Consider the following 57,671-nt stretch of genomic DNA (forward strand, 5'->3'; position numbering starts at 1 on the left):
TCGCCCAACGCCTTCGGCGTCGCGCTGTCGGGCTATGCCTATTACGTCGTGCTGGCGGTCTCGCTGTTCCTGCTGGTGCTGGCCACCCATCACCTGAAGGATTCGCGCTACGGCCGCGCCATGCTGGCGACCGCCCAGAGCGAGACCGCCGCGCGGGCGCTGGGGCTCAATCCCACCGCCCTGCGCACCCTCGCCTTCGTGGTGGCGGCGGTGACGTCCGGCATCGCCGGCACCTATTACGCCTTCCTCAATTCCTACATTTCGCCGGACATCTTCACCTTCACCGACAGCGTGCGCTTCCTGCTGATGGTGATCCTGGGCGGCGCGGCCTCGACCTTCGGGCCGGTGATCGGCGCCTATCTCCTCACCTATCTGCCGGAATACCTCCAGGAATTCGCGGTGTGGCAGAAATTCGCCTATGGCGCGCTGCTGCTGGTGGTGATGTTCGCGCTGCCGCGCGGCATCATGGGCTCGCTGGGGGCGCTCGCCGCGCGCCTGCGCCCGGCGGCGAAAGCCGCGCCCCTGGATGGCGCGCTGCCGGCCGACGTCACGCTGGCGCCGGAGGCGAGCCGGCCGCATGCCGAACTGGTGGCGCGGGATCTCACGGTGCGCTTCGGCGGCCTGACCGCGCTCGCCTCCGCCTCGCTGCGGGTGAAGCCCGGCGAGATCCACGCGCTGATCGGGCCGAACGGTGCCGGCAAGTCGACCTTCGTCAATACCATTTCCGGCTTCTACCGGCCGACCTCCGGTGCCTGCGAGCTCGACGGCGTCGCGCTCACCGGCCTGTCCTCCCATGAGATCGCCCGCGTCGGCCTCGCCCGCACCTTCCAGAACACCGAGCTGTTCGGCGAGATGACCGTGCTGGAGAACGTGATGGTCGGCTACCAGCAGCGCCTCACCTACGGCATCGCCGCGGCGGTGCTGCATACGCCGGCGATGCGCCGAGAGGAAAGCCGCTGCCGCCGGACGGCGGCCGGACTGCTCGCCTTCGTTGGCCTCGAAGCCTATGCGCACGAACAGGCGCGCTTCCTGCCCTTCGGCCTGCAGCGCCGGCTGGAGATCGCCCGCGCGCTCGCCGCCGGGCCGCGCCTGCTGCTGCTCGACGAACCGGCCGCCGGCCTGACCACCCAGGAGATCGACGAGCTCGAGGCGATGATCCGCAAGATCGCCGGCCTCGGCATCAGCGTGCTGCTCATCGAGCACCATGTCGAGCTGATCATGGCGGTCGCCGATACCGTGACCGTCCTCGACTACGGCCAGGTGATCGCCAGCGACACCCCGTCGGCGGTGCAGGCGAACCCGCGCGTCGTCGAGGCCTATTTCGGCACCTCGGGCCATGGCGCCCCTGCGGAGGCCTCGGCATGAACGTCACTGACAGCGCGGCCGACGACGCCCTCCTCGACATCCGCCATCTCGAGCTGCGCTACGGCGCCGCCGTCGCGGTGCGCGACATCTCGCTCGCGGTGCGCCGCGGGCAGATGGTGGCGGTGATCGGCAATAACGGCGCCGGCAAGTCCTCCATGGTGCGCGGCGCCAGCGGCCTGGTGCGCCCCTCGAAGGGACGGGTGTTCTTCCGCGGCGAGGACACCACGTCGCTGCCGGCCAACCGCAAGGTGCGGCGCGGCCTGATCATGGTGCCGGAGGGGCGCCTGCTGTTCCCCGACCAGAGCGTCGAGGACAATCTGATCCTCGGCGCCTATGCGCATGGCGGCCTCAAGGGCGCCCGCGCGCGGCAGACGCTGGAGAAAGTGCTCGCCCTGTTCCCGCGCCTCCGGGAGCGGCTGGCCCAGCAGGCCGGCTCGATGTCCGGCGGCGAGCAGCAGATGCTCGCCATCGCCCGCGGCCTGATGGGCGAGCCGGAGCTGCTGATCATCGACGAGCTCTCGCTCGGCCTGGCGCCGAAGATCGTCGACCAGCTGATGGACGTGCTCGCCGCGCTCAACCGGCAGGGCCTGTCGATCCTGCTGGTCGAGCAGCTGGCCGCGCATGCGCTCGCCATCGCCGACCACGCCTATGTGATCGCCAACGGCCACGTGGTGCGGCACGGGCCGAGCGCGGACATCGCGCGCGATCCGGAGGTGATGGAAGCCTTCCTCGGCAAGAAGAAATCCACCGCCTGAGGCGCCGGTGCGGCGCCGCCCTTCCTAAACGTTCAAGGAGCGAACATGTCCCGCGTCATCGACCTGAGCCTGCTCATCGAGGACAACATGCCGGCCCACAAGCTGTTCCAGCGGCCGGTCATCACCACCCATCTGAGCCATGAGCGCTCGGCCGCCTTCGGCCTCGGCGTGCCGGGCGATGCCATGACCTTCCAGACCAACTTCATCGCCATGCTCGACCATGTCGGCACCCATGTCGACGCCTTCCGCCATGTGAAGCCCGATGGCGCGCCGATCGACGAGATGCCGCTCGACATGTTCATGGGCAAGGCGGTGTGCTTCGATCTGCGGCACATCCCCGATCTCGGCGACATCACCGCGCAGGACATGCAGGTGGCCGAGGAGAAGGCCGGCGTGAAGGTGGATGGCCACATCGTGCTCCTGTGCACCGGCTTCCACGCCCGCAACTACCCGACGCTGGATTCGGTGTGGAAGAACCCGCTGCTCACCGTCGAGGCGACGCGCTGGCTGTATGACCGCGGCTCGAAGATGCACGGTGTCGAAGGCCCCTCCACCGACAAGCCCAGCGACGACATCTTCGCCCAGCACCGGCTGTGCCGCGAGCTCGGCATTAGCCACTGGGAGTGGCTGGTCAATCTGGAAGAGCTGATCGGCAAGGGCGAGTTCCAGTTCTTCGGCGTACCGCTGAAGTTCAAGGGCGGCTCCGGTTCGCCGGTGCGCGCTTTCGCCATCGTCGACTGAAATTCCGCCGGGCGGCCCGCCGTCCGGCATCCTTCTTGCTCGGCTTTCCGGCGATGACATCCTGTTTGCTAGCAAATGCTCCCTTTTCGAACCTCACGGCGCGCGAGGCGCGCGGTCTCGTCGCCCGGCGGGAGGTGTCGCCGGTCGAGCTGACGCGCGCGGCGCTCGACGCCGCGCAGGGGACGCAGGCGAGTCTCAATGCCTTCTTTCTCATCTTCGAGGAGGAGGCGATGGCCGCCGCGCGTGCCGCCGAAGCGGCGGTGATGCGCGGCGACGAGCTCGGTGCGCTGCACGGCATTCCGTTCTCCGCCAAGGACCTGATGGCGGTGAAGGGCGCGCCCTATGCCTCCGGCTCGCGCGCCATGGCGGACAATATCGCCACGGTCGATGCGCCGGCGGTGGAGCGGGCGAAGGCGGCCGGCGCCATCCTCATCGGCAAGACCACCACCAGCGAGTTCGGCTGCAAGCCGGTCGGCGACAGCCCGCTCACCGGCATCACCCGCAACCCGTGGAACCTCGACAAGACGCCGGGCGGCTCCAGCGCCGGCGCGGCCGCCTCGGTGGCCGCCGGTATCACACCCTTGGCTCTCGGCACCGATGGCGGCGGCTCGATCCGCATCCCCTGCGCCTTCTCGGGCCTTGCCGGCCTCAAGGGCCAGTTCGGCCGGGTGCCGGTGTGGCCGGTCTCGGCGACGCCCACCCTCGCCCATGTCGGCCCGATCGCCCGCGACATCGCCGATGCCGCGCTCATGTTCGCTGCCATTGCCGGCTATGACGCGCGTGATCCCTTCTCCGTCGCTGGTCCGGTACCGGACGTCGAAGCGGCGATCGGTGCCTCGATCGAAGGCATGCGCATCGCCTGGAGCCCGACGCTGGGCTATGCCCGCCCGGATGCCGAGGTGCTGCGCGTGACCGAGGCGGCAGCCCGCCGCCTTGCCGATCTCGGCGCCATTGTCGAGGAGGTCGGGACCGTCTTCGAGACCGACCCCGCCGATCTGTGGATCGCCGAGTTCTATGCCGGCGTCGGCACCCGCCTGCGCGGCGTCATCGAGACCCAGCGCGAGCTGCTCGATCCCTCCGTCGCCGTGGTGCTGGAAGTCGCGCTCGGGCAGGAGATGCGCGCCTATTACGAGACGGTGTTCAAGCGCTACGCGCTGCGCGACGAGATGCGCCGGTTCTTCGAGCGCTACGACGCGCTGCTCTCGCCAGTGCTGCCGGTCACCTCCCTCGATGCCGGCCTCGACATGCCCGCGCATCTTGCCGACCGCAATCTGGTGAGCTGGGTCTTCTACACCTACCCGTTCAACCTCACGGGCCAGCCCGCCGCCAGCGTCTGCGCCGGTCTCGATGCCGCCGGCATGCCGGTCGGGCTGCAGATCGTCGGCCGGGCCCTGGGCGAGGCCGATGTGATCAGGCTCGCCAGCGCCGTGGAACGGCAGCGCCCGGCCACCGACCTGCTGCCTCCCGCCCTGCGCCTTCCCCAAAGCGAGAACCTGTCATGAGCACGCCCGAACTCTTCATGCGCCGCGCCATCGAGATCAGCCGGGACAAGATGCGCGCCGACGGCTCGGCGCCGTTCGGCTGCGTCATCGTCAAGGATGGCGAGATCGTCGGCGAAGGGGTGAACAACGTCGTCAACAATCACGACGCCACCTCGCATGGCGAGGTGGAGGCCATCCGCGATGCCGGCCGCCGGCTGAGGACCTGGGACCTGTCCGGCTGCGACCTCTACACCACCTGCGAACCCTGCGAGATGTGCGTCGCCTCGATGTTCTGGGCGAAGATCTCGCGCATGTACTACGCGAACACGCTGAAGGACTGCACCGAGGTCGGCTTCGACCTCGAGCCCCTGACGCGGGCGGTTCGCGCCGACCTCCACGACCGCGCGCTCCCGGCCGAACGCCTGCTCGCCGCCGAGGCGCGCGAGGTGCTGGACGAGTGGGTCGCCTCGCCGGGGTTCAACGCCTTCCAGTGACGTACCGACGCCTATCTGCCGACGTCTGTTTGCCGACGACTGCGCCAATGCCGGCGGCGGAAAGGCCGGCCAATACCTTCAAACAACCTTCCCGACGGAGCCATCGTCAATGAACGAGTTCGACGACAAGATCACGGACTTCCGTGCGCTGCTTCATCCGCTCAATCGCCGCCGCTTCATGCAGGGCGCGAGCGCGCTGGCCGGCGCCGCCGCCATCGGCGCCTCGGCCGTGCCGGAGCCCGCCTATGCGCAGGACAAGGTGCTGAACCTGCTCAGCTGGCCCGGCCATGGCGATCCGGCCTTCGTGAAGCCCTTTGAGGAGAAGTATGGCTGCAAGGTCGTCGCCAAGGAATATGTCGGCGGCGAGCCGATGCTGGCGCTGATGAACCAGTCGCCGCCCGGCACATTCGACGTGGTGCTGGCGGACGCCGAATATATCGGCATGCTCGCCCAGGGCGGCCTCATCGACAAGATGGACCCCGCCGACTACCCGCTCGCCGATTACTGGCCGGAGTTCCAGAAGTTCGGCCCGCACTGGGTGAACGAAAGCCTCTATTCGGTGCTGATCCGCTTCGGCTATCTCGGCATCGCCTATCGCACCGACGTGCTCAGCGAGAAGGATGTTGAATCCTACAAGGTGCTGTGGGACGACAAGATCAAGGGCAAGCTCGGCTTCTTCGACTGGTACCTGCCGACCATGGGCTGCCTCAGCCTGTATGACGGCAACAAGGCCCCCTTCGACATCTCCGCCGAAGCCTTCGACAAGCTGAAGAAGACCCTGTTCTCGCTGAAGCCGCAGGCCTCGGGCTTCTACTCGATGGCCGACCAGTTCTCGATGCTGACCAACGGCACCGCCGCCGCCATTCCCGGCGTCGGCGACTGGGTGGTGCTGCTCCTGCAGAAGAACGGCGTGCCGGTCTCCGCCACCGTTCCCAAGGAAGGCGGCATCCAGTGGACGGAATCGATGTCCATCGTGTCGTCCTCCACCAAGAAGGACCTCGCCAAGGCGTTCATCCAGTACGCCTCTTCGCCGGAGGGCCAGGCCCGCTCGGCGATCCTGCCGTCCTACTGGGCGTCGATCCCCAACAAGAAGGGTTGGGACCTGCTGATCAAGGATCATCCGGCCGAAGCCAAGGCGCTGCGCCATACCTTCGACGCGCGCAACGTCATGGATGAGTACAAGGAAGGCAAGATCCATATCCGCCAGACCCCGGTGAAGCAGTCCATCGAGGAATGGAACGACGTCTGGTCGGAATTCAAGTCGATGTGAGCCCCTTTGCCGGACGGCGGCCTCCCGGTCGCCGTCCGGTTCCGGCCTGTCGCGCCTTCCGAACACGTCCCCGCCGCGAGCGCTCGCTTTATGTCCGACGCACAATCCACCCAGACATTGCCGTCGGCCTCACCGGTCACCTCATCGGCCCGGGCGACCCGGCTGCGTTTCGCCGCCTTCTGGGGCCTGCCGCCGCTGGTCTGGCAGCTGGCCTTCTTCGTCGTGCCGCTCGGCTTCCTCGTCGCCATGACCTTCTGGTCGGTGAAGAGCTTCCGGCTGACACCGGACGCGACGCTCGCCAACTGGACCTTCATCCTGAACGCCGGCTTCTTCCGCAACGCCTATATCTACACCTTCTGGCTCGCCGGCCTCACCGCGCTGCTGGCAAGCCTGATCGCCTTTCCGGCGGCCTATACGCTGGCGTTCCGGCTGCAGCCGGCGACCCGGCGCTTCCTCATCTTCATGCTGGTGGTGCCGTTCTTCACCTCCTATCCGGTCCGCATCTACTCGACGCAGATCTTCTTCAGCCCGCAGGGCATCATCAACGCCGCGCTGCACCCGCTGGGCCTCGGCCCCATCTCGGTGCTGAACAGCCCGACCGGGACGGTGATCGGCTATCTCGTGCTGACGCTTCCGCTCGTCGTGCTGCTGCAGACCTTCGCTTTGATGAACGTTCCCAAGACCTTGATCGAGGCGGCGCACAATCTCGGCTGCGGCCGGCTGCGCACCATTCTCACCGTGATCGTGCCGTCCGCCCGCATCGGATTGGTCGTCGCGGCGACCTTCGCCTTCGTGCTGGCCTTCGGCGACTATGTGGCGCCGCTCTATCTCGGCGGCTCCAAGCCGCCGACCCTGTCGATCCTCATCGCCGACCAGGTGAAGTCTGGCAACCATTGGCCCCGTGCCTCGGTGGTCGCGGTGATCATGATCCTCACCCTGGTGGCGGTGATGAGCACGATGCTCGCCCTCGCCTATGGCCGCAGGGGAGCCAAGCCATGAACGCCGCCCTGCTGCGCCGGGCGGCGCTCCTCGTCTGGACCCTTCTGGTCTTCACCTTCATCTTCGCGCCGATCGTCTCGACGATCGTGTTCTCCTTCAATGCCGATCGCTTTCCGAGCCTGCCTTGGTGCGGCTTCAGCCTTCAGTGGTACGAAGCGGTCTTCGCCGATGCCAGCGTCCAGCGCGGCCTGGTGAACAGCCTGATCGTCGCCGCGGCGACGTCGGTCATCGCCACCTTCCTCGGCTTTGCCGCCGCCTATGTCGACTACCGGTACCGCTTCTTCGGCAAGGCCGCCTACACCGCCATCGTCGCGCTGCCGCCGACCGTGCCGGTGGTGATCCTCGGCGTCGCGATGCTGACCTTCGAGGGACGCATCGGCCTCTCCGGCACGCTGACCGGCGTCACTGTCGGCCACGTCGTCCTCGCCGCGCCTTTCGCCATGGCGCTGGTCCGCATGCGCCTCGCCGATCTCGATCCCGACATCGAGCGAGCGGCGTGGAATCTCGGCGCGACGCCCTGGTCGACCATTGTCGGCGTCGTCATCCCGTTCTGCCTGCCGGCGATCCTCGCCTCGATCTTCCTCACCGCCGCGGTCTCCTTCGACGAGTTCATGATCGCCTGGTTCGTCTCGGGGGTGAACGAGACGCTGCCGGTCCGCGTGCTCGCCATGCTCCAGGGCCAGGTCAGTCCCCGCATCAATGCCATCGGCGCCCTGGTCTTCGCCGTGTCGATGACCCTGGTCGTCGCCGCCCAGATTCTGCTCGGGCGGAACAGCCGTCGCAGCAAGGAACCCCAGCAATGACGACCACGAAAGCCGGCCCGATGCTGGAGATCGACCGCGTCGCCAAGCGCTATGGTGGAACGCTGGCCGTCGCCGAGGTGTCGTTCACCATCGGAAAAGGCGAGTTCATCGCGCTGATGGGGCCCTCCGGCTGCGGCAAGACCACGACGCTGCGCATGATCGCCGGGCTCGATACGCCCAGCGAGGGCGAGATCCGCCTGTGGGGCCGGCGCATCAACGAGGACGCCCCCTGGGAGCGCGACGCCCCGCTGGTCTGGCAGAACTACGCGCTGTTCCCCTTTCTCTCGGTGGTGAAGAACGTCGAGTTCGGGCTCAAGCAGCGCGGCGTTCCCGCCGCCGAGCGCCGCAAGAAGGCGATGGAATGGATGGAGCGGCTCGGCATTGCCGGCTTTGCCGAGCGCGGTGTCGACCAGCTCTCCGGCGGCCAGCGGCAGCGCGTCGCCCTCGCCCGTGCCTTGGCGCTCGAGCCCGAGATGCTGCTGCTCGACGAGCCATTGTCCGCCCTCGATCCGCATTTGCGGGTGCGCATGCAGTCGGAGCTGGTGCGCCTCCACCGGGAGCTCGGCATCACCTTCGTCTGCGTGACGCACAGCCATTCGGAAGCCTTCGCCATGGCGGACCGCGTCGTCATCATGAGCGAGGGGCGCGTGCAGCAGATCGGCGCCCCCCGCGAGATCTACCGCCGCGCCGCCAACCGCTTCGTCGCCGAGTTCGTCGGCGGCACCAATCTGTTCTCCGGCACGGCGACGCGCGCGGATGGCGGCGGGCTGCGCGTCGAGGGAGCGTTCGGCTCGGCGATCGCGCCGCTTCCATCCGATCTGACGCTCGGCGATGGCGCGGCGGTAACGCTGGTGGTGGCGGCCGACCGCATCGACATCGCTCCGACCCGTTCGGGCACCGGCAACGAGATCGACGCGCGGGTGGTGACGCTGGAAGTCGTCGGCTCATCCGCCACGGTGTTCCTCGAAACCGCCGGCGGCGTGGATCTGCGCGTGCAGCGTTCGCTGCATGAGATCGAGAACACCTCCCTCAACCCCGGGCAGAGCGTCATCGCCCGCTGGTCGCAGGACGAAGGCTACTTCCTGCCGGCCTGACGCTCCCCAATCCAGTCCTTCTACGGAGTGAACCGATGTCGACCTTCATTCGCGGTGCCACCGTGCTCGCCATGGGCGGCGCCTCCGGCAGCACGCCCTTCACCGGCGACCTGCTTGTCGAGGGCGACCGCATCGCGGCGATCGGCCCGAACCTGCCGGTGCCGGATGGCGCCACCCTCCTCGAGGGCGCCGGCAAGCTGGTGATGCCCGGCTTGGTCAATGCGCACCTGCATTCTGGCGAGGCGCTGTTCAAGGGCCGCTACGACAATCTGCCGCTCGAACTGTGGATGCTGTACTCGTACCCCATCCTCGGCGCCAAGGCGCTGGCGGAGCGGATGATCTATCTGCGCTCCATGGTGGTTGCCATCGAGTCGCTGAAGACCGGCGTCACCTGCCTGACCGACGACATCTTCGAGGCCCCCCGCCAGTCGCTGGCGCAACTCGGCGCGGCCGTGCAGGCCTATGACGATGCCGGCATCCGCGCCACCGTCTCCGGCCATGTGATGGACAAGGACTTCCTCGATTCCATCCCCTTCGCGCGCGAGCATGTCCCCGCCGAGTTGCAGGCCGAGGTCGCCAAGCTCGGCGTGCCTACCACGGCGGAATATATCGACTTCGCGAAGGAGGCCTATGCCGCCTTCCACGGCCGCTCGGGCCGTATCCGCTTCATGGTCGCTCCCTCGGCGCCGCAGCGCTGCACGCCGGAGCTGATGCAGGCGGCGAACGAACTGGCGCTGGAATGGAAGGTGCCGTTCCACACCCACATCGTCGAGACCAAGGTGCAGGGCGTCACCGGCCCGGCGATCTACGGCAAGACGCTGATGCGCTACATGGCCGATCTCGGCCTCATGCATTCCGGCACCACCATCGCCCATTCGATCTGGGTGACGCCGGACGATATCGCGCTGATGGGCGAGGCGGGCGTCTCCATCGTCCACAACACCATCTCGAACCAGAAGCTCGGCGCCGGCGTCGCCCCGGTGCGCCAGCTTCTCGACGCCGGCGTCAATGTCGCGCTCGGCTCCGACGGTATCTGCTCCAACGATACGCCGCGCATGTTCGACGTCATGCATGCCTGCGGCCTGATCCACAAGGTGACCACGCCGGACTACAAGCAATGGGTCAGCGCCGCCGAGGTGCTCAACGCCTGCACGCTGGCGGGGGCGAAGAGCGCGCTGATCGGCCATGAGACCGGCTCGCTGGAAGCCGGCAAGAAGGCCGACCTGCTGATCATCAACCTCAACACGGTCAGCTTCACGCCTCGGAACGACATACTGAACCACCTCGTCTATTGCGAGAACGGCTCGTCCATCGAGAAGGTGATGGTGAACGGCGAGATCGTGGTCGAGAACGGCAAGCTGACCAAGGTCGACGAAGAGGCGTTGCTCGCCGAGCTTCGGGCGGCGATGCCGGGCTTCAAAGAGTACCACTCCGGCGTCGAACGGGCGAACAAGGCGTTCGAGCCGTCCTTCGACGCCATTCATCGCCGCTGCAACCAGATCGACATCGGCGTGCACCGCCTCATCGGCAACAGCGACATGTGGCCCTCAACGCCGTCGGGGAACTTCTGAGATGCCTGTCTCCAACACCCTCATTGCCGATCTCACCTGGTACGACTTCGCGGAAAAGGTGAAGGCGAACCCGATCGTGTTCCTTCCCATCGGCTCGGTGGAACAGCACGGCCCGCATCTGCCGCTCTCGACCGACACCCTGCTGCCGCAGGCGATCGCCACGGAAGTGGCCGAGCGTATCGGCGGCCTGGTCGCTCCGCCGGTGGCCTATGGCTACAAGTCGCAGCCGAAATCCGGCGGCGGCAACCATTTTCCCGGCACGCTGAGCCTCGATGCCGGCGTGCTGATCGGTCTCGTGCGCAACGTCGTCAACGAACTCGTGCGGCATGGCGTGCGCCGCATCGTGCTGTTCGACGGCCACATGGAGAACCAGTGGTTCCTGGTCGAGGCCGCCGATCTCGCCCTGCGCGACCAGGCGATGCTCGGGCGCACCGACGTGAAGATCATCAAGCTCGGCTATTGGGAATTCATCACCAAGGCGACCGAGAAGGTGCTGTTCCCCGACGGCTTCCCGAGCTGGGAGCTGGAACATGCGGCGGTGATGGAAACCTCCGTCATGCTGCACATCCGCCCCGACCTGGTGCGGCAGGATCGCATTCCCGACGATCCGCCGGCGAATTTCCCGCCCTACGACATCTACCCCTTCGACACCCGCCCGATCCCGCCCACCGGCGTCTTGTCCTCGGCGGGCTCGGCCTCGGCGGCGAAGGGCGAGGCGGTCATGGCGCAAGTCGTGCCGGACATCGCCGATGCGCTGGTCAAGGCTTTCGATGCCCTGACAGCCTGACGCCGCGTCCTCATAGCGTGCTCTCGGCGGGAAAGCTCCTCGCGCCAGACCCGCGGGTTCGGAGTGGAAGGCCCGGCGACAGGCGAAGAGCGGTGTGTGCGTAGTGAACGCACGGCTCCGGCAAAAAAATCCGGAGAAAACACCGCTTATCGCCTGTCTACAGGCGACCTCCACTGACCTCCGCGCAGATGAACGCACGGCCGAGCGCACGCGCTTCAAGGCGCAGCGCGGCGGCTTGGCGCCCCGAAAGGGCGGCCTCCACATCGCTGAACGCGACGGCGAAGAGCAGGGCGTGCCGCGCCCTCTCAGCCCCCGCTTCCGGATCCTTCGCGTCGAGTTGCGCCTCGAACCGCCGCGAGATGTGATCAAGATCGATCATGCGGCTTGCAAAGAGGCTCCAGGCCGCCTGCTGGCTAGGGTCCACTTCAAGCATTGAGCGCAGGGACACAAGGCGTTGCGCCAGGTCAGGCTCAGCGATGAGCCGTTCCACCGATTGGCCTTCTCGGACGACGCCAAAACCTTCCGGCCGCCCGGTATCCAACGCGGCCCAAGCAGCGCCGGCCACCACTCCACCAATGAGGACGATGCGGACACTCGCAGAAAAGGTCAGCATCACTTCATTAATATGTTTCGATTTTTACAATATCCGACATCAGAACTACGATAGTCGCTAAAATATCCACACTCAATCGTTGCGCGCTCGAAGATTCCACCCTACCAATAACTACAAAGCATGATCATAGAGCTTGAGCGACGAACCACCTCTCTATGAGAATAGACTTCCGGACCCGCCACCCCCTTCACACGGTGCTATATTACTATAATTCACCGATACGGAAGCGACGCCTCATGAGCTTTGTTTGATGATCGGCTTCATCGCCTGACTTTCCCCGTGCCAGCTGACATCCACACCAGACAGATGGCGACGAAACGGTCGGTGAGACGAAGGAAAGCTCAGCGATGAGCGACAACAAGACTGGTCGGACGGGGGAGGAAGATGTGAGCGAACCGGGCAAGAAGCCGGCGGCCGGGCTGCAACCGCAACTGAGCGACACCTCCGTGGCCCCGCCCTCGGCGCGTGCGCAGATTGACGCCTATCTCCAGCGGCGGGACGAGGTCGAACGCGGCGACCATCAGGAATTCCAGGCCTATCTGCGCGACAAACAGGCCCAGGCTCTTGCCGCACGGATATTGCCCCCCCAAACCGAAGCCGAGGAAGCAACGCCCCCTCGCTCTGCGCCGGGGCTGACGCGACGGGGCATCTTCAAGGCGGCTGCGGCAACGGCGATCGTCGGGGAGACGGGGCTTCTCGGCTATCAGGCGGTCACCAACGAAACCCTGCAGTCGATCGGCCTCGGGTCGACGCCGGCCAATGCGGCGGCCGCGCAAGCGCAAACCGCGCCAATCGCGCGCGAACTCATCGATTCGAAGGCAAGCTTTGACGGTCAAGGGCTCGGCAACTGGATAGCCCTGCTCCCGACCAAGCTCGGCGGCGGCTGTTACGCTCTCGATCTCAACACCAACCGGGTGCTGGCGTCGATCTGGTACTGGAACTATGGCGACTTCAACCCGATCTCGCACCATCTCTGCGCGTTTCCCAGCGCAGACCCGTATCGCGGCTTCGAGTTCGTCAACAGCACGCAAGGCGGCAAGACCGCGTTGATTTTCGGCATTCCGACCAACATCACCGACCCGGCGCCCGGCTTCAACATCTATCGCGTGCGCTATGACGGGGCGCAGATGCAGCTCATGGAGAACGTTTCGGAGGCCACCGGCCTCGGGCTCGGCGTGCACGTCACCGTCAACCCGAAGGACGCCCAATCCTATTTCGTCACCGATGGCCAGAAGGATATCGCCGCCTGCTTCGATCGCACCACTTCGCGGGTCAAGGCGGCGCTGAAGTTCGATTGGAAAGCCAACTCCAGCCAGCTTGCGCGCGCCTGGCAGGATGGCGGCGTGCTCAAGATCTACCGGATCTATCCGGACGCGGCGACCGGCAAGTATGACTATCTCGGCACGAAGGGCCTGAAGATCGATTGGGAAATGGTGCCGATGGGCGAGCTGTTCGTCGAGGAAGGCACCTTGCCGGGCAGCGATCCGATGGGTCTCAGCGGCGCCGACGGCACGATCTGGCATCCGAGCGGGCGCTGGGCCGCGACCGTGGTCCGCCTGTGCGGCGGCATCGCCATTCTGGATGCCGAGAAGAACTTCGAGCCGGCGGCCTTCCTCCAGTTCAATTCCAATTCGCCGGACCAGTACGAGGTCGCGCGCCTCGACGACGACCATTGGGAGGTGACGTTCGACAAGATTCACTCGCCCGGGCACGAGATCGGCTTCTCGCCGGACGGACGCTTCCTCTGCATGATGAACAATCTGCGCGAGAACAACTGCGCCGTGTTCGATTCGTCCGATCCCGATCCGCGCAACTGGAAGAAGATCGCCCATGTCGAGGACCCGCTCTGGAAGGGGAAGTATCCCAACCCGTTCCACATGGTGTTCTCGCTCGATTCGAAGACGCTGTATCTGTCGGTGCTTCACCCCTCGCCGGCGGCGAGCGGCGTGATGGTGGTGGATACCGACACCTGGACGATCCGCAAGGAGATACAGGGCATAGGCCCGGATCTTCAGACACCGGCCATCACCTATGACGGCAAGTTCGTTCTCGTGCCTTTCAGCGGCTTTCAGCGCCTGTCGAGCGGCATCGCCGTCATCGACACGGCGAGCGACGAGTTGATCGGCATCCTGCCGAGTTCGGGCGGCCACCATGATTGCGTGATCGTGCCGACCGAACTCGAGCACATGAAGCACACGCGCTCATGCACGCTGTAAGCGAACGGCACAGACCTTTCCGCTGATGCGTGGCTTCGCTTCAACCGGCGGGCTCCTGCTGATGCTGGCGATCCAGAATCTGGCCCGCCGGCAGACCCGCACATGGCTGCTGATCGCGGCGATCGCGCTGGCCAGCGCCGTTACTTTCGCCGGCGTGGTGGCGATGGCCAGCGTGACGGCCAGCATGCAGGTCGGCCTCAGCCGGGTAGGGGCCGATCTGATGGTGGTGAACCGCGACGCGCTGACCAACATCACCAATGCGCTGCTGACCATCGAGCCGACGGACAGCACGGTCGCGGCAGATGCCGTGCCGAAGGCCGCTCTTCGTGGCATCGCCGGCCTTTCGGCGCAGCGCATTCTGCGCACCGATCGGTCCGGCTTCGGGAACGCCGGCGAGCAGGTGGACCTGATCGGCTTCGACCCGACGACGGATTTCACCATCCTTCCCTGGCTTTCCGAGCGGCTGGTCGGCACGATGCAGCCCGACGATGTGATCCTGGGCGGAGGCCGTGATCTGCCCTTGGGCTCGCAGGCCCTCCTTTTCGGCCAGCCGTTCCGGATCTATGGCAAGCTGGCGCGCACCGGTTCCGGCACGCAGGAGCGGGGCGTCTTCATGCGGGAGGAGCGGCTGCTGGCGCTGGCGCCAGCAATCCGCGACCGGCTGGGCGACGTGCCGCCCATGCTGGCGCCTGATCGGGTCACCGGTTTCCTGATCCGGATGGCCCCGGGCACGACCGAGCGTCAGGCGCGCTTTTCCCTGCTGTCGAAAATCCCCGACATCAAGGTGATCGTCGGGGATGCGCTGATGACCGGCATTCGGCAGGGGCTGGTCGCCGTGCTCGGCGGGCTCGTGCTGCTGGTGATCGCGCTGTCGACCAGCACGGCGGTGATGGTGGCTCTGCTGTTCTCCGCCATCATGGCCGAACGCCGCCGCGAGCTCGGCCTGTTGAAGGCGATAGGCGCCCGCAACAGGCAGATCGTCGGCGTGGCATTGGTGGAGGCCGCCTTGGCGACCGCCGGTGGGGCCGCCATCGGCGTGCTTCTCGGGCTGATCCTGCTGCGGCTGTTCGAGCGCGTGCTGGTTCACCACCTCGGGGAAATGGGCATTCCCTTCCTCTGGCTCGACGGCGCGCGCATATGGGCGGCGGCTCTCGCCTGCGTCGGCGGCGCGGCTCTCATCGGCATGGCCGGCGCTTCCCTGCCGGCCTGGCGCATGGGCCGTCGGGACATCTATGACCTTCTCTGGAAGGAAGGCTGAGCATGCTCGCCTGCCGCAATCTGGTGAAGCATTATGAGACCGACCGGGGAACGGTCGAGGCCGTGCGCGGCGTCGACCTCGACGTGCCGGCGGGTGGCTATGCCGCGATCATCGGCCGCTCGGGCTCGGGAAAGTCTTCGCTGCTGAGCATGATCGGGGGATTGAGCCGCCCGAGCGCCGGCCAGGTGCGGATCGACGGCACCGACCTGTGGGCGATGCGCGAGCCGGAGGCGGCCGCGTTCCGCAGCCGCCGGATCGGCTATGTGTTCCAGTTTGCCAGCCTGCTGCCGAACCTGAAGGCGATCGACAATGTCGCGCTCCCGGCCCGCCTTGCCGGCCGGCTCGGCCGCCGTGACGCCGCCGCGGCGGCAGGGGAGCGGCTGGCCGATGTTGGGCTGACAAATCATTCCGATGCCTTCCCTGCGGAACTGTCGGCCGGCGAGCAGCGCCGCGTGGTCCTTGCGCGAGCCCTGATGAACGAGCCCGCCCTGCTGCTCGCCGACGAGCCGACAGCCGATCTCGACGAGCAGACCGAGCGCGAGGTCATGGCGCTTCTGCAGGCGGTGAGCCACGAGCGCCGGGCCACGCTGGTGCTGGTGACCCATAATCTGGCCCTCGCGGCCGAGGCCAGGCAGGTCGTCCACATCGCCGACGGCGTGATCGTGCCATGAACACACCGCGTCTTCCCGACCTCGAGCGCCTGAGTCCGGCCGAGAAAGACGCCCTGATCCTCAGTCTCTGGCAGACCGTGCAGGCGCTCGACGCCGCCCCTGCCCGTCCCGATGTCGGCGCGGCGTCGACAGAAGCCGGCCCGTCGGCCGACAGGCCACGCGGGCCGGACCGGCAGGCCTTGAGCCGGCGCATCGAAACGACCCCAGCCTCTCATCGTGCCTGGCGCCGTATCGGCCAGCGGCAGCCCTGGCTGTTGAAAGTGCTGGACTATCGCCCACTCCAAATCCTGCTTGCCGTCATCGGCCTCGGCTTCATTAGCGACGTCGGCATCGGCTGGTACCAGCGCCAGCAGGCGGCCGCGCGGCAGCAGGACATGCTGCGCCTCGAACAGGCCGCGTTTGGTGGCCTCTACATGGAACTGGTCCGTGCCGGACCTGCGCCGCAGGGCAACGCCTATCAAGCGACGCTGAGGCTGCAACGCACCTTGCCGGGGGGACCGGTCCATGTGTTGCAGAATCCGCCTCGGGCTTTCGTGCAGACCGGCCTGGTATGGCGCGAAGTGCCGGCGCGCGCTCCCGCCGAGGGTTCGTGGGGCATGACGCGGCTTGAAGACGGGATCGATATCACCGTGATCTTCGAGGCCGATGTCGAAGGCTGGAGCGAACTGATTCCCGGTTACATGCATGTACAGCTCCAGTTCGACCAGTTGATCAGCCTGTCGAGCGAGCCGGGCGACGACATCGTGGAGCGCAACAATCGCTTCTTCTTCTACCTGAAGCCCCTGGGCGCCGATGATTCGGAAATCGGGCGGCGGGCGGGCTTCCGCGGTACGCCGCCCGCCTTCATCCCGATGCCGCCGCATTAGCGAGGCCGGAGACAGCCCAGCGCCGGGAATATCGGCCCGGGCAAACCAAGCGGCATTTTCGTCCCCGTGCCGCGTCCTGAACCCTTGACCGGCTCGCCCAAGCGCGAGCAGCTTGCCATGGCGGCCCGGCGGTCGAGGGGATGGGAATGGATCGTTGGCAGGCCATGAAGGTGTTCGTCAAAGTTGCCGAGACGGGGAGCTTCGCCGAGGCCGGCCGCCAGTTGAACATGAGCCCGCCGGCGGTCACGCGCGCCATTTTCGGCCTGGAAGAACAGATCGGCGTCCGGCTTCTCACCAGGACCACGCGATCGGTGAAGATGACCGAGGCGGGCGGCCGTTATTTCGATGATTGTCGTCGGATCCTTGCCGACATCGCCGATGCCGAGGCCTCCGCCGCGGGCTCGCACGCCAACCCGACCGGAACGCTCATCGTCACCGGGTCGGTGATGTTCGGCCAAATGTATACGCTGCCGATTCTTCTCGAATATCTCGATCGATACCCCTCGGTGATCGGACGCAGCCTGTTCGTGGACCGCATCGTGAACATCATCGAGGAGGGAATCGATGTCGCGATCCGGATCGGGCATCTGCCGGATTCCGGTCTGAGCGCCGTCAGGGTCGGCTCGGTCAAGCGGGTGGTCTGCGGTGCTCCGTCCTATTTCGAGAAGCATGGCGTTCCCCGGGTTCCCGCCGATCTGGCGCATCATCGCGTCGTCGTGCCGACGGCCGCCTGGGCATCTCCCGAATGGCAGTTCGGGGAGGAAACGAAAACCAGCGTCACCGTCCGTCCCCGGCTGCTGTGCAACACAAACGAGGCCGCGATCACCGCCGCCGAGCAGGGATGGGGTCTCACCCGCATCCTTTCCTACCAGATCGGTCCGGCCCTGATGCAGGGCCGCCTGCAAACCGTGCTCGCCGACTATGAGGAGAAGGCCCTGCCGATCCATGTCGTGCACGCGGAGGGAAGGCACGCGCCGGCCAAGGTGAGAACCTTCGTAGATCTGGCGGTCGAACGCCTGCGTGCCAACCGGTTGTTTAACTGATGCGAAGCCTGCGGATCGTGCGCGGAGATCGCGTGCCACGCCGGCCTGCATCCCATGGGGCCGCGCAATTATTCCATATTGAGGAATAACAACTTCCAAGATTTGGCGATTAAATCCTTGCCAGCGAAGAGCTATCTCTGTCCTCGAGGCTGGCATCACGTCGTTCATCGGCCTCGATAGAGATGGAGGATGCTATGAACCGACCCCCTGTTTCCCCTGCGCCGGTCACCGTTCGCTACCATTCCACGACGGTCGACGGCGTGGAGATGTTCTATCGGGAAGCCGGCCCGGCGGAGGGGCCCGTCGTGCTGCTGCTGCACGGCTTTCCGACGTCGTCGCACATGTTCCGCAACCTGATGCCCCTGCTCGGCGATCGCTACCGCGTCATCGCCCCGGATTATCCGGGCTTCGGCCAAAGCGCGGCACCCGATCATGCGAGGTTTTCCTATAGCTTCGGCCACTATGCCGACCTCGTGGATGCGCTCCTCGGCCAGCTCGGCATCACCCGCTATGCCATGTACGTCATGGATTACGGTGCGCCGGTCGGCTACCGCCTCGCCCTCAAGCATCCCGAACGCGTCAGCGGCCTGATCATCCAGAACGGCAATGCCTATGAAGAGGGCTTGGGCGCGTTCTGGGATCCGATCAAGGCCTATTGGGCGGATGGCTCCGCGCAGCACCGGGAGGCCTTGTCCAGCCTGGTCACGTTCGAGATCACGAAGTTCCAGTACACCGATGGCGTCAAGGACCTCTCGCGCATCAGCCCGGACAATTGGGTTCACGACCAGGCACTGCTCGACCGGCCGGGCAACAAGGATATCCAGCTGGACCTGTTCTACGATTACCGCACCAACGTCCCGCTCTATCCGCAATTCCAGCAGTTCTTCCGCGAGCGCAAGCCGCCGGCCCTGATCGTCTGGGGCAAGAACGACAAGATCTTCCCTGAGGAGGGTGCGCATCCCTATCTCCGCGACCTGCCGGAGGCCGAGCTCCACCTCCTCGATACCGGGCATTTCGCCCTTGAAGACAAGCTCGACGAGATGGCGCCGCTGATCCACGATTTCCTCGATCGCAAGGTGGCGGCGCGCTGAGGTCTGGCCGCGCTGCCGCATCTGCAACCCGCTGAAGAAGAAGCTCCCGGCCGAGGTGCCCGCCAGCGGCACGGCCGGGAGTTCGCCTTGGAGAGCCCTCATGTCCTACGGATTTCTGGATATCGCCGTGACGCCGAGCGTCCGCGCCGCACAGGCCGAGATGGGCGCCGATCACATCTGGACCGATTTCGAGGGTCATCGCGAATTCGGCCGGTTCACCGAGAACGAGGCCGCCTTCATCGCCGAGCGCGACAGCTTCTACATCGCCTCGGTTTCCGAAACCGGCTGGCCCTACGTCCAGCATCGCGGCGGCCCGCCCGGCTTTCTCAAGATGATCGACGACAGGACACTGGCCTTCGCCGATTATCGCGGCAACCGGCAATATATCAGCACGGGCAATATCGCCGCCAATGACAGGGTTTGTCTCTTTCTGATGGATTACCCCAGACGCGCGCGTCTGAAGATCTATGCGCATGTCGAGAAACTGGCGCTCGATGCCGACCCCGCCCTGACCGGTCAGGTCACCGATATCGCCTACAGGGCAAAGCTGGAGCGGATCTTCCGGCTGCGGCTGGAGGCTTTCGATTGGAACTGCCAGCAGCACATCACCCCGCGCTTCACCGAGGCGGAGGTGGCCCGGGCAGTCCAGCCGCTCCGCGAGCGCCTTGCCAAGCTGGAGGCGGAGAACGCGGCGTTGCGCGCGAGGATTGGGCCCACTGATGGCCCGTGAAAGCTCGCGCCTCGTCGCGGCCATCGGTTCACCGGTGCCGGACGAGCGGAAGTAGACCTGGAGGGGGAATCACCACCGGCAAGATAGGTGCGCCGTTCGACCTCAGGCGAAAAACTAAAGCCGATAATCACTGGAATATTATACGGGAGCTGCTTTCAGCCCAGACCGAACACCTTGGAAGCGACGTTATCAAGATGAATGCGCATGAATTTTTCCGCGCCTTCCGGGTTTCGGTTGGAGATGGCGGAGACGATGTCCACGTGCTCCTTGAACTCCCGACGCCCCGGCTGGGGTCCATTCGCATCTTCCCTTAACCGTCCCCAGGCGACGGCCCTGCGCACGGTATTCAACGTATCGAACATCACGAGAAGCAGGGAATTTCGAGCCGATTCGGCAATCGCCCGATGCAAGCGGTTATCCCAATGCTCGGCCCGGCGCCACGACGTCGCCTCGCTTCCGCGCAGGAGGCAAAGGTTCATCTCGGATATATTCGCCGAGGTGGCATTTATCGCCGCTTCGCGCGCCATCATGGGCTCGAAGAGGATCCGTGCCCGCATCACCTCTGCCGGGCTGGTCAGATGCGCCAGATTGACGATTTCCATCGGCCCGTCGGCCTGCCGGGGGCCGACAAAGGTGCCCTTGCCGACATGGCGCCACACTTGGCCGTCCGCTTCGGCGATTGCGAGCGCCTTGCGTAATTCGCCGCGCGAAACCCCCAGCAGATCACAAAGCTCACGCTCCGCCGGCAGGCGCTGGTTGGGAGCCAATTGCGATTGGGCAAGGAAAGCCTGCAGCTGCGTGTAGGCTGCGAGCTCCCTGCCGGATTGAATTTCGGCGGCAACTTCCACGTCCGCAAATTCCATCGCTTTCTCCATGCCGAAGCCTGCGGACTATTCGACCAGAAAAGGTCATGGCGAGTGTCACCGGCACTGTCAAGCGGCAAAAAATGCGCCGCGGCGCGAATGGCGCTTGCAAACCAATCCCGAGCCGGTCTTTAATTGGTCAAGAAATTGGTTAGATCGGTTCGGCACCGCCGCGCGGCGCAAGACCGGCCGGGAACGTTGAGCCTTCCTCAAGATCCTGCGCATCGGTGATCATGCGCAGTCGATGCAACGCCTTAAGAAACAGAAACAGCAGCAAATGTGCATGCTGTGTGCCTGAAACTATATGTAACGAGGACACATCCATGATTGTCGGCATTGACCACATCGAACTGATCGTCAGAGACGTGAAGGAATTCGTTGAATTCTACCAGAAGCTCGGCTTCAAGCTTCTGAACTGGACCGATCATCATGGCGGCTCCGCCGAGCTGCAGCTGCCGGGCGAAAACCAGCCGATCTTCGAGATCCACCAGCTGCTCACCGAGGAAAATCCCGGCATCAACCACATCTCCTTCAAGGTGCGGGACATCGACAGCACCCATGCCGACCTGGTGAGCAAGGGCATCAGCTTCTACCGGGATGTGCACCCCTCGCCGTCGACCGGCCGCAAGAACGCCCTGCTGCGCGATCCGGATGGCTGGCGCCTTCAGCTGAGCGACGAGCAGCGCGTCGAACACGTCCAGCACGAGACCGTCTAACCAATGCACCGCGGGGCGTCCGATGCGCGGACGCCTCCAATGCCCCTCAAGAGGGGCTTGCCAGAAGCGATGAGGGCGTCTTGCCGGAGGAGGTCATCAGCATCCGCAACCTTCACACCCATTTCCGTACGGAAGATGGTGTCGTGAAATCCGTCCGTGGCGTCGATCTCGATATTGGTCGCGGCGAGGTTGTCGGATTGGTCGGGGAATCCGGCTCGGGAAAGAGCGTCACCGCCCACTCGGTGATGCGCCTCATCCCGCCGTCGGGACGGATCGTCGAAGGACAGATCCTCTTCGAGGGGGCGGATCTCGCCCAGGCCTCCGTGCGGCAGATGCAGAAGGTTCGCGGCGATCGCATCGCGATGATCTTCCAGGAGCCGATGACCTCGCTCAACCCCGTGCTGCGCGTCGGCGAACAGGTCGCGGACGTGCTGCGGCTCCACCGTGGGCTTTCAAGGCGGGAGGCGCTCGACGAGGCGCGCGACCTTCTCGGGCGCGTCGGCATTCCCGATCCGCAGGCACGGCTGGCGAGTTTTCCGCATGAGCTGAGCGGCGGCCAGCGGCAACGGGTGATGATCGCCACCGCGCTCGCCTGCAGGCCGCAGCTCATCATCGCCGACGAGCCGACCACGGCACTCGATGTGACCATCCAGGCCCAGATTCTCGATCTCCTGCGCGATCTCAAGCGCGATTTCGGCTGCTCCGTGCTGCTGATCACCCATGATCTCGGCGTGATCTCGGAAACCGCCGATCGGGTCGCCGTCATGTATGCCGGCCAGATCGTCGAGGTCGCCGACGTTGCCGCGCTATTCGACGCGCCGATGCACCCCTACACGATCGGCCTCATGCGCTCGGTTCCCCGCCTCGATGGCGACCTGCCGGAGGATCGGCTGCTGCCGGTGATCGGCGGCGTGGTGCCGAATCTCGCGCAATTGCCGGCAGGCTGCGCGTTTCAGACCCGCTGCCCGCATGTGCATGAGCGCTGTCGCGTGCAGGAGCCGCGGCTGCACGGCGCCGATTCCGGTCATCAGGTCAGGTGCTGGCTCCATGATGCTTGAACCCGCCGCCAGCATCGACGGCGCGCTGCCGGCACAGACGGCCATGCGCGATGAGGCGCCGCTGCTTCAGCTCGTCGACGTGCGCAAATATTTTCCCGGCCGCAAGCTGTTCTTCAAGACCGGCCTCGCCGCGGTGAAGGCGGTCGACGGCGTGTCGCTGTCGGTGCGCCGCGGCGAGACGCTCGGTCTCGTCGGCGAGTCGGGTTGCGGCAAGAGCACGCTCGGGCGCTGCATCCTGCATCTCGATCCGCCGACGACCGGGCAGGTGCTGTTCGAGGGCACCGACCTCGCGACACTGTCGCCCGAGGAGATGCGCAGCCGCCGGCGCGACATGCAGATCGTGTTTCAGGATCCCTATTCGGCGCTCAACCCGCGCAAGACGGTGGGCTCGATCCTGACGGAGGCCTACCGCATCCATGGCCTGCTCACCCCGGCGGCACGGGTCGAAAGGGTCCGTGAGCTTCTCGATATGGTCGGGCTGCGTGCCGAGCATATCCATCGCTATCCGCACGAATTCAGCGGCGGCCAGCGCCAGCGCATCTGCATCGCCCGCGCCATCGCGCTGGACCCCAAGCTGGTGATCGCCGACGAGGCCGTCTCCGCCCTCGACGTCTCGGTCCAGGCGCAGGTGCTCAATCTTATGGTGGCGCTGCAGAAGCGCCTCGGCCTGACCTATGTGTTCATCTCCCACGATCTGCGGGTGGTGCGCCACATCAGCGACCGCGTCGGCGTGATGTATCTGGGCCGGCTGGTCGAGCTGAGCGACACCGTTTCGCTCTACCGGCGGCCGCTGCATCCCTATGCCGAGGCATTGCTTTCCGCCGTGCCGCGACTTGGCCCGCGCAAGGACGGCACGCGCATCGTGCTGAAGGGCGACATACCGTCGGCGATGAACGCGCCGAGCGGCTGCGCCTTCCATCCGCGCTGTCCCCACCGCCGCGAGCGCTGCGCCGTCGATGTGCCGGAACTGCGCGAGCACGCACCGGGGCGCTTCGCCGCCTGCCATTACCCGCTTCTCGACCAGCCTGCACCCCAAGAACACAACAGAATCCAGAGCATAGGGGCGTCCGCATGAAAAGCATGATCGTGAAAAGTCTGCGATGCGGCGGCGCGACCGCCCGCATCGCGCTCGTCTCGCTGGCACTGGCTGCCATCGGCAGCACCGCATCGCCGGCCGCGCCGGCGGGCGGCAAGGAAGGCGGGGCCATGGTGGTGGCGCTGCCGGGCGATCCGCCGGTGATCAACTCGACCATCACCACCGATATCTCGTCCAGCAACATCTCGGGACAGGTCTACAGCACCATCGTCCGCCTCGACCGCGACGGCAAGGTGCTGCCCTATCTCGCCAAGTCATGGGACATCTCCCCGGATGGCCTGACCTACACCTTCCACCTGTACGAGGGTATCAAGTGGCACGATGGCACGCCGTTCACCGCGGAAGACATCGCGTGGAGCCTGTGGAACGTCAACAAGAAGTATAACGGGCCGGCCTCGGGGCTGCTGGCGCCGGTGGAATCGATCACCGCGACCGATCCCAACACTGTCGTCTTCAAGCTGAAATACCCCTCGCCGCCGCTGCTGCGCGGGTTGGCCTATTTCAACTCGTCGACCATCGTGCCCAAGCACCTGTTCGACAACGGCCAGGACCCCCGCAACAACCCCGCCAATCTGAAGCCGGTCGGCACCGGCCCCTTCGTGTTCAAGGAATACAAGAAGGGCAGCCATATCATCCTGGAGAAGAACCCGAACTTCCATCTCGAGGGCCTGCCGCATCTCGACCGACTGGTGTTCCAGATCATCCCCAATGAAGGCGCGCGGTCGATCGCGCTGGAGAAGGGCGATATCGACTTCATCCCCTATTACGCCATGCCGCTCGGCGAGACCGAGACGCTGCGCAAGAACAAGGATCTGGTCGTCACCTTCGCCAAGCGGATGATCGCCGGCGAGTACATGGCCTTCCTCAATACGCGCGAAGGCCCGCTCGCCAGGAAGGAGGTCCGGCAGGCTCTCTACTACGCGCTGAACCGGCCAGACATGCTGGAGAAGGCTGGTTTCGGCTACGGCAAGATTTCCGCCGGCCCGGTCTCCTCCGAGCAGCCGATCTTCTATACCGAGGACGTGCGAAAATACGGCTATGACCCGGCGCTCGCCAACAAGATGCTCGACGAGGCCGGCTATCCCCGCGGTGCCGATGGCAAGCGCTTCAAGCTGCGCGTCAGCTTCGACCTCAAGGAAGGCCCGATGAACGACGTGGCGCGGCTGATGCGCGTCAATTTCGCCGCCGTGGGTGTCGACCTCGAAATCATGGGCATGGACAGCGGCGCCTGGCGCGACACCGCCTTCAAGGACTGGAACTTCGACATCACCATGGGCAGCTTCTCGACCGGACCGGACCCCGCCGTCGGCGTCGAGCGCATCTATGTCTGCCGCAACATCGAACGGCTGATGGCGCGGAATGCCTCGGGATATTGCAACCCGGCCCTCGACGAGATCTTCGACAAGGCGAGCCGCGAGGGCGACGAAGCCAAGCGCGTGGCGCTCTATCAACAGGCGCAGAAGATCCTGGTCGAAGACGCGCCGCATTGGTGGCTGTGGGACCGCTACTACCCCATCGCCTTCAACGCCAGGCTCGAGGGCCTGCTTGACGACCCCACCGGCTATGGCGCCTTCGACGTCGTCTACTGGAAGAACTGAGCCGGACAGTGCAGGCGGGCGCGGGCCTCCCGCGCCTGGACATCCCCACACCCATCCGCTTCCGGAGAGCTGCCATGTCCGCCAAAGCCGTGCCGTTTCTGCTCGCCGCCGCGCTGTCCGCTTTGACCGCGCCCACCGCGTTCGCGCAGGGCAAGCCGATCCGCACCTTCGTCGTCGGCATTCCCGGCGACCTTGCCGTCATCAACTCGACCATCACCACGGACATCTCGTCGAGCATCGTCGGCGGCCAGATCTACAGCACCGTCGTGCGCCTCGACAAAGACGGTCAGGTCGTGCCCTCGCTCGCCAAGTCGTGGGAGATCTCGCCCGACGGGCTGACCTACACGTTCAAATTCTATGACGACATCAAATGGCATGACGGCGTGCCCTTCACCGCCGAGGACGTCGCCTGGAGCCTGTGGAACGTCAACAAGAAGTATAACGGCCCGGCCTCGGGACTGCTGGAGGCGGTGGATTCCATCACCGCGCCGGACAAGACCACGGCAGTCTTCAAGCTGAAATATCCCTACCCGCCGCTGTTGCGCGGATTGGCCTATTTCAACTCCTCGACCATCGTCGCCAAGCACATCTTCGACGATGGCGGCGACCCGCGGAAGAATCCGACCAATCTCAAGCCGGTCGGCACCGGCCCTTTCATCTTCAAGGAGTACAAGAAGGGCAGCTACATCGCGATGGAGCGGAATCCCGCCTATCATGTGGAGGGATTGCCGCATATTGAGCGCCTGATGTTCCAGATCATCCCCAACGAGGCTTCGCGCGGTCTCGCCATCGAGAAGGGGGATATCGATTTCATCACCTACAATGCGATGCCGCTCGGCGAGGTCGATCGGCTGCGCGAGAGCAAGAACGTCACCGTCGCGTTCCAGAAGCGCGTCATCGCCGGCCAGTATCAGGCGTTCCTGAACACCCGGAAGGGGCCGCTCGCCAAGAAGGAGGTCCGGCAGGCGCTCTACCACGCCATGGACCGCGCCGCGATGCTGGAAAAGGCGGGCTTCGGCTTCGGCAAGGTCTCCAAGGGCGGCCCGATTTCCTCCGAACAGCCGATCTTCTACACGGAGAACGTGCCGCAATATGACTACGATCCGGCGCTCGCCGACAAGATGCTGGACGAGGCTGGATTCCCGAAGGATGCCAGCGGCAAGCGCTTCTCGCTGCGCGTCAGCTACTCGCTGGCGGAAGGGCCGCTGAACGACGTGGCTCGGCTGATGCGCAGCAATTTCGCCGCCGTCGGGGTCGACCTCGTCGACCAGGGCATGGATGCCGGGGCGTGGCGCGACAGCGCCTTCGTGAAATGGGATTTCGACATCACCATGGGCTCCTTCGCCAGCGGTCCGGATCCGGCGATCGGCGCCCAGACCTTCTTCCTGTGCTCGCGGATCGAGCCGCTGTTCGGCCGCAACGCCTCGGGCTACTGCAATCCGAAGGTCGATGAGCTGCTCAATACCGCGGCGCGGGAAATCGACGAGCAGAAGCGCGTGCAGCTCTATCACCAGGCCGCGGCGCTGATCACCGAGGACGTGCCGCATTGGTGGCTCTGGGACCGCTACTACCCCATCGCCTTCAATGCCAATGTCGTCGGCATCACCGACGACGTCACCGGCTACGGCACGCTCGACCAGATCTCCGGCAAATGAGCCGGCTATCCTCGGTGTCCAACGGGAGCGGACGATGAGTCTGTTGGTCTTCGTCATCCGGCGGCTGCTCTATATCGTGCCGCTCCTCGTCTGCGCGGTGACGGTGATCTTCTTCCTCGTCCACGCGGCGCCGGGCGACCCGGTCGACTACATCATCGGCGAAGCCGGCGCCGACAGCGAGGTCGTCGCCCGCCTGCGCGCCGAGATGGGGCTGGACCAGCCGGTGCTGGTCCAGCTCTGGCGCTATGTCCTCCAGGTGCTGAGCGGCAATCTCGGCTATTCGCTGGTGTCGAGCGCCCCGGTGCTCGACCTGATCCTGGAGCGTTTTCCCGCGACGCTGCTGCTGATGGCGAGCCAGTACACGCTCTCCGCCATCATCGGCGTGCTGCTCGGGGTGTTGGCGGCGCGGCGGCCCAGTTCGCCGCTCGACACCGCGCTGACCTTCCTGTCGCTGACCAGCTTCTCGCTGCCGATCTTCTGGCTCGGACAGATGATGATCCTCGCCTTCGGCTATCATCTGAACTGGTTTCCGATCCAGGGCATGAGCAATCTGCGCGAGGGCTATACCGGCTGGCGCTACGCGCTCGACGTCGCCCACCACATGGTGCTGCCGGTGGTGACGCTGACCATCTTCAATCTCGGCCTCATCATGCGCCTCACCCGCGCCAGCATGCTGCAGGTGGTGGGGCAGGACTATGTGAAGGTCGCCTATGCCAAGGGCCACTCCGAGCGGACGGTGCTGCTGCGCCATGCGCTGCGCAACGCGCTGCTGCCGGTGGTCACGGTGGTCGGGCTGGAAATCCCCGGCCTGATCGCCGGCGCCGTGCTCGCCGAGACGGTGTTCGCCTGGCCGGGACTTGGCCGCCTGACCTTCGATGCCATCAATTCGCGCGACTACCCGCTGCTGATGGGCATGTTCATCTTCATCTCCTTCTTCGTGATCGTGGCCAACCTGCTCGTGGACATCATCTATGGGCTGCTCGATCCGCGGATCCGCTACCAGTGAGGCCGCCATGTCGATGAGCGTTCCCGTCTCGACGAGCCTGCCGGCAGGACCCGGCCGGCGCGCCTGGCGCCGGCTGCGCCGGCAGAAGGCGGCGGTGTTCGGCATGGCGGTCACCGCCATCTTCCTGCTCACCGCCCTGCTCGCTCCCTCGCTGGCGCCCTATGGATTGCTGGATATCGGCCGTTCCTTCGTGCCGCCTTCGGCCGCCCACTGGCTGGGCACCGACAGTCTCGGCAGCGACGTGCTGAGCAACATCATCTATGGCGCGCGCACATCGCTGATCGTCGGGGTGTTCGCGATGGCGACCTCGTCGGTGATCGGCATCACGCTCGGCAGCATCGCCGGCTATTTCGGCGGCTGGGTCGACGACGCCCTGATGCGGGTGACCGAACTGTTCCAGATCCTGCCGCAGTTCTTCCTGGCCATCGTGATCGTGGCCCTGTTCGGGTCGAGCATCTGGAACATCGTCCTGGTGATCGGCATCCTCGCCTGGCCGGTGACCGCCCGCCTGATCCGCGCCGAGTTCCTCACGCTGAAGCGGCGGGACTTCGTCGAGGCGGCGCGCAGCCTCGGCATGTCCAATCGCGACATCATCGTCCGCGAGATCCTGCCGAATGCCCTGCCGCCGATCATCGTCAACGGCACGCTGCAAATCTCCGGCGCCATTCTGCTCGAGACCAGCCTCGCCTTTCTCGGCCTTGGCGATCCGAATGTGATGAGCTGGGGAACCATGCTCCACAACGCGCAGGAATTCTTCAACCGCGCCTGGTGGATGGCGGCGTTTCCCGGCCTCGCCCTGTTTCTCGCCACGCTGAGCCTGAACCTGATCGGCGACGCGCTGAACGATGCCTTGAACCCGAAGCGATGAGAACCGGGCTTTTGAGAACCGGACTCTCCCGCGCGAGGCCCTTCCTGATCGCGCGGACCAGCCCATGCGGAAGGAAGTTCATCTTTCGGCATGGTTGAGCCGCTCGGCTCTACGCCTCCGCCGGCGGTCTCCTCTTCCCGGCGCTTGACCCCTGCTGCTGCCTGGCGCAGGGCTGCGCGCGAATTGCGCCCGGCCGGCTTCGCACCGGCGGCGAACATGGTTTAATGCGGCCAATCTCGCTCACCGATTGTGCCGCCCCCATGCATGATTCCGCCGTTCTCGCCTGGCTGCTGTTTGTCGCCCAGGCGTGTGTCCAGCTCGTCTTCATCGCCCGCGCCCTGCTGCGCCCGCACCGCGAGCCGTCCTCGCGCTTCGCCTGGGTGCTGGTGATCGCGCTGGCGCCGGTGCTCGGCGTGCTGGCCTATATATTGTTCGGCGAGGTCAATCTGGGCCGCACGCGCATCGGGCGGCTGCGGGCGGCGTTCGCCGCCCTGCCGGCGGCGCGCGAGGTGGCCGGCGCCTCGGCGGAGGCGACGATACCCGAGCGCTTCGGACCGCTGTTCCGGGTCGGCTATTCGGTGAGCCACTATGTGCCGGTCGGCGGCAACCGGGCGGCGCTGCTGCCGGATTCCGCCGCCGCCATCGCGTCGATGGTCGCCGATATCGATGCCGCGCGGCAGAGCGTCCACGTGCTGTTCTACATCTGGCTTTCCGACGAGAGCGGGCTGAAGGTCGTCGAGGCGCTGAAGCGCGCCGCCGCGCGCGGCGTCACCTGCCGGGCAATGGTGGACGATCTCGGCTCGCGGGCGCTGATCCGCTCCGCGCACTGGCGCGACATGGCGGCGAGCGGGGTGCGGGTGGCGGTGGCGCTGCCGGTCGGCAACCCGCTGCTGCGCCCGTTCAAGGGCCGGATCGACATGCGTAACCACCGCAAGATCGTGGTGATCGACAACGCCATCACCTATTGCGGCAGCCAGAACTGCGCCGACGCCGCCTTCGCGGTGAAGGCGGCATTCGCCCCCTGGGTGGATGTGATGGCGCGGTTCGAGGGGCCGGTGGTGCGGCAGAACCAGCATCTTTTTGCCAGCAACTGGATGGCCCAGACCGACGAGGATCTGAGCCCGCTCTTCGCGGAAGCGCTGCCGCCGCCCGAGCCGGGCTTCGTCGCGCAGGTGATCGGCTCCGGCGCGGGCGTGCGCTATTCGGCGATGCCGGAGACCTTCGTCGCGCTGATGAACGCGGCGCGGCGGGAACTGGTGATCACCACGCCCTATTACGTGCCGGACGAGCCGATCCAGGCGGCGCTGTGCGCCAGCGCCCGGCGCGGGGTGGCCACCACCATCGTGTTCCCCAGGCGCAACGATTCCTGGATCGTGGCGGCGGCGAGCCGCAGCTATTACAGCGAGTTGCTGGAGGCCGGCGTCGAAATCCGCGAATATGTCGGCGGCCTCCTGCACGCCAAGACGCTCACCCTCGACGACGAAATGGCGTTGATCGGCTCCGCCAATATCGATCGCCGCAGCTTCGAGCTGAATGCGGAAAACAACATCCTGCTGCAGGATCGGGACTTCACCCGCGCGGTAAGGGCGCGCCAGCAGGCGTTCCTCGACGCCGCGACACCGGTGACGACGGCGCATGTGCAGGCCTATAGCCGGTGGCGGCAGCTCTGGAACAACACCATCGCCATGCTCGGGCCGGTGTTGTGAGGCTCCGCCGGCGGCAATCGCGCGGCACGCTCCGGCAGGGCGACCGCCCCGGTGATTGACCACGATGCGCCCGGCGCCGCACAGTGCCCGTTCCGGCAAGGTTGCTCCCGGCCAAGGGAACCCTTCGCACCGGGCCGCATTCATCATCCCAGACACTGCGCCCTGAGCCGGGATCAGGGCCCTTCCGATGCCAGGCCATGCCAAGACCGCCTCCGCTCCCGGCGCTGCGCTCGACCAATCGGGGTGCCGATATGCACAAGCTCGTCCCTTCAAGCCTTTCGCGACGCGACCTGCTGGCCGCGAGCACCGCTTCGCTCGCCGGAGCGGTGCTCGACCCCGCCCAGGCCGAGGATGCGTCAGATGCCACCGCCGCCGATGCCGGCGCCGCCCTGCGGCAGCCGATCCGTGCACGGGTGGGCTTCACCGTCAACGACCGGCCGCACCAACTCGAGCTCGATACCCGCACCACTCTCCTCGATGCGCTGCGCGAGCATCTGCATCTGACCGGCACCAAGAAGGGCTGCGATCACGGCCAGTGCGGCGCCTGCACGGTGCTGGTGGGCGGTGTGCGCATCAATTCCTGCCTCACCCTCGCGGTGATGCACCAGGGCGATGCCATCACCACCATCGAGGGCCTCGGCACGCCGGAGAACATGCACCGGATGCAGGCCGCCTTCGTGAAGCATGATGGCTATCAGTGCGGCTATTGCACGCCGGGCCAGATCTGCTCGGCGGTGGCGGTGCTGGAGGAGATCGAGGCCGGCATTCCCAGTCACGTCACGCCCGACCTTACCGGCACGCCGGAACTGGTCGCCGAAGAGATTCGCGAGCGCATGAGCGGCAATATCTGCCGCTGCGGCGCCTATTCGAACATCGTCGATGCCATCACCGAGGTGGCCGGGAGCCGCGCATGATCCCCTTCACCTATGAACGCGCCGGCTCGCCGGCGGAAGCCGCCTCCGCCGCGGCGCGCACGCCCGGCGCCCGCTTTATCGCCGGCGGCACCAACCTGCTCGATCTGATGAAACTGCAGATCGAGACGCCGACGCATCTGATCGACGTCAACGGCCTTGCGCTCGATGCCATAGAGCCGACGGAAGACGGCGGGCTGCGCATCGGCGCCCTCGTCAGCAACACCGATCTCGCGGCGGATCGGCGCGTGCGCCGGGACTATGCCCTGCTGTCGCGCGCCTTGCTCGCCGGAGCTTCCGGCCAGCTGCGCAACAAGGCGACGACTGCCGGCAATCTCCTGCAGCGCACGCGCTGCCCGTATTTCTACGACACCGTCCAACCCTGCAACAAGCGCAGGCCCGGCAGCGGCTGCGCCGCCATTGGCGGGGTCTCGCGGCAGCTGGCGATCATCGGCACCAGCGACGCCTGCATCGCCACGCATCCCAGCGACATGGCGGTCGCCCTGCGCGCGCTGGATGCCTCGGTGGAGACGGTGCGGGCCGATGGCACGTCGCGCCGCATACCGATGGCCGACTTCCACCGGCTGCCGGGCGACACCCCGCACATCGAAACCGCGCTGGAGCCGGGCGAGCTGATCACGGCGGTGCGGCTGCCGAAGCCGGTCGGCGGCCGGCACATCTACCGCAAGGTGCGCGATCGCGCGTCCTATGCCTTCGCGCTGGTGTCGGTCGGCGCCATCCTGCACGAGGACGGCAGCGGACGGGTGGCGCTGGGCGGCGTCGCGCACAAGCCCTGGCGGGTCGAGGCGGCGGAAGCCGAGCTGCCGCGCGGGGCCAGGGCGGCGGCCGAACAGATGCTGGCCGGCGCGCGGCCGAGCCGGGACAACGCCTTCAAGATCACGCTGGTCGAGCGCACGCTCGCCGCGGTGCTCGCCGAAGCGAGGGGTTGAGCCATGAAATTCGACCAGCCCGCGACCCGCAATCCGATCGACCGCCTCAAGGTGGTCGGCCAGCCGCTCGATCGCATCGACGGCCCGCTGAAGACCACCGGCACCGCACCCTATGCCTATGAGCACCACGACGTCGCGGCCGATGTCGCCTATGGCTGGCCCGTCGGTGCCGGCATCGCCATCGGACGCATCACCCGGATGGACCTCGCCGATGCCGAGCGCGCGCCCGGCGTCATCGCCATCGTCACCGCCGACAATGCCGGCCCGCTGGGCAAGGGCGATCACAACACCGCCCGGCTGCTCGGCGGGCCGGACGTCCAGCACTATCACCAGGCGGTGGCATTGGTGATCGCGGAGAGCTTCGAGCAGGCCCGCGCCGCCGCCGCGCTGGTGAAGATCGATTATGCCGCGCAGCCGGGCGTCTTCGACCTGACGGCGGCCAAGGGCTCGGCCATCGCTCCCGAACCCAACGAACTCACCGGGCCGATCGACACCCGCACCGGCGACTTCACCGCCGCCTTCGCCGAAGCGCCGGTGACGCTGGACGCCACCTACACCACGCCCGACCATTCGCATGCGATGATGGAACCTCACGCCACCCTCGCCGCCTGGGAGGGCGACAGGCTGACCGTGTGGACCTCGAACCAGATGATCGCCTGGGCGACGGCCGATCTCGCCAAGACGCTCGGCATCGCGGCGGACAAGGTGCGGGTGGTCTCGCCCTTCATCGGCGGCGGCTTCGGCGGCAAGCTGTTCCTGCGCGCCGATGTGCTGCTGGCGGCGCTCGGCGCCCGCGCGGCGCGGCGGCCGGTCAAGGTGGCGCTGCAACGTCCGCTGATCGCCAACAACACCACCCATCGGCCCGCCACCATCCAGCGCATCCGCATCGGTGCCCGGCGCGACGGCACCATCACCGCGATCGGCCATGAGAGCTGGTCGGGCGATCAGCCGGGCGGCGGCCTCGAGACGGCGGTCAGCCAGACCCGCCTGCTCTATGCCGGCGCCAACCGGATGACCGCCATGCGGCTGGCGGAACTGCACCTGCCGGAGGGCAACGCCATGCGCGCGCCAGGCGAGGCTCCGGGCATGATGGCGCTGGAGATCGCCATGGACGAGGTGGCGGAAAAGCTGGACATCGATCCGGTAGAGTTCCGCATCATCAACGACACCTCCGTCGATCCCGAGAACCCCGAGCGGCCGTTCTCGGCGCGCGCGCTCGCCGATTGCCTGCGCCTCGGCGCCGAGCGCTTCGGCTGGTCTCGGCGCAACCGACGCCCCGGCCGCACCCGCGACGGTCGTTGGTTGGTCGGCATGGGCATGGCGGCCGCCTTCCGCAACAATCTGCTGGTCACCTCCGGTGCAAGGGTACGCCTCACCGGCAGCGGACGGGTGACCGTCGAGACCGACATGACCGATATCGGCACCGGCAGCTACACCATCATCGCCCAGACCGCCGCCGAGATGATGGGCGTGCCGCTCGACCGGGTCACCGTCCGTCTCGGCGATTCCGACTTCCCGGTCTCGGCGGGCTCGGGCGGCCAGTTCGGTGCCAATAATTCGACCGCCGGCGTCTATGCCGCCTGCGTGAAGCTGCGCGAGGAGGTCGCGCGCCGGCTTGGTTTCAATTCCGAGGCCGCCGAATTCGAGAATGGCGAGGTACGCTCCGGCAATCGGGCGATGCCGATCGGTGCCGCCGCCGCCGACGGCGACATCGTCGCCGAGGACAGGATCGAATATGGCGATCTCGACGAGCGCTATCAGCAATCGACCTTCGGCGGCCATTTCGTCGAAGTCGGCGTCGACAGCGCCACCGGCGAGGTCCGGATCCGCCGCATGCTGGCGGTGTGTGCGGCGGGTCGCATCCTGAACCCCAAATCCGCCCGCAGCCAAGTGATCGGCGCCATGACCATGGGCGCCGGCGCCGCGCTGATGGAAGAACTGGCGGTGGACACCCGGCGCGGCTTCTTCGTCAACCACGACCTTGCCGGCTACGAGGTGCCGGTGCATGCCGACATCCCGCATCAGGACGTGATCTTCCTCGACGAGACCGATCCGATATCCTCGCCGATGAAGGCGAAGGGCGTGGGCGAGCTCGGCATTTGCGGCGTCGCCGCCGCCGTCGCCAATGCGGTCTACAACGCCACCGGCGTCCGCGTTCGCGACTATCCGATCACCCTCGACAAATATCTCGACCGGCTGCCGGACGTCGCCTGAGGCACGGGCGAGGTGGGCTCGGCGGGCGGCTTGCCGCCATCGTGCCGCCCGGCGTCCCGAAGGAAGACCGTACCGCTGCGCCGCTCTTATGTCGGTTAAGGCGGCGCGCGGGATTGCCCGCCTCGCCGCGGCCTCCCTCAGGCCGGCGGCGTGCCCGTCGCGGCAAGGGTATCGTGCTGCCGGCGCAGCGTATCGGTCGAGTGGCGGACCACGTCGGATATCTGCAGGAGCTGCTTGGCCAGCGGGCTGGACCTGCGCCAGACCATGCCGATGGTCCGCGACGGCTGGGGATCCCGGAAGCGCACGACCGAGACCGAGGCCGAGCGCGTCTCCACCGGCACCGCCATTTCCGGTATCAGCGTGATGCCGATGCCGGCATCGACCATCTGCACCAGGGTGGAGAGCGAACTCGCGTCGAGGAAATCGCGCGGCGTGGTGGCGCGGATGTCCATATTGCAGAAGGACAGCGCTTGGTCGCGAAAGCAGTGCCCTTCCTCCAGCAGCAGCAGCCGCATTTCGCGCAGCGCCTCGGGATCGGGCACCGGCTTCCCCTCGTCCTCGCCCGCGCGCACCAGCACGAAATTCTCGGTGAACAGGGAGATTTCGGTCAGGGCGGGTTCGGAGACCGGCAGGGCGACGATGGCGGTATCGAGCCGTCCCTCCTCAAGCTCGCGGATGAGCCGCGGCGTCTGCGTTTCCCGCACATGGATGTCGATGCCCTTGTGCAGGCGGCTCAGATTGCCGAGCAGGGTCGGCAGCAGGTAAGGCGCGACCGTCGGGATCACGCCGATGCGCAGCCGCCCCACCAGCGTGCCCTGCGAGGCGCGCGCCATGTCCCCGAGTTCGTCGATCGACCGGAGAATGGCGTGGATGCGCGGGGCGAATTCCTCGCCGAAGCCGGTCAGGCGGATCTGGCGCGCGCCGCGCTCGAACAGCTCGATGCCGACCTCCTCCTCCAGTTCCTTGATCTGCATCGACAAGGCCGGCTGAGAAATGCCGCAGGCTTCCGCCGCGCGCCGGAAGTGGCCATGCCGCGCCAGCGCCTCGAAATAGCGGAGCTGCTTCAATGTCAGATTTTTCATAACCAGAACTTATCAGCACAATCAGTAAATCGGAATTAATCTAATGAAGGAAGTTTGCTAAGAGCCTGGGTGACACATAGCCTCGATCGGAGAGAAGCATGAACGCGACCACGGACGGCAGCACGGGCAAATGCCCGGTCGCTCACGGCACCGGCGGCACCCAGAACCGCGACTGGTGGCCCGGCCAGCTGCGGGTCGACCTGCTTAACCAGCACTCGTCCAAGTCCGATCCGCTGGGCCAGGCCTTCGACTACCGCGAAGAGTTCAAGAAGCTCGATTACGAGGCGCTCAAGAACGACCTGCGCAAGCTGATGACCGATTCGCAGGATTGGTGGCCGGCCGATTTCGGCCATTACGGCCCGCTGTTCATCCGCATGGCCTGGCACAGCGCCGGCACCTATCGCCTCGAGGACGGGCGTGGCGGCGGCGGGCGCGGCCAGCAGCGCTTCGCGCCGCTCAATTCCTGGCCGGACAATGTCAGCCTCGACAAGGCGCGCCGGCTGCTCTGGCCGATCAAGCAGAAATACGGCCAGGCCATCTCCTGGGCCGACCTGCTCATCCTCACCGGCAATGTGGCGCTGGAGACCATGGGCTTCCGCACCTTCGGCTTCGCCGCCGGCCGCGCCGACACCTGGGAGCCGGACCAGGACGTGTACTGGGGCCGTGAGACCACCTGGCTTGGTGGCGACTTGCGCTATGCGCGCGGCTCCGAAGGCGTGCACAAGCCCGCCGACGAGGGCGTGGTCGTCTCTGATGACAATGCCGACGGCAAGGTGCATTCGCGCAATCTTGAGAAGCCCCTCGCCGCCGTGCAGATGGGCCTGATCTATGTGAATCCGGAAGGCCCCGACGGCAATCCCGACCCGCTGCTCGCCGCCTACGATATCCGCGACACCTTCGCCCGCATGGCGATGAACGACGAGGAGACCGTCGCGCTGATCGCCGGCGGCCATACCTTCGGCAAGACGCATGGCGCCGCGCCGTCCGACAATGTCGAGGTCGAGCCGGAAGCCGCTGGCCTTGAGGCGCAGGGGCTCGGCTGGCACAACCGCTTCGGCTCCGGCAAGGGCGGCGACACCATCACCAGCGGCCTCGAAGTCACCTGGACGCAGACGCCGGCGCAGTGGAGCAACTTCTTCTTCGAGAACCTGTTCAAGTTCGAATGGGTGCTGGAGAAGTCGCCGGCCGGCGCCCATCAGTGGGTCGCCAAGGACGCCGGGGAGGTGATCCCGGATGCGCATGACCCGTCGAAGAAGCGCAAGCCGACCATGCTGACCACCGACCTCGCGCTGCGCTTCGACCCGGCCTATGAGAAGATCTCCCGCCGCTTCCTCGAGAACCCGCAGGCCTTCGCCGAGGCCTTCGCCCGCGCCTGGTTCAAGCTGACCCATCGCGATCTCGGCCCGCGCTCGCGCTATCTCGGGCCGGAAGTGCCGAAGGAAGTGCTGATCTGGCAGGACCCGGTGCCCCCCGTCAGCCATCCGCTGATCGACGAGGCCGACGCCGCGGCCCTCAAGGCCGCGATCCTGGCCACCGGCCTGACGGTGGCCGAGCTGGTCGGCACCGCCTGGGCGTCGGCCTCCACCTTCCGCGGCGGCGACAAGCGCGGCGGCGCCAATGGCGCGCGCCTCCGGCTCGCGCCGCAGAAGGATTGGGAAGTCAACCAGCCGCTGCAGCTCGCCAAGGTGCTGCAGGTGCTCGACGGCGTCCGCTCCCAGTTCAACAAGAGCGCCGACGGCGACAAGCGGGTCTCGCTCGCCGACCTCATCGTGCTGGCCGGCAATGCCGGCGTCGAGCAGGCGGCGAAGGCCGGCGGCCTCGATGTGACCGTGCCGTTCGCGCCCGGCCGCACCGACGCCACGCAGGAGGAGACGGACATCCACGCCTTTGAGGTGATGGAGCCCGCCGCCGATGGCTTCCGCAACTACCAGAAGGCCGGCGCCACGACGCCCGCCGAGGTGGCGCTGATCGACAAGGCCCAGTTGCTGACCCTCACCGCGCCGGAGATGACGGTGCTGGTCGGCGGCCTGCGGGCGATCAACATTAATGCCGACGGCAGCGGCCATGGCGTGCTGACCAGCCGGCCGGGCGTGCTGACGAACGACGTGTTCGTCAACCTCTTGGACATGTCGACGCAGTGGACGGCGACCGATGCCGGCAAGACCCTCTATGAAGGCCGCGACCGCAAGAGTGGCGAGTTGAAGTGGACCGGCACCCGCGTCGATCTGGTGTTCGGCTCGAACTCGGTGCTGCGCGCTCTGGCCGAGGTCTATGCCAGCGCGGATGCGCAGGCGAAGTTCGTCAACGACTTCGTGGCGGCCTGGACCAAGGTGATGAACCTCGACCGCTTCGACATCGCCTGAGACAGGCGCGAACCTGGCCGGAAACCGGCCGGGACCTCGCTGTCATTCCCGGCCGCCGCCGCACCCCGGCGGCGGTCGGTTCGTTTGGTCGCCCCCGATCGTGGCCGGGGTCCGCGCGCCGGGGCGCGACCGCTAGAGCGTTTTCGAGCGAAGTGAATTCCACTTCGCGCGAAGAAAACGCGTCAAAACAATATGCTAGAGCATTTCCGGCGAACCGGTGTTCACCGGAAATGCTCTAGCCGAGCCAGGCCGATGAGGCCCCGCCGCGCTCCGGGCTCTGCAGAAAATCGACCACGCGCCGATAGTGTTCGGGAAAGTGGCGGGCGACGGCCTCCTCGAGATGGCGCGACATGTCCGGGTCGCGCTTGGAATCGGCGGCGAGGTGGGTGTAACCGCGCGCATTGGCACGGGCCAGGGCATCGTCATGGCTGTCGAAAAGATGCGCCATGGTGACGCCGGCAAAGGGCGAGACGGCCCGGGCCTGATGATAGGCCAGGCATGCCGACAGCATCAGCTGCTCGAAGGTGACGAAGTCCTGGTCGCGCCGCGGCCGCTGCGCCCAGACGCTCTGGTTCGCCGGGTGCTCGATGAAATCGATCGCCCGCTGCGCGTAATAGCGCAGGAAGTCCACGCGGGTGCCGCCGACAATGCCGCAATTCTCCGCCCGCAGCTCGCCGCCGAACGGCATGTAGTGCTCGAACTCCTCCGGCATCCAGCCGCCATGCCGCCTTATATCGTGCTCGATGCTCTCGGGCCGGTAATAGGACGCGCCATAGAGCGAGATCTCCGGATTCTGGGCGAACACGGCGGTGCGCAGCAGCGGCTCGGGCAGCGGCTCCCACAGGAACACGTCGCTGTCGATATGGACATAGGGCCGGTCCTGCCCGGCCTGGGCGTAGAGCTTGCCGATCGCCCACCAGTCGGGATCATGCGCGTCGAGCGCGTTCAGGGCGAGGCTGACGCTGCCGAACCGCAGCCCCAGCGCGTCGACCAGCACCGCGGCGGCCTCGTCGTCGGCGACGAGGCAGGTGTCGGCATGATGCCGGCTGGCGAGCTCGACGGAGAGCACCCAGGCCAGCAGGTGATGCCGCGGGCTGAGCCAGCCCATGCGCCGCTTCGCCTTGAGCGGCTTGGTCCACAGCGACCACACCGCCCTCATGCCTCCCTCCGCCGTTCCAGCAGGCCGGCGCCGGCCACCAGCCGCCCGAAGCCGATGCCGAGCAGGCCGCCGCCATAGCCGCCATAACGGTAGCCGTAATAGGCCGGGGTCGGCGGCGTCAGCCAGAACCAGGTCTCGAAATCGGGTTCCGGTGCCGGCGTGGTGGAGAGGGCGCTGCGCTCCGAGGTCAGCTCCAGCAGCGAGCGCTTGACCACCAGCCGCGAGAGCAGGCGGGAGTTCAGCCCGGCCGGCACCAGGGTCGTGGGCAGGTCGCTGCCATAGATCACCTGCAGCCGGGTGAAGCGCGCCGTGCCGGTGCCGGCGGTCAGCAGGCCGAGCCGGCTGTCGGGAAGCAGCCGGTTGGTGACGGGAAATTCGAGGTCGGGGAAGGTGACCGGCTGCCCGGAGAACTGGGCGCTGCAGCCGAACTGCAGCCGCCGCCCGGTCTGCTTGATGTCGAGCGTGATGCGCCGCGGGTCGCTGGCGCCGAACACGGTCTTCTCATGCTGGCTGCCGGGGACGATCTGGCCGCCCTTGATCTGGCTGTGCGACACGACGAGATTCGCCATGGCGCCGCTGAAGCCGATCGGCACCCACACCTCGCGGGCGACGAACAGCGAGAAGTCGGCCGGGGAGAGCCAGTTATAGACAAGGCCGATGCTGCCGCTCAGCGGTTCCTCGCAGGTGAGGCCGACATAGGCGGCGTCCTCCTTCATCCGGTGACGATGCACCGCCATGGTCGGCAGCGTCACCGCCTGGGGGGTGGCCGAGGTCCCCGCCGACGCCTGCGTCTGCACCACGACATTGCCGCCGCCCACTGCCCAGCGCGAGGCCGGGCCGCCATTGTCGAACACCTCGAACTCGCGTTCGAAACGGACATTGCCGAGGCGCGGCACGTCCTTCTGCACGAGGTCGGCGAGAAACGTCAGCGTCTGCGCATAGGGCCGCCAGCCGAGGACCCCGTCGCCCGCCAGCACGACATCGGCCGGCAAGGTCACCGGCTGGTAGGCGACCACGCCCCCGCCGGCGCCGGCATAGGGCGGCGGCAGCCGGTAGGGAATTTCGGTGGTGACGTAGAACGAGCCGTCATTGACGCTGTCGGCATCGATGCTGTCGTGCAGCAGCACGTTCAGCCCGTCGGCGAGCAGATTGACCGGGATCTCCTGTCCGGCCCTGATCGGCCGGGTGCGGCCATCGGCGTCCACATGCAGCGCCGAGGCGACCCGGATCCGGCCGGCGGCCGGGTTGAACAGCGGCCGCAGGTCGATCACCTCGGCGGCGCCGAGCAGCGCCAGCGGCACGCAATGCCGGTGCACGCCCTGCGGCGGCGCCCGGTCGAGCTTCTCCACCGAGGCATCGATGCTGCGCGCGGCGAAGGTCCATGTGTCGCCGGCACGGAACCGGCCGTCGGCCTCGGCGAGGTCGAACGCCACGCGGATGCCGCTCTCCAGCGCCACCGCGGTCCCGGCCGCGGCAGGTATCGGTATGGCGCCGGAAGCGCCGGCCGCATCGAGATCGGCGACCACGCCGCCGGCGCCGTCGCGCACGATGCCGGCCTGGTCCCAGCGACGCAGCCGGGTGTGGCGGCGCGCCGGCGTGTCGCCGCCGACGCCGCTCGGCAGCAGGTCCGCCGGCACCGGCGTCGCGAAGCTGACGCGCCGGCTCTCATGATCGACGTCGGCGATCTTCATGAGCGCGCCCGGCCGGGCCGCGAACTCCCTGTGGTCGTCGGTCACCTCCACCCATTGGCCGGCATCGAAGCCCAGCACCGCGTCCCGTCCGGTGGAGGCCACATGCAGGATGCTGTTGGAGATAACCTCGTCGATGGTGGTGGTCACGGTGGCGTTGTCGCGCGACCATTTGAACGTCGCCGTTCCCAATGGCCCGCCTTCGTGCACCTCGACCCGGTAGAGCTGGTTCTCCAGCCCGCCATAGCCGCCGGAGGTGGCGATGAGGCAGGGATTGGACGGCTGGACGGCGGGATCCAGCTGCGTGGTCAGCCGGCCGGACGGCGCGCGCGGCCGCTGCACGCGCTGCCACAGCGCCGCCGCGGCCTGCACGACGCCGGCTTGCACGACGCCGGTGCCGACATTCGGCAGCACCCGCACCTGCCACACCGTCTGCAGCCGCGTCGTGGTGTCGACGCCGCCCAGCGCCTTCTCCAGCAGCGTGGCGTCCTCGATCGCCGTCACCTCGCGCTGCCAGACGTCGAGATAGACGAGGTGCGGCCCGGCACCGGCGGGCAGCGGGTCGGGGGTCGGCCAGTAGGGCTGCGCGGCATAGTCCAGCGTCGCCGCGCCGATGGCCTCGCCCAGCACGCCCGCCGGGCTGCGCCCGTCCGCCCTCGGCTCGGAAAGGTCGAAGGAGAGCGGCGGCCCGCCATGGTTCTCGGCCAGCAGACCATCGACATAGAGGCGGCCGCGTCCGATAGCGAGGCTCGGCGGGCCGCCGGCAGGGCCGGGGGTGATGCGGAAACCGTCGACGGTCTCGCGCGGAACCCCGTGGCGCCCGAGCGCATCGACGGCATGGGTGCGCGCGCGCCGCTCGATGATCTCCGCCTGCTCGTTCCAGTCCGAATCGAGCCCGACGCGTCCCTGCTGGAGGCGCACGAGGCTGAAATGCCGCCGTGCGTCGAAGCTGTTCCGACTATAGTCGCCGCTCATGGCATCCCCCCGATGACGCTTCGGTATGCCGGCCCGCCCATCCGCCGTGCCGCTTCAGGTCTCGTAGAAAAGCCCGGCCTCGAGGCCGAACCGCAGATATTCCTCGACGCGGACCTTCAGATTGGTCTCGCGCTGGGATTGGAAAAGATTGTGGAAGGCCCCCATCTCCGCCTCGTCGTCGGCGCCGGAGCGGATCTGCGACGGGCAGCGCGTGGCGAGCTGGCCATAGCCGGGACGGCCATAGCGCCGCGAGGTGAAGCTGGGTTTCAGCCAGGCGAGGACGCCGGCGCGGATGGCGGCGGCCTGGGCTTCGGAAAGCTCGGCGCCGGTCTCGCGCTGGCGCCGCTCGGTGGCGTCGGCGACCTCCTGGTCCGGCTGGCAACGGTAGCGGCTCGGCGTCGCCGAGGCCGGCGGCACATAGGAGAAGCGCACGCACCCTTGTTGCAGCCGCTCGGCGCGCACCGGCACCGGCGTGGTGTCGGGTCCGGGCTCCGCAACCATGATGGCGTTGCTGACCAGCGCGAACTGCTCGGCGAACAGCCCGCCGATGACGGTGGAGGCCACCAGCGTCAGGCTGCCGCCGGGCGCGCCGGCCATCGGGCCGGCATAGGCGAGCGCCGAGGCCGCGGTGGCGTCGACGATGCTGTCGGTGATGCTGGCCTGCGACAGCGCCGAGACGCGGAGCCCGCCGACGATCGAGCGTTCGATGCGGATGTCGGTTCCGGCGATGTCGGCGATCAGGCTGGGCGCGGCACCGGCCGGCGTCCCGTCGGCGGCCAGCGTGCGGCCGGGCACCAGCGTGCTGTCGCGGATGACGAGACGGCGCAGCCCGGTGACATCGGCGGCGGCCAGCACCACCGCCCCGCCGGCGATGACCAGGCCGTCGAGCACCAGCGACGCCTCCGCCGCGGCATCGTTCACCGTCACCGTGAGGTCGGCGGCCAGCACCAGGGTCGGCCGGCGCTCATTGGCGGCGCGCAGGATCAGCGTGCCGCCCGCCGGCACGGTGATGCCGAGCGTCTCGGCATAGGTCCGGTTGTCGGCGATCTCGACGATGCCGCCGGTGGCGGCCAGTTCATCCAGCCCGGCCTGGATCGTCGGCCGGTCGCCGGCGGCGGCGGAGACGCGGATGACCGGCAGGCCGGCGGGGAGATCGGCGACCGACACGGCGGCGCGCTCATATTGGCCGCCGCCCATCGGGCCGCTGAAGCCGTGATGGAAGCTCACGCGCAGCTCGCTCCCGGCCGCCGGCGCGTCGCGCAGCAGCAGCCGGCCGAGCACCGGGTCGATCGCCGCCGCCTTGGACGGGCCGGCCAGCGACCAGCTGTCCCCCGGCCGGTCCGACAGGTTGCAGACCTCGATCTCGCCGGGGGCCAGCGCGGCGAAGTCCTCGCCCGGCCCGGCGCGGGTCTCGATCAGCAGGCTCCGGCCGGCGCCGTAATAGCGGTCGAGGCGGGGCGCGGTCCCGCCGCCCTCCACCGGATCGCGCGCCGCCAGCACCCGGCGGCTGATCGGCGCGGCGACGTTGAGCGGCGTCGCCAGATGCGCGATATGCGGCTCGGTCGACGGCTTGGTGAACAGCGGCATGTCCATGCCGAGCGGGTTGAAGCGGAAGCGCCGGTCGTCGAGCCGCGCCGGCACCGCCCTCTCCAGCGGAAAGGCGTCGAGCCGCCACAGGAACAGCCCGACATTGGAGATGTTGTGCCGGCCGCGCCCGCGGGCGATCGACCGCACATCGACGCCATGCGGCAGCCGGTCGAAGGCGGTGCCGAGGCGCTCCATCCCCTCCCAGCCGCGCAGATCGGCGGTGACGGCGGCGTGCGGGCGCAGATGGTTCAGATACTGCACGGCGGCGAGGCGCTCGAAGAACTCGACGACATGGGCCTTCCAGCCGGTGACGTCCTGCGCCAGCTGTTCCAGCACGCTCGCCGTGCCCTTGCGGCGGCGATAGGCGATGGTGTTGGCGACCTCGGCCCGCGGGCTCGACACCGTCGGCACCACGCCGTGCAGGGTGCGGTAGCCGATCAGGCCGCCAATGTAAGGCGCCACCCAGTCGGCGCAGGTCTCGATGAACTGGTCGTCATAGAGCTGGTCGAAATCCTCCTCGATCACCGCCACCTGCTCGGCGATCACCGCCATCAGGTCGCGCAGCACGCCGTCCTGTTCGGCGTCGCGCAGGCGGTAGATCGCCGGAAGCAGCTCGTACAACGTCTTGCCGTCGAAGCTCATGGCATCACCTCCAGACGGTCGAACGGCTCGGCGGCCAGAACCAGCAGCTCGGCGCCGTCGAAGCCGCCATCCGGCCGGCGGGCGGCCGGGGCCGCGGGCAGCCGGGCATGGCGCTCGGGAGCGGTCGAGCGGTACAGGCGGTCCACCGTCACCGCCGCTATGCCGGGAACCACAGCGGCGGCAGCGAACACCTCGGCGAGGTGGAGCGGCTGGCCGAGGCTGCGGGCGCCGAAGCCGAAATCCTCGCGCAGCCGCGCCTGCAGCGCGGCCAGCACCACCTCCGTCCGCCGCCTGGGGTCGACCTTGACCCGCAGCGAGAGCCGCACCTCGACCGGGCGGTAGGGCCCGGCATCGAGGGCGACGAACGGGTCGCCGTCGCCGCGCAGCGCCTGCAGCATGTCGTCCACCGCCACCGCGGTCCCGGCAGCGCCGGCGACGGTGAGGAAGATGCGCCGCGCCTGCCCGTCCCAGATCAGCGCCGCCTGCGCCTTCGCGATGCCGGCGAAGCTGCGCGCATGGTCCTCATAGTCGCGCAGCGACACGGTGCGCCCCAGCGTCAGCACGCTGGCGGGCGCGTTGAGGCGCGCCTCGCCCATCGGCTCGGGGTCCTGCGCGCCCTCGGCGGCGAGCGGGTTGGTCACCGCCTTGACGCCGAGCGGGCGCGAGGTGAGCAGGCTGAGCTGGTTGGCGCGCACCAGCCCTTCCAGCCCGGCGCCCTTGCGGTAGCTGGCGACGATATTGTCGCGCCCGGTCGGCAGGCGCGAACCGGCGGCGCCGTCGCCGAATTCGACGAGGGTGCTGCCGTCGTCGGCCAGCCGGGTGGCATAGACCCGTTCGCGCGGGCCATGGCCGAACAGATACGGCACCTCGTCCCACAGCACGTCGTTGACGCGCACCGCCAGCGTCGATTGCCGCCCCTCCCCCAGCGCCGAGCGCACATAGGTCAGCGGCGGCTGGCGCAGGGCGAAGCGCTGGAACGCCGCGCCGGCGTCCCCGCCGCCGAGAATGTCGCTGACGCTCTCGCCATGGGTTGCCCGCGCCACATTGGCCAGGATCTCGGCCGAACTCCGGTCATAGGCATGGGCCAGCGGCTTGCCCAGCCGCAGCCGGGCATGGGTCGCGTCCTCCAGCTCCACGGCCTCCAGCGTCGCCGCCTCGGCGATGACAGGGTCGTCCTTGCCGGCCGGTATGAAGGCGAGCGGACGCGCCATGGCGCCGATATCAATCGTTCCTTCCCGCCCGCCGGGGCTGCGCAGGCGCCAGCGCATCCCTGCCCCTCCGGGCAGCGACACCGGTGGGGCGGCGACGGCGAGCACCTCGCCGGGTGCCGTCGCGAAGGTCTCGCCGGGCCGGTCGGCATCGGCGAGGACAAGCCGCTCGCGCACGCGCACCAGCGGCCGCTTGCCGCGCACGATCAGCCGCCGCCCGGCCGGCAGCTCCGGTACCAGGCCGGCGAGCACGATGGTCTCGCCCCAGAGCGGCTCGACCACCGGCGCCTGCGCGAAATCCATCGGCTCGGGCTGGGCATAGACCGTCGTCAGGCGGTAATTGCCGGCGCCGAAATCCTTCAGCCCCTCGCCGGTGTCGAGGCGCAGCCGTGTCGACTTGCCGCTGATGAGGAACTGGGTCCGGCCGGTCTCCGCCGTGGCTTCGACACGATACAGCGCCCTGGCATCGGGGCGAACCATCGCCAGCCAGCTGCCCGGCACGATGCCGGGATAGGCGTTGTCGAGATCGATGACGTCGCCCTCGAGGACGAAGGGCCAGTCCTCGGTCGGCGATTGGTTCGGGAAGTTGCGTCCGAGCTGCTGCGGATGCAGCGCCGAAGGGTGCGGGGCGTTGTAGGCGAACAGCGCCGCCCGTTGCCGGAACACCAGCAGCGACAGCTCGGCCTCCGGTCCCAGCGCCGAGACCCAGGCGCCGAGGCCGCGGTCGAGGGTGATGGCGGTGCGCTCGGCGGCGACCTCCGCCTCCACCGCGACGATGGTGCGCAGTTCCCAGTTGGTGCGGCTGGCGGCGGCCAGCAATTGCCGGTCGAGCAGCAGCACGGTGTCGCCGACGCGCAGCGACAACGTGAGCCCCTTCAGGAAGGCGATGCGGTCGCCGCTGCGCAACCGGTGCGGCACCGATTGCCGGGGCTGGAGCGCGTTCCACGCCACCCGCCCGGCCAGCGCCTCCACCGTCTCGAAGCTCTGGCTGCGCTCGCCCGGGCCGGGAATGCTCTGCACCCGCGAGCCGACCGGTATCGCCGCCTCCGCTACCGCCTGCTCGGGCGCGCCCGGCGCCGGCTCGAGGGTGAAGGCCAGATCGACCGAGGCCGCCATCCCCGGCCGCCGGCGATAGCCGATCAGCCGCGCCAGCTCGGTCACCGACAGCGATTCGCCGGCGGTCGTCAGATAGGCCTCGTTGGCGATGCGCTCCTGATAGAAGGTCAGCACGTCGCACGCGGTCGCCCAGCCGTCGATCAGCGCGATGGCGAAATCGTCGTCGGCCCGGGTGGACAGCCGGCCGAGCGCGGGAACCCGCGGCGCGGACAGCAGCGCCAGCATCGCCTGCTTGAACGCGGCATGGGTGCCGGCCCGGTAGGCGATGGCGGGCTGGCCCGGCGGGTTGTGGCGGGCCGCCGGCAGCGCCGCGGAAATCCCCTGGCAGCAGCCGCAATCATCGGCCGATGCCGGCAGGAAGGCCTCGCCGACGATGATGTCGTCGCTCATTTGCCGCCTCCGATGGTCAGGCGCAGCACGCCGTGCTCGGGAAAATTGCGGTCATTGTCGAGGCGGGCGATCTCCAGCCGGCCGAGATCGAGCCGGCTCTCGTCCAGCGCCCGCCGGCTCGGCAGGCCCTGGCGGTGAAAGCGCGTCACCTCCACCGAGACCACGCCCGGCACCGCCTGCGCCGCCGCATAGATCGCGCTCAGATGGATCGGCTGCGCGAAGGTGAGGTTGTCCGGGTGGAACAGGCCGCGTCGGCCGTCGCCCAGCGTGCGGCTGCCGAGCGCCTGCATCAGCGCCGCCCGGATGTTGCTGCGGAAATAATCCGGCGCGACCTGCACCGAGAGGTCGAGTTCCAGCGGCACGAAGCGCGGCGAATCCACCTCCAGATCATAGCCGGCCATGCGGAAGGGCTCGAGCCGGTCCCGCAGGCCGGCCTCGAACGCCTCGGTCACCGCCGCCCCGCCGGGGCGATCGACGGTGACGAAGGCGGTGTGCCAGCTGCCGGTCCAGCGAAAGGTCGACGCCGCCCGCTGCACCCCGTCCTGCCGCTCGGCGAGCGCGGCATAATCGGCCGGCGTCACCGCGCGCTCCAGGGTGCGGAAGGCGAAGGGCGCCTTCTGCCGTGCCTCCTCCATGCTCTCGGCATCGGTGCCGCCGCGTGCCGGCAGCGGGTTGGAGCCGCCGGCGATCCGGGCATCGTCGGTGACGACATGGACCAGCGCCCGGGCACCGACATTGCCGGCCCGGCCCTGCCCGACCCGGTAGGTCGCCGAGAAGGCGCTGCCGGGTTGCGGCCGCATGCCGTGGCGGTCGTCGCCGAAGCGCAGCCGCACCTCGCCATCGGCTTCGACCTCGGCGACGAAATGGCGGTCGGATGGCTCGCTGCCGAGCAGGTCTGGCCGCGCCTCCCAGCGGGGCAGGCCCGGCGCCGAGGTTTCGGTGAGCGTGATGGCGGGCCTGAGCCCGGCCGGCGACATCGTCATCGCCGCCGAGGCGGAGGGCGTCGGCGCGGCGGCGAACCCCGCCTCGTGGGTAAGCGGCCGGGCGCCTAGCGCCGGGCGGAACCGCGGCGGCACCGCCTCCCTCGTCGGCGGCGTGCAGTGCCCGCCGGCCTTGCTCACCATGAACAGGTGCGGCGGCGGCACCGCGCCGAGCGTCTCCTCCGCCAGGGTGCGGCCATGGTCGGCGAGGACGATGTTGCCGCGCGCCATGCTGACGTCGGACACTGCTACCTCGCCATGGGCGAGGTCGGTGCGCGAGGAGACGCACAAGGCGAAAGGCAGGGCGTCGTCCTCGTGCCAGCGCAGCTCGGTAATGGCCTCACCGGTCACCGCATCGGTCAGCGGCGCGGGCGGGTCGGCGTCGTTCTGCTTCGGCGCGAAGGCCCGCACCGCCGTCAGCCGCACGGCATGCCGCATGGCGGGATCGGCATCTTCGGGGCGACCGGTGAGCGGCCCCAGAACCTCCTCGAAAACCAGCAGCTTGCCCGGTGCTCCCTCCGCCTCGGCGAGGTTGGGGAAATGGCCGCGCAGCGTCGCGCGCACCGCGCCCTTTGGCAGGCAGCACGCGCTGTCGCCCCAAGTGTAGAACGGCATGAGATGGTGCGAGGTAAACAGCCGCAGCGGCTGCAAGGTCTCGAACACCGTGGGATCCTGGCGCAGCGCCAATTCCAGCGGCGCCAGACGGCCCGGAGCGGGAGCGGAGAGCGGAATGCGCCCGTCGGCGCCGACGACCTGCGTCAGCAGCATGCTGGCCTGCGGGACGAGGATCGGCCGCCCCGGCTCGTCGTCATCGGCCCCGGCAGCGACCAGAAGCTGCACGAAGGCGCGCGCATTGCTGCCCTCGTGCAGGCGATAATCCACCAGCCGGGCATGGCGGCGCACCGATATCCGCCGGCGCGCCGTGCCGAGATAAGCCTCGGTGGCGACGGCATCCTGCCGGTAGCTCAGATGGTCGGCGACATAGGCGAGCACCTCGACCAGGGCGATGCCGAGATCGGCCGGCCCACGGTCGCGCCAGTCCGGCATCAGCAGCGACAGGCGGTCCAGCATCAGCCGCCGGAAGCTGGCATAGTCCTTGGCGAGATAATCGATGTCCGGCGCCTCGCCCGCCTCGGGGGCGCAGCGGCGATCGTCCTGGCAGTCGAAATCGGTCGGGCATTCGACCTTGAAGGAGAAATCGATCGCGGCCAGCGGCGGATCGAACCCGGCATGCGGCGACGAATCGGTGCGGGATCGCACGAGGCGCAGCCGATAGGCCGAATAGTCGCCAGCGGCATCGGTACGCACCACCAGCGTGGCGGCGGCCTCGGGCAAGCCGGCAAAGAAGCTGGCGTCTTCCGGACCGAGATCGGCGGGCGGGATCGCGTCCGCCGGATGCGCCCACAGCGCGCGTATGGCGGTGATCCGCTCGCCGCCCTCGATCGCCACATTCTCGGCGGCAAGACCGGCGGCCGGGCGCAGCAGGCGGACCAGCAGCGTGCGCTGGCGCGGCGTGGCCGGAGGCGCGGCGCGGTCGAGCACTTCGAGAAAGTCGATGCCGTTCAGCGTGCTCTGGCTGCGCACGAGATCGCGACGGTTCTCGTTGCAGCAGGAATAGATCATGGCGCCGGCGCCTCCCGCGCGAAATCGGCGACCGACCGCTGCTGGGTCCGGCGGTTGAGATAGACCACGCGCACGACGAGGCGCGCATCTTCCGCCTCGATCTCCACCGCATCGACGACGATCAGGTCGCCGAGCCATTGCTGGAGCGCCCCCTGCACCAGGAACTGCACGGTGGCGGCGAGTTCCTGGCTGTTGGGAGCGAAAACCAGTTGCAGCACGCCGCTGCCGAAATCCGGCCGGTTCACCCGCTCGCCGGGTGAGGTGAACAGCACCTGCTCGATCTGCTGGCGGACATAATCGTCGTCGCCAGCCTGGGCGGTGCGCGCCCTCGCGTCGAAGCGGAACGGGTAAGCAAGGTGCATGACTCAGCTCCCCATCACCCGCGTCTGCATCGCCACCGGCATCAGCGGGGTGCCGGTCGGCGCGCAGAGGGACTGGCTGTCCTGCAGCAGCACTGGCTGGCCGAGGGCGGTGACGCGCAGTGCCGCGGTGACGAACTGCCCGGTAACGCACGGCCCGTTGCCTGCCGGCGGCGGCGGCATGGCGCAGCCGGCGACCAGGAAGGGGCTGGCGATGGTGACCACCGGCTGGCCGCTGACCAGCACCCGCGGCACCGGCGTCGCCGGCTGCGCCTGACCGCCATGGGTGCAGAGGACGGTGGCGCCGACATGCAGGATAAAGCCAGGCATCGCCGTCTCCTCCTCAGATCACGGTGAGCGCGCCGTTGTTGATGGTGACGGAAGGGCCGACCATGACCAGGCTCGCGCCCTTGCCGTTCTGGATGTAGATACCGGTATCGTTGACGATCAGCGTGGCGCCGGTGGCGCTCTTGATCATGATGCCGCCGGTCGGACCCGGTACGTCGTTGATGGTGAGGCCGTTCTGCAGAGTGGTCTGCAAGGTGATACCGGGCACGGCGGGCGGCACCATGCGCGCCAGCGCCGGCACCTCGGCGCCGCTTCCCCAATAGCCGCCGACCCAGATCGGGTGGTTGGCGTCGCCCTTCTCGAACTCGACCCACACCCCCGAGCCGATGACCGGCACGGTAAACATGCCCATCTGCATGCCGGCTACAGGGACGCAGGGCATCGCCCAGCTCGACAGCATCACATTGGAGACGTCGGGCACGATCAGCTGGATGCGCCCCATCATCATGGGGTCGACATTGTTGATGCAGGTGCCGCGATATTTGCCCAGGAAACGGTTTTCGACGGTCATGCGGGCACCTGCGGCAGAGTTGAGATGACGCCGTTGCGGGCGAGCTCGAAGGATTGCTTGTAGTGCCCACGCTGGATCTCGTGGGTCACGCGCGAGACGTAATAGAGCCCGTCGAACGCCGCCCCGGCGCCGCGCAGCCCGACCAGCCGGCGCGACTTCAGCACCCGGCCGTAGCGCAGCACGTCGAGGCTGCCGGTGGCGAACACACAGTCGCTGTGTTGGGAGGCATAGGCGATGCCGCGCATCAACGCCGCCAGCGGCGACAAATGGGTGGTGTCGTTCATCAACGTCACCTTGGGCGGCAGCGGCGGCACCGCGCCAAGCGGCGGATTCAGCGGCGTGACGTCGGGAATGGGGATCGGAATGGGCGCCTTGCTGACGGCTTCCTGGATGAACACCACCGGCAGTTCCTTGCGCTCCTTGTCGAAGCGGAAGTTGAGGCGTTCGACATTGGTATGGGCGTCCATGTCGATGCTGAGCGCCGGCTGCGGCGGGCCGATGCGGATCTCCGGGCCCCAATAGGCGACGCTGGCGCCCGGCACCGGCCCAGGCTCGATATAGAAGACGTAGCCGCATTGCTGCGCCAGCGATTTGACGTAGTCGAGGTCCTTGCCCTGCTGCACCGGGATGCGGTCGGTCGGCAGCGGGATGTCCTCGACCACGCTGGGGATGGTCAGCGGGACGAGGCCGAGCCAGGCATATTTGGCGATGATGAGCGCCACGCGGGCCACCGGCGGCATCGCCGGGTAAGGCAGCCCGGAAAAATCGATATAGCCCATGACGGTGCTCAGATCCTTGCCCTGGACCTTGAGCGTCGCGGGGCCGCCGCCGGTTCCCGGCTCCATCTGATGATGCGTCATCACACCATCGATCAGCACATTGGCCGTCCCGTTGATCGTCGCCACCACGATCACCCGCACCAGCGGGATCGAAGCGCCGCCGGACACGAGGAACAGCGTGGCGAGCGGCGAACCGCGGTCGAGCGCGAAGGTGAGATCGAAGCCGCTCTGCGTGTCGCCGGCGGCATTGGTCACCTGCACCGATGTCAGGGCGTCGAGCACCTGGCGCGGCACCGGAACCGGCACGCCGGGACCGATCAGCAAGGTGAGATGGATGCCCTGGATCCGCATCGCCATCAGTCCCCGAACGGTCCGGGAATGCCCTCGGGCAAGGTGATGCGCAGGCGCCGGCCGACCGTCTCCACCAGTTCGTCCGGACGGATCGCGCCATTGGCGTCGCACAGGCTCCAGAACCGCTCGGGGTCGCCGAGATAGCGGGCGGCGAGGCGGTCCAGCCGGTCTCCCTGCGCCACGCTGTGTTCCTGGAGCAGGGCGAACCGCTCCGGCGGCGGCACGAAGCGGCGGGCGAGATAGACCACCACCGTGCCGTCCGGCCGCACCAGCTGGCGCGTCGGCACGTCGTGGTAGCGGCTGTTCGGCGGGAAATCGGTGGTCTTCAGCACGCCTGCTTGAAACAGCGCCTGCACGGGGTCGTTCATGGCAGCCCTCCGATGCCGAGAAGGCCGAGGCTGCTGCCCGCCGCCCTGGCCGCCATCTGCTCCTTGGCCTGCAGATAGCTCATGAACAGGCTGCCGCCCCGATGGGCGAAGCCGAGATCGTCGACGCTCAACACCCGCATGCCGAGGCTGACCTTGGCGCGGATCGGGTTGAGATTGGCGTCGAAGGCTTCCTCGGTGACGCTGAACTCGGTGATCCGCACCGGCACGATGCGGTTCTTGCTCCAGACGAACAGCGTGAGCGGCGCCTCCATCGGCGCGATCTCGAGCGTGCCGCTCGCCGCCCGGGCGTTGTTCGCCTGCAGCTGGCTGCTGCTCGGATAGACCATGACCTCCAGCGCCGCGAGCTGGGGAAACACGCCGAACCCCGTGGCGGCCGGATTGGCCTGCGGAAATTCCAGCTGGTCGGTGGCGTCGATCTCGGCGTCGATCTTGATGGTCTCGACCGCCGGCCCCTTCAGCCGCAGCGCCTCCGCGCGCTGGCCGTTCTCGCCGACGCCCTGCACCTGCAGGCTGCGGCTGACGCTCTCGGGATTGTACTGCAGCGCGATGACACGCTGCACCGCCGCGCCCTCGGGCGCGACCTGCACGATGCCGCCCTTGATCAGCTTCGGCGAATTTGGAAAGGAAGTCATCGGTCAGCTGGTCCCTGCATGCTCGCCTGCTGGCAGAGGACGGCCCGTGAAGCCGGCGCTGCCGATGAAACCGATAGGCACGCAGCGACGTCGCCGACGCCGCTTATAGGCGCTAGGCCGTCCTGTCCGGGTCTTCCGCCACCCTTTCCCAGGGTTCCTCGGCTATGGTGGTGTAGTATTCGATCTCGCGGATCACGATGTAGGTCTTGACCGCCTGCTCCGTCGACATGCCGGACGGCTTGTCGACATTCGCCAGCTTGGCCTCCAGCTCGGCGCGCTTGAAAACTTGGCGGGCGAAGAAGCCGTGGGCGCCATAGGTGTCGTCGCCCAGCTTGATGGTATTCTCGTTGGTGAACGAGTTGGGGGTTCCCCCGACGCCGCCGGTGTTCTGGGCGAGATAGACGTTCGACCACATGACCCGGCTGCCGACCGGCGCCTCCCGCAGCACCGTCTCGACATCGCGGGGCTTCTCGTTCGGGTCGACGTCGTAATCGCCGCCCTTCTTCTTCTGCGGCGAGCCCTTGTCCAGCTTCACCAGCGCCATTTCCTCGCGCGGGCGCCGCGTGTCGGTGTCGAAGCCGGGGCGGAGGAAGAACATCCGGGACGACAGCCCGGTCGTCCGGTGTTCCTTCAGCCAGAAAGGGGAGCTTCCGAACTTCAGGTCGAAGCGATAGGGACCGAGAAGTTTCAGCATTGCGTAGAGATGGTGGATCTGCACCCATTCGGCGCAGTCCACCCGCCAGCCGGGACTGGCGACCGTGTTCTCCGCCGCTCCGCGGAGCGCCCCGGTGAAGCCATCGGCCGTCATGTAGTCGAACAGCGCCTTGACCGCCTCCGAAGGACGCCCGCCGGTCTTCGCCATCAGCGCGCACATCTCGTTGCCGTTCGGATTTCCCTTTTCCCAGTAGGTCTTGTTGAAGGCGTCGCCCTGGGGCATCACGCAGTCCGATCCGACGGTCCTGGCTCCGCCGGTCACGAAGCTGCTGAACTCCGTGTCGGACGCCTGGCGCAGATAGAAGTCATAGGCCCGCTTGGGATCGAACAGCAGGTAGATCGCGTAATCGAGTTCCGATCCGCTCATCTCGTCGAGAATGCGTGCCTCGAGATCCTCACCGCGGGCGACCTGTTTGTAGGCTGCGCGAAGCGGCTGGAGCTTCGCCTGGTCGCGGCCGAAGGGCAGGAGAACCGCATAGATCGCCTCCTCGTCGGTGCCCCAGATGGTCTCGACCGCCGCCCACAGGCGCTTGGCCGCCGTGGCCAGGCCGGCCTCCGACGTCGGGGCGTCCGCCTCGACCTGTTGCTCCGCGTCCTTCGTGCCGCGGTTGAGCAGTTGCAGGGCGAATTCCAGCTCGCTGCCGCTGAAATCCCCTTCAATGTCTGCGATCAGCAGATCCGGCGCCAGATCGCCGGGCGACTTCTTTTCGACTCTGGCGATGTAGTTCCGGTACGCGTCCATGAACTCGCCGATGGCGACGGGATCCCGGTCGAGCTCCTGCAGCGCCTGATAGACCAGTTCCTCGTCGGTGCCGAGGCGATAGATGCCGTCATGGACATGGGCGGCAAGCAGTTCGTATTGCCGGTCGGTTCGGGCCTTGCGGGCGATCGTCGGCGCGGCCGGTGCGGCGCTCATTGCCGGCGCCGCAGCCTGGCCCTGCTGCACCACATGCGTCAGCTCGTGCGCCACCAGGTTGCGGGCGGTCGGGTCCCCCGGCCGGTAGCGTCCCCGCGCGAAGACGACATCGCGGCCGACCGTATAGGCCAGCGCATTCACGGCATCGGCGGAGGCGGCCGCCCGGCTGTCGGTGTGGATGCGCACCTTGCCGAAATCATAGCCGAAGCGCGGCTCGAAGAAGCTTCGCTCGACAGCGTCGAGGGGCGCCCCGGGCGAGCTCAGCACATCGTCAACGATGGCCGGAGCGGCGGTACCGCCGAGCGAGTCGCGGGCCGGCACATTCTTGCGCTGAACCTCCTTCTCCTCGTCCTCGCTTTCGGCAGCGCAAGCGGCGCATTTCCTCGCGATCGACAGGGGCTGGCTTCCGTCGACGGAGACCTCGCGGTCGGTCATCCGCATGACGGCGCTGGCCATGTGATCGGCCTCCCGCTCATGGGCGTCGGAATCGCTGATGGCCAGCTTGCATTGCAACGGACGGCCATCGGCCGTCATCCGCACATGGCTGAAGCCGAAAGGCCGGGCGGCAGCGGGAGCCGAAGGCGCGGCCAGCGCCCCCCATCTGACCTGCCGGAACTCGGCCCGGACGGCGGCCGGGACCTGTACGGCGGAAGCCGGCGCTTTCATCGCTTCAGCCCCCCGATGACTTGGCCGGCAATGGCTGCGCCCAGACGCTGCGGGCCGGCCGACAGCGGCACCGCCATCGTCCCGGCATCGACATGGTCGGCCGGTCGCGGCACATCGGCACCCGCCGCCTGTGCCGCCAGCCGGCACGCCAGCTCCCGCTCCACCGCGCGTCGCAACGCTCCGGCGTCGCTGGGCGCGACGCCCTCCACCACTAGCCGGGCAATGCTGAGTTCCACGGTGGGCCCGCTCATTGCCATCCTCCCAATTCGGTACTCGTCACCGGCTTTTCCAGCTTGGCGTATTCGGTGAGGGCGGCCTCCCTTATGTGCTCCATGCCGACCGCCTCGGCACGGCCGGCGGCGAGAAACGCCGCGTTCATCGCCACATTGCGTATGTGACCGCCGGCAAGGGTGAGCTGGGCGAGGCGGACCGGATCGAGACCACGGGTCGGGGTGTCGTCCGGGAACGCGCGCCGCCAGATCTCGCGGCGCTGCGCCGCATCCGGGAACGGGAACTGCACGACGAAACGGATACGGCGGAGAAAGGCCTGGTCGATGGCGTTCTTCAGATTGGTGGTCAGGATGGCGAGCCCGCGATACGCCTCCATGCGCTGGAGCAGATAGCTGACCTCGATATTGGCGTAGCGGTCATGGCTGTCCTTCACCTCCGAGCGCTTGCCGAACAGCGCGTCGGCCTCGTCGAACAGCAGCACCGCGCCGCTCTCCTCGGCGGCGTCGAAGATCCTGCGCAGGTTCTTCTCGGTCTCGCCGATATATTTGCTGACCGTCTGGCTGAGATCGACGCGGTAGAGATCGAGCCCGAGATCATTGGCCAGCACCTCGGCCGCCATGGTCTTGCCGGTGCCGCTCGCCCCGGCGAACAGCGCGCCGATGCCGAGCCCGCGGCCGGTCTTGCCGGCAAAGCCCCAGCGTTCATAGACGGTGGTGGCATGACGGACATGCATCGCCATCTGGCCGAGCAGCGCGATCTGCGGCGCCGGCAACACCAGATTGTCCCACATGGCCCGCGCCTCGATGCGTTGTGCGAGGGCGTCGAGGCCGCGGCGCGCCTGCACCCGGCAGGCTGCCCACAGCCGCTCGCCGAAACGGCCGGTATCGGCCTCCTCGCCCCCCGCCGCGGCGCAGGCCGCCTCGATGCCGGCGCTGTCCAGCCGGAAGCGATCGACCAGCGGCTCCAGCTGCCCGTTCAGGCCGGCGGCCAGCACTCCCAGCGTTCCCGTCCACAGCACCCGCTGCTCGGCGGCGCCGGGCCGGTTCACCTCCAGCCGCCGGCTGGCCCGTCGCAACGCCAGCGGCTCGTCCAGCGCCAGCATCAGCGGTCCGGCCATTTCCTCCGCGAAAGCGAGCAGGCCGCGCTCGCTCCGCCCGTCGCGCTCGCCGGTCGCATCCAGAAGCAGCGCGCCGCCGCCGAGTGCCAGCCCGCGCTCGCAAAGCCGCGCCAGGGCGCTCCGGTCTCGCGGGACGGCCGGGAGGTCCCCGGCATGCAATCGCCACAGCGTCATCCCGGCCGCCTCGCACGCCGCCGCAGCCACCCGCGATTGGCCGAGCGGATCGTCGCCGCAGAGCTGGATGGCCGGCCAGGGCGGCCCGCCGGCCGCGCCGTTCCATAGCTTCCCGATCTTCTGTGCCGTCGCCGCCTGCGAGGCGGTCAGGGTGCCGCCCGGCGCGGCCTCGGACACCAGGCCGTCGAGGCGCGGATCCGGACAATCGATGCCGGCGAGATAATGCAGGATCGGCTCGTCGATGCCGAGCGGCGCCTCGACCAGCGCTTCGCCGCGGCCGGGCTCGATCAGCCCCCATCGACGCAGCGGCCCGGTGGGGGCGATGGCGTTCCAATGGGCGCCGGGGAGCACCGCCAGCGCCAGCCCGAAACTCGGCGCGCGGCGGCGCGGATCCGCATGCAGGGCGGCGCACAGCCGGGCCACGCCGGCATCGAATTCGGCGCCGGCGCAGAGCAGCAGCAGATCGCGCTCGAACGGCGACAGCCGGAAGGTGGCGCACAGCCGGCCGAGCATGGTCCGCGCATCGACGGGCGATGTCGGCCCGTTCTCATCGACGGCAGCCGACGGCGCATTTCCGTCGAGATGGCGCTGGAGCAACAGGCGCACCCGTTCGATCTGCGCCGAGAGATGGCGCTGATTGCGGTCCGTCCAGCCGGCATCCACCGTCGCCCTCATGGCAGCGTCACCTGCTGGGTCGGATCGAACACCGGCGGGCGGGCGGTCCGGTCGATGAGGAGGCTGTCGATGCCGTCGACGCGCAGGCGCAGCGGCACGATCTGGCCGGCGGTGAAGCCGGCGCCGCGAAACGTCACCGTCGTCGCCAGCGGCGTCGCGATCGGCTCGACCGGCAGCTCGCGGCTGCCGACGATAAGCGACACCGCCTCGCTCCGGCGCACCGGCGGGGCACACACCACGGTGAACGTGACGATATCCGCCGCCCGGGCCGCGTTGACCTGGCGGATCAGCGGCGCCAGCACCAGCGGCAGCACATTGGTGGCCCTCACCTCTCCGCCCGCTTGGCGTATTTCGGCGCTGACGCGGTAGACGCCGACCCGCCAGTTCGCCGGATCGTTCTCCGGCGGGGTGGGAGGTGGCGGCGGCGCAGCGACCGCCGGCGGCAGCGCGACGGTGATCATGCCGTCGGTCGCGGTGGTGGCGGCGAGCGTCAGCACCTCGCCATCC

Annotated in this window: 49 protein-coding genes (2 of these 49 running past the window's edge); 30 read left to right on the plus strand and 19 right to left on the minus strand. The window is 67.7% G+C overall.

Annotation, left to right across the window (positions count from 1 at the left end; all coding sequences use genetic code 11):
- The 11 genes from J2X65_RS02805 to J2X65_RS02855 all read left to right on the plus strand — a co-directional run.
- Positions 1-1,365 carry the 3' portion of a branched-chain amino acid ABC transporter ATP-binding protein/permease gene (locus tag J2X65_RS02805; RefSeq protein ID WP_310197684.1) on the plus strand. Its footprint begins 429 nt before the window's first position, so 1,365 of the gene's 1,794 nt are visible here — the last part of the coding sequence; its start codon lies off the left edge, out of view; the stop codon is at positions 1,363-1,365.
- Positions 1,362-2,120 (plus strand): ABC transporter ATP-binding protein, encoded by a 759-nt coding sequence (locus J2X65_RS02810; RefSeq protein WP_310197687.1) that lies wholly within the window; start codon positions 1,362-1,364, stop codon positions 2,118-2,120. Before J2X65_RS02805 ends, J2X65_RS02810 begins: the two co-directional genes overlap by 4 nt.
- Before the next feature lie 45 nt (positions 2,121-2,165).
- Entirely contained in the window at positions 2,166-2,861 is a 696-nt protein-coding gene (locus J2X65_RS02815; RefSeq protein ID WP_310197690.1) for a cyclase family protein, read from the plus strand.
- 65 nt (positions 2,862-2,926) lie between these two features.
- Positions 2,927-4,363, plus strand: coding sequence for an amidase family protein (locus J2X65_RS02820; RefSeq protein WP_310197693.1), 1,437 nt, complete (start codon positions 2,927-2,929; stop codon positions 4,361-4,363).
- Entirely contained in the window at positions 4,360-4,836 is a 477-nt protein-coding gene (locus tag J2X65_RS02825; RefSeq protein WP_310197696.1) for a nucleoside deaminase, read from the plus strand. The genes J2X65_RS02820 and J2X65_RS02825 overlap by 4 nt, the downstream gene beginning before the upstream one ends.
- A gap of 109 nt (positions 4,837-4,945) precedes the next feature.
- Complete coding sequence (locus tag J2X65_RS02830) at positions 4,946-6,106, plus strand: spermidine/putrescine ABC transporter substrate-binding protein (RefSeq protein ID WP_310197699.1); 1,161 nt, start codon at positions 4,946-4,948, stop codon at positions 6,104-6,106.
- Positions 6,107-6,196: 90 nt separating this feature from the next.
- A complete protein-coding gene (locus tag J2X65_RS02835; RefSeq protein ID WP_310197702.1) occupies positions 6,197-7,105 on the plus strand; it encodes an ABC transporter permease in 909 nt (302 codons plus the stop codon).
- Positions 7,102-7,908, plus strand: coding sequence for an ABC transporter permease (locus J2X65_RS02840; protein WP_310197704.1), 807 nt, complete (start codon positions 7,102-7,104; stop codon positions 7,906-7,908). The genes J2X65_RS02835 and J2X65_RS02840 overlap by 4 nt, the downstream gene beginning before the upstream one ends.
- Positions 7,905-9,002: an ABC transporter ATP-binding protein gene (locus J2X65_RS02845; RefSeq protein WP_310197708.1), complete on the plus strand. Its 1,098-nt coding sequence runs from the start codon at positions 7,905-7,907 to the stop codon at positions 9,000-9,002. Before J2X65_RS02840 ends, J2X65_RS02845 begins: the two co-directional genes overlap by 4 nt.
- A gap of 35 nt (positions 9,003-9,037) precedes the next feature.
- Positions 9,038-10,573 carry an amidohydrolase gene (locus J2X65_RS02850; protein ID WP_310197710.1) on the plus strand — a complete coding sequence of 512 codons (1,536 nt, stop codon included), beginning with the start codon at positions 9,038-9,040 and terminating at the stop codon, positions 10,571-10,573.
- Position 10,574: 1 nt separating this feature from the next.
- On the plus strand, positions 10,575-11,360 hold the full coding sequence (locus J2X65_RS02855; protein WP_310197713.1) for a creatininase: 786 nt from the start codon (positions 10,575-10,577) through the stop codon (positions 11,358-11,360).
- Between the two features lie 157 nt (positions 11,361-11,517).
- Here the strand turns inward: J2X65_RS02855 and J2X65_RS02860 are convergent, their stop codons facing one another.
- On the minus strand, positions 11,518-11,973 hold the full coding sequence (locus tag J2X65_RS02860) for a hypothetical protein (protein WP_310197716.1): 456 nt from the start codon (positions 11,971-11,973) through the stop codon (positions 11,518-11,520).
- Positions 11,974-12,320: 347 nt separating this feature from the next.
- Here J2X65_RS02860 and J2X65_RS02865 point away from each other — a divergent pair, with 347 nt between their 5' ends.
- The 7 genes from J2X65_RS02865 to J2X65_RS02895 all read left to right on the plus strand — a co-directional run bounded on the left by J2X65_RS02865 (position 12,321) and on the right by J2X65_RS02895 (position 19,848).
- Complete coding sequence (locus J2X65_RS02865) at positions 12,321-14,189, plus strand: hypothetical protein (protein ID WP_310197719.1); 1,869 nt, start codon at positions 12,321-12,323, stop codon at positions 14,187-14,189.
- Between the two features lie 25 nt (positions 14,190-14,214).
- Entirely contained in the window at positions 14,215-15,447 is a 1,233-nt protein-coding gene (locus J2X65_RS02870; protein WP_310197722.1) for an ABC transporter permease, read from the plus strand.
- A gap of 2 nt (positions 15,448-15,449) precedes the next feature.
- On the plus strand, positions 15,450-16,118 hold the full coding sequence (locus J2X65_RS02875; protein WP_310197725.1) for an ATP-binding cassette domain-containing protein: 669 nt from the start codon (positions 15,450-15,452) through the stop codon (positions 16,116-16,118).
- Positions 16,115-16,984: a hypothetical protein gene (locus tag J2X65_RS02880; protein WP_310197728.1), complete on the plus strand. Its 870-nt coding sequence runs from the start codon at positions 16,115-16,117 to the stop codon at positions 16,982-16,984. Before J2X65_RS02875 ends, J2X65_RS02880 begins: the two co-directional genes overlap by 4 nt.
- A 146-nt stretch (positions 16,985-17,130) precedes the next feature.
- Positions 17,131-18,027, plus strand: a complete 897-nt coding sequence (locus J2X65_RS02885; RefSeq protein ID WP_310197731.1) for a LysR family transcriptional regulator — start codon at positions 17,131-17,133, stop codon at positions 18,025-18,027.
- Positions 18,028-18,221: 194 nt separating this feature from the next.
- Entirely contained in the window at positions 18,222-19,118 is an 897-nt protein-coding gene (locus tag J2X65_RS02890) for an alpha/beta hydrolase (RefSeq protein WP_310197733.1), read from the plus strand.
- A gap of 100 nt (positions 19,119-19,218) precedes the next feature.
- Positions 19,219-19,848, plus strand: a complete 630-nt coding sequence (locus tag J2X65_RS02895) for a pyridoxamine 5'-phosphate oxidase family protein (RefSeq protein WP_310198548.1) — start codon at positions 19,219-19,221, stop codon at positions 19,846-19,848.
- Positions 19,849-20,003: 155 nt separating this feature from the next.
- On the opposite strand, the gene J2X65_RS02900 is transcribed toward J2X65_RS02895, so the two are convergent.
- Positions 20,004-20,711, minus strand: coding sequence for an FCD domain-containing protein (locus J2X65_RS02900; RefSeq protein WP_310197736.1), 708 nt, complete (start codon positions 20,709-20,711; stop codon positions 20,004-20,006).
- Between the two features lie 151 nt (positions 20,712-20,862).
- Positions 20,863-20,988, minus strand: coding sequence for a hypothetical protein (locus J2X65_RS02905; protein ID WP_310197740.1), 126 nt, complete (start codon positions 20,986-20,988; stop codon positions 20,863-20,865).
- Positions 20,989-21,034: 46 nt separating this feature from the next.
- On the opposite strand from J2X65_RS02905, the gene J2X65_RS02910 reads away from it, so the two are divergent.
- The 11 genes from J2X65_RS02910 to paoC all read left to right on the plus strand — a co-directional run bounded on the left by J2X65_RS02910 (position 21,035) and on the right by paoC (position 34,489).
- The gene (locus tag J2X65_RS02910; protein ID WP_310197742.1) at positions 21,035-21,427 is read left to right on the plus strand and encodes a VOC family protein; all 393 of its coding nucleotides are present in this window, start codon (positions 21,035-21,037) and stop codon (positions 21,425-21,427) included.
- A gap of 143 nt (positions 21,428-21,570) precedes the next feature.
- Positions 21,571-22,485 carry an ABC transporter ATP-binding protein gene (locus J2X65_RS02915; RefSeq protein ID WP_310197744.1) on the plus strand — a complete coding sequence of 305 codons (915 nt, stop codon included), beginning with the start codon at positions 21,571-21,573 and terminating at the stop codon, positions 22,483-22,485.
- A gap of 43 nt (positions 22,486-22,528) precedes the next feature.
- Positions 22,529-23,560, plus strand: a complete 1,032-nt coding sequence (locus J2X65_RS02920; protein WP_404977662.1) for an ABC transporter ATP-binding protein — start codon at positions 22,529-22,531, stop codon at positions 23,558-23,560.
- Positions 23,557-25,179 carry an ABC transporter substrate-binding protein gene (locus tag J2X65_RS02925; RefSeq protein ID WP_310197750.1) on the plus strand — a complete coding sequence of 541 codons (1,623 nt, stop codon included), beginning with the start codon at positions 23,557-23,559 and terminating at the stop codon, positions 25,177-25,179. Before J2X65_RS02920 ends, J2X65_RS02925 begins: the two co-directional genes overlap by 4 nt.
- A gap of 74 nt (positions 25,180-25,253) precedes the next feature.
- Positions 25,254-26,834 (plus strand): ABC transporter substrate-binding protein, encoded by a 1,581-nt coding sequence (locus J2X65_RS02930; RefSeq protein WP_310197753.1) that lies wholly within the window; start codon positions 25,254-25,256, stop codon positions 26,832-26,834.
- Positions 26,835-26,868: 34 nt separating this feature from the next.
- Entirely contained in the window at positions 26,869-27,840 is a 972-nt protein-coding gene (locus tag J2X65_RS02935) for an ABC transporter permease (protein ID WP_310197754.1), read from the plus strand.
- Positions 27,841-27,847: 7 nt separating this feature from the next.
- Positions 27,848-28,708, plus strand: coding sequence for an ABC transporter permease (locus J2X65_RS02940; protein WP_310197757.1), 861 nt, complete (start codon positions 27,848-27,850; stop codon positions 28,706-28,708).
- A 260-nt stretch (positions 28,709-28,968) separates the two neighbouring features.
- The gene (cls, locus tag J2X65_RS02945) at positions 28,969-30,414 is read left to right on the plus strand and encodes a cardiolipin synthase (protein WP_310197760.1); all 1,446 of its coding nucleotides are present in this window, start codon (positions 28,969-28,971) and stop codon (positions 30,412-30,414) included.
- Between the two features lie 251 nt (positions 30,415-30,665).
- The gene (gene paoA, locus J2X65_RS02950) at positions 30,666-31,328 is read left to right on the plus strand and encodes an aldehyde dehydrogenase iron-sulfur subunit PaoA (protein WP_310197762.1); all 663 of its coding nucleotides are present in this window, start codon (positions 30,666-30,668) and stop codon (positions 31,326-31,328) included.
- Positions 31,325-32,275, plus strand: coding sequence for a xanthine dehydrogenase family protein subunit M (locus J2X65_RS02955; protein WP_310197765.1), 951 nt, complete (start codon positions 31,325-31,327; stop codon positions 32,273-32,275). Before paoA ends, J2X65_RS02955 begins: the two co-directional genes overlap by 4 nt.
- A 3-nt stretch (positions 32,276-32,278) precedes the next feature.
- Entirely contained in the window at positions 32,279-34,489 is a 2,211-nt protein-coding gene (gene paoC / locus J2X65_RS02960; protein WP_310197768.1) for an aldehyde oxidoreductase molybdenum-binding subunit PaoC, read from the plus strand.
- Positions 34,490-34,626: 137 nt separating this feature from the next.
- On the opposite strand, the gene J2X65_RS02965 is transcribed toward paoC, so the two are convergent.
- Positions 34,627-35,571: a LysR substrate-binding domain-containing protein gene (locus J2X65_RS02965; RefSeq protein WP_310197770.1), complete on the minus strand. Its 945-nt coding sequence runs from the start codon at positions 35,569-35,571 to the stop codon at positions 34,627-34,629.
- A 98-nt stretch (positions 35,572-35,669) separates the two neighbouring features.
- On the opposite strand from J2X65_RS02965, the gene katG reads away from it, so the two are divergent.
- Positions 35,670-37,934 carry a catalase/peroxidase HPI gene (gene katG / locus J2X65_RS02970; protein WP_310197772.1) on the plus strand — a complete coding sequence of 755 codons (2,265 nt, stop codon included), beginning with the start codon at positions 35,670-35,672 and terminating at the stop codon, positions 37,932-37,934.
- A 235-nt stretch (positions 37,935-38,169) separates the two neighbouring features.
- Here the strand turns inward: katG and J2X65_RS02975 are convergent, their stop codons facing one another.
- From J2X65_RS02975 to J2X65_RS03045, 15 genes are all read right to left on the minus strand, one after another.
- A complete protein-coding gene (locus J2X65_RS02975; RefSeq protein WP_310197774.1) occupies positions 38,170-39,093 on the minus strand; it encodes a DUF6734 family protein in 924 nt (307 codons plus the stop codon).
- A complete protein-coding gene (locus J2X65_RS02980) occupies positions 39,090-41,756 on the minus strand; it encodes a DUF6519 domain-containing protein (protein WP_310197776.1) in 2,667 nt (888 codons plus the stop codon). The genes J2X65_RS02975 and J2X65_RS02980 overlap by 4 nt, the downstream gene beginning before the upstream one ends.
- 54 nt (positions 41,757-41,810) lie before the next feature.
- A complete protein-coding gene (locus J2X65_RS02985) occupies positions 41,811-43,985 on the minus strand; it encodes a hypothetical protein (RefSeq protein WP_310197780.1) in 2,175 nt (724 codons plus the stop codon).
- Positions 43,982-46,699 (minus strand): hypothetical protein, encoded by a 2,718-nt coding sequence (locus J2X65_RS02990; protein WP_310197782.1) that lies wholly within the window; start codon positions 46,697-46,699, stop codon positions 43,982-43,984. The genes J2X65_RS02985 and J2X65_RS02990 overlap by 4 nt, the downstream gene beginning before the upstream one ends.
- Entirely contained in the window at positions 46,696-49,302 is a 2,607-nt protein-coding gene (locus J2X65_RS02995) for a putative baseplate assembly protein (protein WP_310197783.1), read from the minus strand. Before J2X65_RS02995 ends, J2X65_RS02990 begins: the two co-directional genes overlap by 4 nt.
- Positions 49,299-49,664 carry a GPW/gp25 family protein gene (locus J2X65_RS03000; RefSeq protein ID WP_310197785.1) on the minus strand — a complete coding sequence of 122 codons (366 nt, stop codon included), beginning with the start codon at positions 49,662-49,664 and terminating at the stop codon, positions 49,299-49,301. The genes J2X65_RS02995 and J2X65_RS03000 overlap by 4 nt, the downstream gene beginning before the upstream one ends.
- A 3-nt stretch (positions 49,665-49,667) precedes the next feature.
- Entirely contained in the window at positions 49,668-49,991 is a 324-nt protein-coding gene (locus J2X65_RS03005; RefSeq protein ID WP_310197788.1) for a hypothetical protein, read from the minus strand.
- Between the two features lie 13 nt (positions 49,992-50,004).
- Positions 50,005-50,520 carry a phage baseplate assembly protein V gene (locus J2X65_RS03010; protein WP_310197791.1) on the minus strand — a complete coding sequence of 172 codons (516 nt, stop codon included), beginning with the start codon at positions 50,518-50,520 and terminating at the stop codon, positions 50,005-50,007.
- Entirely contained in the window at positions 50,517-51,656 is a 1,140-nt protein-coding gene (locus J2X65_RS03015; RefSeq protein WP_310197794.1) for a hypothetical protein, read from the minus strand. The genes J2X65_RS03010 and J2X65_RS03015 overlap by 4 nt, the downstream gene beginning before the upstream one ends.
- Positions 51,656-52,018, minus strand: coding sequence for a Base plate wedge protein 53 (locus J2X65_RS03020; RefSeq protein WP_310197796.1), 363 nt, complete (start codon positions 52,016-52,018; stop codon positions 51,656-51,658). The genes J2X65_RS03015 and J2X65_RS03020 overlap by 1 nt, the downstream gene beginning before the upstream one ends.
- Positions 52,015-52,671: a hypothetical protein gene (locus tag J2X65_RS03025; protein WP_310197799.1), complete on the minus strand. Its 657-nt coding sequence runs from the start codon at positions 52,669-52,671 to the stop codon at positions 52,015-52,017. Before J2X65_RS03025 ends, J2X65_RS03020 begins: the two co-directional genes overlap by 4 nt.
- A 112-nt stretch (positions 52,672-52,783) precedes the next feature.
- The gene (locus tag J2X65_RS03030) at positions 52,784-54,967 is read right to left on the minus strand and encodes a DUF4157 domain-containing protein (RefSeq protein WP_310197801.1); all 2,184 of its coding nucleotides are present in this window, start codon (positions 54,965-54,967) and stop codon (positions 52,784-52,786) included.
- A complete protein-coding gene (locus tag J2X65_RS03035; protein WP_310197804.1) occupies positions 54,964-55,218 on the minus strand; it encodes a hypothetical protein in 255 nt (84 codons plus the stop codon). Before J2X65_RS03035 ends, J2X65_RS03030 begins: the two co-directional genes overlap by 4 nt.
- On the minus strand, positions 55,215-57,164 hold the full coding sequence (locus tag J2X65_RS03040; RefSeq protein WP_310197807.1) for an ATP-binding protein: 1,950 nt from the start codon (positions 57,162-57,164) through the stop codon (positions 55,215-55,217). Before J2X65_RS03040 ends, J2X65_RS03035 begins: the two co-directional genes overlap by 4 nt.
- A protein-coding gene (locus tag J2X65_RS03045; protein ID WP_310197808.1) for a DUF4255 domain-containing protein crosses the window boundary here: on the minus strand, positions 57,161-57,671 show its end. It continues 833 nt past the right edge of the window; only the last 511 of its 1,344 coding nucleotides appear in the window; its start codon lies beyond the right edge, outside the window; the stop codon is at positions 57,161-57,163. The genes J2X65_RS03040 and J2X65_RS03045 overlap by 4 nt, the downstream gene beginning before the upstream one ends.

This window comes from Ancylobacter sp. 3268, assembly GCF_031456575.1.
Lineage (GTDB): Bacteria > Pseudomonadota > Alphaproteobacteria > Rhizobiales > Xanthobacteraceae > Ancylobacter.

Coding starts and splice junctions, on each gene's coding strand:
- J2X65_RS02810 (WP_310197687.1), top strand. CDS start 1,362: ATGAACGTCACTGACAGCGCGGCCGACGACGCCCTCCTCGACATCCGC.
- J2X65_RS02815 (WP_310197690.1), top strand. CDS start 2,166: ATGTCCCGCGTCATCGACCTGAGCCTGCTCATCGAGGACAACATGCCG.
- J2X65_RS02825 (WP_310197696.1), top strand. CDS start 4,360: ATGAGCACGCCCGAACTCTTCATGCGCCGCGCCATCGAGATCAGCCGG.
- J2X65_RS02830 (WP_310197699.1), top strand. CDS start 4,946: ATGAACGAGTTCGACGACAAGATCACGGACTTCCGTGCGCTGCTTCAT.
- J2X65_RS02835 (WP_310197702.1), top strand. CDS start 6,197: ATGTCCGACGCACAATCCACCCAGACATTGCCGTCGGCCTCACCGGTC.
- J2X65_RS02840 (WP_310197704.1), top strand. CDS start 7,102: ATGAACGCCGCCCTGCTGCGCCGGGCGGCGCTCCTCGTCTGGACCCTT.
- J2X65_RS02845 (WP_310197708.1), top strand. CDS start 7,905: ATGACGACCACGAAAGCCGGCCCGATGCTGGAGATCGACCGCGTCGCC.
- J2X65_RS02850 (WP_310197710.1), top strand. CDS start 9,038: ATGTCGACCTTCATTCGCGGTGCCACCGTGCTCGCCATGGGCGGCGCC.
- J2X65_RS02855 (WP_310197713.1), top strand. CDS start 10,575: ATGCCTGTCTCCAACACCCTCATTGCCGATCTCACCTGGTACGACTTC.
- J2X65_RS02860 (WP_310197716.1), bottom strand. CDS start 11,973: ATGCTGACCTTTTCTGCGAGTGTCCGCATCGTCCTCATTGGTGGAGTG.
- J2X65_RS02865 (WP_310197719.1), top strand. CDS start 12,321: ATGAGCGACAACAAGACTGGTCGGACGGGGGAGGAAGATGTGAGCGAA.
- J2X65_RS02870 (WP_310197722.1), top strand. CDS start 14,215: ATGCGTGGCTTCGCTTCAACCGGCGGGCTCCTGCTGATGCTGGCGATC.
- J2X65_RS02875 (WP_310197725.1), top strand. CDS start 15,450: ATGCTCGCCTGCCGCAATCTGGTGAAGCATTATGAGACCGACCGGGGA.
- J2X65_RS02880 (WP_310197728.1), top strand. CDS start 16,115: ATGAACACACCGCGTCTTCCCGACCTCGAGCGCCTGAGTCCGGCCGAG.
- J2X65_RS02885 (WP_310197731.1), top strand. CDS start 17,131: ATGGATCGTTGGCAGGCCATGAAGGTGTTCGTCAAAGTTGCCGAGACG.
- J2X65_RS02890 (WP_310197733.1), top strand. CDS start 18,222: ATGAACCGACCCCCTGTTTCCCCTGCGCCGGTCACCGTTCGCTACCAT.
- J2X65_RS02895 (WP_310198548.1), top strand. CDS start 19,219: ATGTCCTACGGATTTCTGGATATCGCCGTGACGCCGAGCGTCCGCGCC.
- J2X65_RS02900 (WP_310197736.1), bottom strand. CDS start 20,711: ATGGAATTTGCGGACGTGGAAGTTGCCGCCGAAATTCAATCCGGCAGG.
- J2X65_RS02910 (WP_310197742.1), top strand. CDS start 21,035: ATGATTGTCGGCATTGACCACATCGAACTGATCGTCAGAGACGTGAAG.
- J2X65_RS02920 (WP_404977662.1), top strand. CDS start 22,529: ATGCGCGATGAGGCGCCGCTGCTTCAGCTCGTCGACGTGCGCAAATAT.
- J2X65_RS02925 (WP_310197750.1), top strand. CDS start 23,557: ATGAAAAGCATGATCGTGAAAAGTCTGCGATGCGGCGGCGCGACCGCC.
- J2X65_RS02930 (WP_310197753.1), top strand. CDS start 25,254: ATGTCCGCCAAAGCCGTGCCGTTTCTGCTCGCCGCCGCGCTGTCCGCT.
- J2X65_RS02935 (WP_310197754.1), top strand. CDS start 26,869: ATGAGTCTGTTGGTCTTCGTCATCCGGCGGCTGCTCTATATCGTGCCG.
- J2X65_RS02940 (WP_310197757.1), top strand. CDS start 27,848: ATGTCGATGAGCGTTCCCGTCTCGACGAGCCTGCCGGCAGGACCCGGC.
- cls (WP_310197760.1), top strand. CDS start 28,969: ATGCATGATTCCGCCGTTCTCGCCTGGCTGCTGTTTGTCGCCCAGGCG.
- paoA (WP_310197762.1), top strand. CDS start 30,666: ATGCACAAGCTCGTCCCTTCAAGCCTTTCGCGACGCGACCTGCTGGCC.
- J2X65_RS02955 (WP_310197765.1), top strand. CDS start 31,325: ATGATCCCCTTCACCTATGAACGCGCCGGCTCGCCGGCGGAAGCCGCC.
- paoC (WP_310197768.1), top strand. CDS start 32,279: ATGAAATTCGACCAGCCCGCGACCCGCAATCCGATCGACCGCCTCAAG.
- J2X65_RS02965 (WP_310197770.1), bottom strand. CDS start 35,571: ATGAAAAATCTGACATTGAAGCAGCTCCGCTATTTCGAGGCGCTGGCG.
- katG (WP_310197772.1), top strand. CDS start 35,670: ATGAACGCGACCACGGACGGCAGCACGGGCAAATGCCCGGTCGCTCAC.
- J2X65_RS02975 (WP_310197774.1), bottom strand. CDS start 39,093: ATGAGGGCGGTGTGGTCGCTGTGGACCAAGCCGCTCAAGGCGAAGCGG.
- J2X65_RS02980 (WP_310197776.1), bottom strand. CDS start 41,756: ATGAGCGGCGACTATAGTCGGAACAGCTTCGACGCACGGCGGCATTTC.
- J2X65_RS02985 (WP_310197780.1), bottom strand. CDS start 43,985: ATGAGCTTCGACGGCAAGACGTTGTACGAGCTGCTTCCGGCGATCTAC.
- J2X65_RS02990 (WP_310197782.1), bottom strand. CDS start 46,699: ATGAGCGACGACATCATCGTCGGCGAGGCCTTCCTGCCGGCATCGGCC.
- J2X65_RS02995 (WP_310197783.1), bottom strand. CDS start 49,302: ATGATCTATTCCTGCTGCAACGAGAACCGTCGCGATCTCGTGCGCAGC.
- J2X65_RS03000 (WP_310197785.1), bottom strand. CDS start 49,664: ATGCACCTTGCTTACCCGTTCCGCTTCGACGCGAGGGCGCGCACCGCC.
- J2X65_RS03005 (WP_310197788.1), bottom strand. CDS start 49,991: ATGCCTGGCTTTATCCTGCATGTCGGCGCCACCGTCCTCTGCACCCAT.
- J2X65_RS03010 (WP_310197791.1), bottom strand. CDS start 50,520: ATGACCGTCGAAAACCGTTTCCTGGGCAAATATCGCGGCACCTGCATC.
- J2X65_RS03015 (WP_310197794.1), bottom strand. CDS start 51,656: ATGGCGATGCGGATCCAGGGCATCCATCTCACCTTGCTGATCGGTCCC.
- J2X65_RS03020 (WP_310197796.1), bottom strand. CDS start 52,018: ATGAACGACCCCGTGCAGGCGCTGTTTCAAGCAGGCGTGCTGAAGACC.
- J2X65_RS03025 (WP_310197799.1), bottom strand. CDS start 52,671: ATGACTTCCTTTCCAAATTCGCCGAAGCTGATCAAGGGCGGCATCGTG.
- J2X65_RS03030 (WP_310197801.1), bottom strand. CDS start 54,967: ATGAAAGCGCCGGCTTCCGCCGTACAGGTCCCGGCCGCCGTCCGGGCC.
- J2X65_RS03035 (WP_310197804.1), bottom strand. CDS start 55,218: ATGAGCGGGCCCACCGTGGAACTCAGCATTGCCCGGCTAGTGGTGGAG.
- J2X65_RS03040 (WP_310197807.1), bottom strand. CDS start 57,164: ATGAGGGCGACGGTGGATGCCGGCTGGACGGACCGCAATCAGCGCCAT.